The organism is Streptomyces sp. NPDC050263, assembly GCF_040655955.1.
Classification (GTDB): Bacteria; Actinomycetota; Actinomycetes; order Streptomycetales; family Streptomycetaceae; genus Streptomyces.
Genome location: NZ_JBFAKW010000002.1, coordinates 114826 through 171386 on the forward strand (window position 1 = coordinate 114826; position 56561 = coordinate 171386).

The window sequence follows — 56561 nt, forward strand, 5'->3', positions numbered from 1 at the left end:
CACGATAGAGCCCCCGCCGGTTTCCCGACGGGGGCTCTATGCTGCGTGGACCTGTGGGGATTTGAACCCCAGACCCCCTCGATGCGAACGAGGTGCGCTACCGGACTGCGCCACAGGCCCTTGCAACGAGTGAAACTCTAGCACCCCCATCGGGGTGCTTGGAAATCCGTTCCCGGAGGCCGATCGGAGCGGAGATTTCGCGCTGCGACGCAGGTCACTCGTTGGCCGCCCGGGGGCGGCCGCCTTCCTCGTACTGGTCGAAGAGGGGCGTGCGGCCCCGTTCGCGGGAGCGTCGGGCGGAGGCTGCGCGGCGGGCGTCGCTGCGCTCGTCGCCGCCCTCCGTCCTGCCGTCCGCCGGGTCCGCCTCGTCGGACTCGCCGTCGTCGGGCACGGCCCCGGCGTCGTGGTGCTCGGCCGCGTCCTGGTCCGGCACGACGGAGCTCGACCGGGCCGAGCTCCAGGCGTCCGGGGCGCCGAGGTCCACGTCGGAGGTGGCCCGCGGTGCGACCGGCGCGGTCACGTACGTCGGCAGGGGCACCGGTACCGGGTCCCAACTGTCGCCGTGCCCGGGCCGGCGCTGCCGCTCGCGCTGCTGGTCGACCCACTCGGCGTGGTCGGTCTGCTCGACGAGCGCCCTGCGGTCCGCGGCGAGTGCCAGCAGGCCCGGGTCGGTCTCCGGTTCGGGGCCCTCGTGCGGCTCCTCTGCGCCGGCGTCGGGACCGGGGTCGACGCTGGAGGCGCTCGCCGAAGCGGGCGCACGCCGGTGCGGCTGACGTTCCCGCAGCCGCTGCGCGGCGACCTCGGCGCGTCTGCGGTCCATCTGGAAGGCGAAGCGGCGCCGCTCCTGGGCGCGCAGGTAGCCGATGTACGCGCTGAGCAGGACGGCGGGCACGCCGGGCGCCCAGAGGAACGCGAGCCCGCCGACCGCCGCGACGATCGCGCCGAGCGTGAAAGCGAGGAAGAGCATCACAGTGGTGCGCCGTCGGCGTGCGAGCGCCTTCGAGCGCTGGGCGCGCGCGGCGGACGCCTGAGCGGCTGCCTGCGCAGCGGCGGATGCCTGAACGGAGGGCGCGCGGCGCGCGACCGGCGCACGCCGGCCGGCGGCAGGGGCGCTTCCGTCACGGTCACGCTGTTCCCGCGCGGGCTTGGCCACCGACTCCCGAACCGGCTCCCGTACTGGCTCGCGCCCCGGTTCGCGCGCCGGATTGTGCTCCGGTTCGCGCGCCGTCTCCGGACGCTCCCGACCTCGCTCGTGGCCCCGCTCCGGACCATGCTCCTGGCCCCGCTCCTGCACCGGCGCCTTCACCTGCCGGCGGACCGGGGGCATGGCGAAGGCCCGGACGTCCACCGATGCGGTGACGACGTCCGGAACGTCGGCGTCGGGCTCCCCCTCCTCGGTGGAGCGCGCCCGCAGGTCCTTGGCGTACCGGCGCTCCATGCCCGCCCGTCCGGAAAGCAGCCGGATGGCGGTGCTGAAGCGTTCCGTCGGACGGGCTTCGTTCAGCTCGTCCTGCCTACGGAGCCACATGGGCACCAAGTAGGCGGCCCAGGCCCCGACAATGACTGCGTAGATGAGGCCGCTGCTGCTCACGCCTCACACGGTAGAGGGGTTTACGTGAGGCCATCCGCCAATTGAGCCGGTGTGTCGCACGATCTGGCTGATATTTCGAACTTTTTTTGTGACCGATGCGATCAGTAGGCCGCCCGGGGCGCGAATTCCGCGCCCCAGACGGTCACCACTCGATCATTATCGAACACTTATTCAATTTCCGGAGCCGCCGAGATTCCCCCCGAGATTCCCCCCGGCATTCCGCGCGCCCCGGGAGCGGGTGCGCCGCCACCGGCTCAGCAGGCCCTCCGGGACCTCCTCCGCCGTCAGCGCGAACACGAGGTGGTCCCGCCAGGCGCCGTCGATGTGGAGATAGCGCGGCCGCAGCCCTTCCTCACGGAATCCGAGTTTCTCCACGACCCGGCGGCTGGGGCCGTTCTCGGGCCGAATGCAGACCTCGATGCGATGCAGTCCGACGCTCCGGAAACAGTGGTCCACGACGAGCGCCACGGCCGTCGGCATCACTCCCCGACCGGCCACCGATTCGTCCACCCAGTAGCCGACGTGCCCGGAGCACATCGACCCCCAGGTGATCCCGGCGACCGTCAACTGCCCGACGAGCCGCCCCTGGTACTCGATGACGAACGGCAGCATCCGCCCCGCGTTCGCCTCGGCCCGCAGATGCCGGACCATCTGGCGGTAGGTCGGCCGGTGCGCGATCGGCCCGCTGGGCGCGGGCGGCGGAATCGTGGCCTCCCAGGGGCGCAGCCAGTCCCGGTTGCGCCGGTTGACCTCGCGCCAGGCCCGCTGGTCGCGCAGCTTTATGGGCCGTAGGACGATGTCGCCCTCCGTCAGCTCGACGGGCCAGGATGCGCTGTTCAGCTCGCACCCCCGTGGCCGGGTCTGGGGTGGTCGCCGCCGCGGAGCTGGTCCACGGCGTGCTTCAGCAGGGGCTCCAGGACGGCCAGGCCGTCCTTCACGCCGCCGGTGGAACCCGGCAGGTTGATGATCAGAGTGCGCCCCGCCACGCCCGCCAGGCCCCGGGAGAGCGCCGCGGTGGGCACCTTCTCCCGGCCGTACGCCCTGATGGCCTCGGCGATGCCCGGCACCTCGTGGTCGAGCACCGCACGGGTGGCCTCGGGGGTGCGGTCGGTGGGCGAGATCCCGGTGCCGCCGGTGGTGACGACGACGTCGTACCCGGCCTCGACGGCGGCTCGCAGCGCCGCCTCGACCGGATCGCCGTCCGGCACGACCTGCGGCCCGTCGACCGCGAAGCCGAGGCCGAAGCCTCGCAGGCCCTCGGCGATCAGGGGGCCGCCCTTGTCCTCGTAGACGCCGGCGGCGGCCCGGTTGGAGGCGGTCACGACGAGTGCCCGGTACGGCACCGCGCTCATGTCCGGCTCCAGTCGCCCGACTTGCCGCCTGTCTTCTCCTCCACGCGCACGTCCGTGATCACCGCTCCCTTGTCGACCGCCTTGACCATGTCGATCACGGTGAGCGCGGCGACGGAGACCGCGGTGAGGGCCTCCATCTCGACGCCTGTGCGGTCCGTCGTCTTCACCGTGGCGGTGATCTCCACGGCGTCGTCCGCGACCGACAGATCCAGTTTCACACCGGAGACGGCCAACGGGTGGCACAGCGGGATCAGGTCCGGGGTGCGTTTGGCGCCCATGATGCCCGCGATCCGCGCGGTGGCCAGCGCATCGCCCTTGGGGACGCCCTCGCCGCGCAGCAGCTCGATCACGCGGGGCGAGACGAGGACGCGCCCGCTGGCACGCGCGGTGCGGGCGGTGACGTCCTTGCCGGAGACGTCGACCATGCGGGCCGCGCCCGCGTCGTCGATGTGCGTCAGTCGGTCCTGCGTAGTCATGCTCGTGGCGCTCCCGGTCCGGGCCCGGCGCGGTGCGGCGCACGGGCCTGCTGTGCGCGACACGGTACCCCCAACCAGGAGCACTCAGCCGAGCAGGACGACCTCGACCTCGGCGCCGGGCTCGACGGACTCCACGTCCTCGGGGACGACGACCAGCGCGTCGGCGTGCGCGAGGGCCGCGACCAGGTGGGAGCCGGCGCCGCCGACCGGGCGGACGGCGCCGTCGGCATAGGTGGCGCGCAGGAACTGTCTGCGGCCCTTCGGCGAGGTCAGCGCCTTGTCGGCGATGAGTTTCGCGCGCGTGGTGGGCCGGTGGACGTCGGCGAGCCCCATGAGGGTGCGGATGGCGGGGCGGACGAACAGTTCGAAGGAGACGTAGGACGACACCGGGTTGCCGGGCAGGGCCAGCAGGGGGATGTGGTCGGGGCCGATGGAGCCGAAGCCCTGAGGCTTGCCGGGCTGCATGGCGAGGCTGCGGAACTCGATGCCGCTGCCTTCCTCGTCCTCGTCGCCGACGTGCTCCAGCGCCTCCTTGACGACGTCGTACGCGCCGACGCTCACCCCGCCGGTGGTGACGACGAGGTCGGCGCGGACGAGCTGGTCCTCGATGGTGGAGCGCAGGGTCTCGGCGTCGTCGGCTACCGCGCCGACCCGGTAGGCGATGGCGCCTGCGTCACGGGCGGCGGCGGTGAGGGCGAAGCTGTTGGAGTCGTAGATCTGGCCGCTGCCCAGTTCCTCGCCGGGCTGGACGAGTTCGCTGCCGGTGGACATCACGACCACGCGCGGGCGCGGGTGCACGCGTACGGCGGCGCGGCCGATCGCGGCGAGCAGGGCGATCTGGGGCGGGCCGAGGACGGTTCCGGCGTCGAGGGCGCGGTCCCCCGCCTTCACGTCGCTGCCCTTCGCGCGTACGTGCGCGCGTGCCTCGGCGGGCCGGTACACGCGTACGTGCCCGGAGGCCTGCTCGGGGGCGAGGCTGCGGGCGCGCATCCCGCTGACCGGGCCCTCGCCCAGCCCGCCGTCGGTCCACTCCACGGGGACGACGGCCTCGGCGCCGGGCGGCAGCGGGGCGCCGGTCATGATCCGGGCGGCCTGGCCCGGCCCGACGTGCAGCAGGTCGGCCGCCTGTCCCGCCGCGACGTCCCCGACGACGTCCAGAGCCGCCGGGAACTCCTCGCTCGCGCCCGCGACATCCGCGACCCGCACCGCGTACCCGTCCATGGAGCTGTTGTCGAAGGGCGGCAGCGAGACCGGCACCGTGACGTCGTCGACCAGGACGCAGCCCTGGGCGTCGGGCAGTTGCAGCTCGATGGGTTCCAGGGGGCGGACGGTGGCGAGGATGTCCTCCAGGTGTTCGTCCACCGACCAGAGGTGGTCCTGGGCGGTGGGGCGGGGCGCGGCGGTGCTCAAAGTGGCTACATCTCCTCGGTGACGTAACTGCGAAGCCAGGTCCGGAAGTCCGGACCCAGATCTTCACGTTCGCACGCGAGTCTGACAATGGCACGCAGATAGTCGCCGCGATCGCCGGTGTCATAGCGGCGGCCCTTGAAGACGACGCCGTGGACGGGGCCGCCGGCCTTCTCGTCCTGCGCGAGCTGCTGGAGGGCGTCGGTCAGCTGGATCTCGCCGCCGCGGCCGGGCTCGGTCTCGCGCAGCACGCCGAACACGCTCGGGTCGAGGACGTAGCGTCCGATGATCGCGTAGTTCGACGGGGCGTCCGCAGGGTCCGGCTTCTCCACGAGGCCGGTCACCTTGACCACGTCGCCGTCCTCGGTGGCCTCGACTGCCGCGCAGCCGTAGAGGTGGATCTGCTCGGGGGCGACCTCCATGAGGGCGACGACGCTGCCGCCGTGCCGCTCCTGCACCTCGATCATCCGCTGGAGCAGCGGGTCGCGGGGGTCGATCAGGTCGTCGCCCAGCAGGACGGCGAACGGCTCCTGCCCGACGTGCGGCGCCGCGCACAGGACGGCGTGTCCGAGGCCCCTGGGGTCGCCCTGTCGCACGTAGTGCATGGTCGCGAGGTCGCTGGACTGCTGAACCTTGGCGAGCCGGGCGGCGTCGCCCTTCTTCTGCAGGGCCGACTCCAGTTCGTAGTTGCGGTCGAAGTGGTCCTCCAGGGGGCGCTTGTTGCGGCCCGTGATCATGAGGACGTCGTCGAGACCGGCGGAGACGGCCTCCTCGACCACGTACTGGATGGCCGGCTTGTCCACGACCGGCAGCATCTCCTTGGGAGTGGCCTTGGTGGCCGGCAGGAACCGGGTGCCGAGGCCGGCTGCGGGGATGACAGCCTTGCTGATCCTGGGGTGGGGCTGAGTCATGTCCGCAACCTTATCCGGTGACTTTGAGAGGAATCTGCGACTTGGGTTAATTCATGATCATATGAGCTTGGTAAAGCTGTGTGCGAGCAATGTGAGACCAGCGCGGGAGCGACATATGAGCCACTTCGAAGGCGGAGCAGAGCCTGACAAAGCAATGTTGCGTCGAGGGTTCCTCGCCGTGAGAAACACGTTGACGACGGATGACGTGCGGACGGCGGCCTCGGCACTGGCCGAGCATGCGCTGGAGCTGCCCGAGTTGGCGCACGCGCGCACGGTCGCCGCATATGTCTCCGTGGGCTCCGAACCCGGCACCCTGGCGCTGCTGGACACGCTACGCGCGCGGGGCGTGCGCGTTCTGCTGCCCGCGCTGCTGCCCGACAACGACCTGGACTGGGGCGCCTACGCAGGCGAGGGCTCGCTCGCGCGGATCCAACACGGCGGGAAGATGGCCCTCTTGGAGCCGGCCGGGGAGCGCCTCGGCCCGGACACAGTGACCTCGGCGGACGTGGTGCTGCTGCCGGGGCTCGCGGTCGACGCGCGCGGGATGCGGCTGGGCCGCGGCGGCGGATCCTACGACCGGGTGCTGGCCCGGTTGGCGGAGTCCGCGGCCAGTGCCTCCCTGGTGGTGCTGCTGTACGACACAGAGGTCGTCGAGCGCGTCCCCACGGAGGCGCACGACCGGCCGGTGCACGCCGTGGTGACGCCGACAGGAGCGCGCCGCTTCAACTGACGCACACGCGTGTACGTGAAAGAGGGCCCTCCACGCGCGCGTGGAGGGCCCTCTTTCACGCTTTCTCGCTGCCAGGTCGCTCAGGGCTTGAGGACCAGGGTGTCGCTGGTGCTGTCGTCGACCGCCTTCTTGGAGAAGGACCAGTCGAGGAGCTCACCGTTGGCCCACTTGCCCGTCTGGTCGGTGTAATGGGCGCTGAAGGCGTGTCCGGAGGCGCCGGTGAGGTTGATCCACTTCGACTTGTCGAGGTCTTCGAGGTTGACGACCATCCGCATCGACGGCACCCAGACGACGCCGTAGCCGCCGGCCGCGTTCCAGCCGGTCGCGTTGACCGTCCCCTCGCCGCCGCCGAGCTTCCACGGGCCGCGGTTCAGGATGTACTGGAGGAAGCCGGGACCGCTGGTGCCCAGGGTCTGGTTCTTCAGGAACAGGCGGTGCAGCCGGCCCCAGCTCCAGGTGTCGATGTCCTTGCCGAGCTTGGCGGTCAGCTCCCAGCGGGCGTCGATCATGGCGCGCTCGAACAGCTTGTCGCGGTTCTTCTCCGCGCCGGGGCGGGTGCCCGACTCCGGAGTCGTCCACCACTCACTGTCCGTCTTGTCCAGGAGGTTCTCCACGACCTGGAACCAGCGGTCGCCGCCGTCCGGCTGCGCCTGGTCGGCCTCGCGCTCGCCACACTCGATGACCTTGTCGGTGTCGTCGACCGGGCCGGTCGTGTTGACCGGGTCGACCCACAGGCACTGGTCCTCGACGCGCAGCTCCTTGGGCAGCTTGTTGCCGAAGGCCAGCTTGAGGATGTTGCGCCAGACCGCGTTGAAGTAGGCGGCGGCCGCCGAGTCTGCGTCCTGGGTGTAGTCCCAGCCCTGAAGCAGCTTCTGCGCCTCGCGGACATCCGGGTCGTCCAGGTTGATCTTCAGCAGGATGGGCACGAGCACCCGGGCGATCTGGCTGTCGTTGTCCAGCTGCATCTGCCGCATGTCATCGGTGGAGATCTTGCCGCCACCCTTGATCTTGCTCTTGATCAGGTCGATGATCCGCTGGCTGCGCGCGCCGTAGCCCCAGTCCGTGGTGAGCGTGTAGGGGTACTTGTCCTTGTCGATCACGGCCTGGTTGGCGGTGACGATGTACCCGCGCGCGGGGTCGAACTCGTAGGGCAGCTCGTCGAAGTCTATGTAGCCGGTCCAGCTGTACTTGGAGTTCCAGCCGGGCGCCGGGATGGAGCCGTCGCCCTTCCCACGCGTGGGGATCTTCCCGGGCAGCTGGTAGCCGATGTGGTTCGAGGTGTCGGCGTAGACGAGGTTCTGCGAGGGCACGTCGAAGAGCTTGGCCGCGGCGCGGAAGGCGTCCCAGTCGGCCGCCTTGTTGATGGCGAAGACGGCGTCCATGGAGGTGCCCGGCTCGAGCGCGGTCCACTTCAGGGCGATGGCGTAACCGTCGCCGCGGTCGGGCGCGGCCGAGTCGACGGTGGCCTTCTTGCCGACGTCGACGAGTTCGTCGTCGCGGTCGGACAACAGGGGCATGCCGTCCTCGGTCTGCCGGACGACGATCTTCTTGGAGGCTCCGCCGGCGACCTTGATGGTCTCCTCGCGCGTGTCGAACGGCTTGACCTTGTTGTCGTACTGGTAGCCGTCGTCGCCGGAGAGCTTCTCCAGATAGAGGTCGGTCACGTCGACGCCGGAGTTGGTCATGCCCCAGGAGATCGTCGCGTTGTGGCCGATTATGACGCCGGGCATGCCTGCGAAGGTGTAGCCCGAGACGTCGTACTGGCACTTGGCGGAGACCGTGCGGCAGTGCAGGCCCATCTGGTACCAGACCGACGGCAGCGAGGCCGACAGGTGCGGGTCGTTGGCCAGCAGCGGCTTGCCTGTGATCGTGTGTTTCCCGGCGACGACCCAGGAGTTGGAGCCGATGCCGTTGCCGTTCACGCCGACGGCCGTGGGCAGGTCGTCCAGGACGTCGTAGAGGCCCGTGAGCTGGCTCGTGAGGGCCGATCCCGTGCCGTCCGAGGTGCTGGTGCCGTCGCCCGTCCCGCCGTTCGTGGACGCGTCGCCGGAGCCGCTGTCGCTGTCGCCGTCGCTCTGTTCGAACGTCTTGGTCAGCTCGTCGTACTGACCCTCCTGGACGATCGCCTGGTTGCTGCTGTACGGGTACTCCGGGTACAGGTCGGCGATCTGCTGCGGGCCGAGGCGGCTGGTCATCAGGGCGCGGTCGATCTCGTCCTGCATGTTGCCGCGCAGGTCCCAGGCCATCGCCTTCAGCCAGGAGACCGAGTCGATCGGGGTCCACTCGGCCGGCTTGTAGTCGTTGGTGAACCCGAGGGCCGCGTACTCCAGGGAGATGTCCGCGCCGTCCTTGCCCTTGAGGTAGGCGTTGACTCCCTTGGCGTACGCCTGGAGGTACTTCTTGGTGGTGGCCGACAGCGTGCTGTCGTACTCCTTCTTGGCGACGCGGTCCCAGCCCAGGGTGCGCAGGAACTCGTCGTTGTCGACCTGGCTCTTGCCGAACATCTCCGACAGGCGCCCGGACGTCATGTGCCGGCGTACGTCCATCTCGTAGAACCGGTCCTGCGCCTGGACGTAGCCCTGCGCCATGAAAAGATCTTCGTCGGAATCCGCGTAGATCTGCGGGATGCCGTAGCCGTCCCGCTTCACGTCGACGGGCCCGGACAGGCCCTCGAGTGTGATCGATCCCTTGGTCTGCGGGAAGGATGCGCGGACCGTGCTGATGGACCAGTAGGCGCCGTAGGCGATGCCTCCGATGATGGCCAGCACCAGCACAAGCACGATCAAACGGGCTTTGCGCCCCTTCTTCCTGCCGGACTTGCCGGGCTTGTCACCCGATGTGGCGGTGGTGTTGGGGGGCATCGCTGTCCTTGCTGTCCTAACGCGAGCGGCAGGCGGTCCTGGAGTGCTGGAGCAACCATAGGCGCAGGGCCTCGCGCCACTTGACGCGGAGTCGGGTACCAGCACGGAAGGATGTTCGATCTTGCCTCGTCCAACGTCAAGAAATCGTCAAGAGTTAGGTAAGGTAACGAAGTAGTTGGACACGGGGCGCACACCTTCGTGTCCGATGTATCCAATGCACATGTGCGTCCGCGCGCCAGGCGCGCGCGCCGGTGAAGGGAACCGCCGCTGACTGTCCACCACCTCAACCAGCTCCTGCTCATCTGCTCGCTCGTCCTGCTCGTCGCCGTCGCAGCGGTCCGGATCTCCTCGCGCAGCGGGCTCCCCAGCCTGCTCGTGTACCTGGGCATCGGCGTCCTCATGGGCCAGGACGGCATCGGCAACATCCACTTCGACAATGCCGAGATGACGCAGGTCATCGGATACGCCGCCCTGGTCGTGATTCTCGCCGAGGGCGGTCTCGGCACGAAGTGGAAGGAGATCGAACCGGCCCTGCCCTCCGCCTCCGCGCTGGCACTGGTCGGAGTCGCGGTGAGCGTGGGCGTCACGGCCACGGCCGCGCACTTCGTGACGGGGCTGGAGTGGCGGCAGGCGCTGATCATCGGTGCGGTGGTGTCCTCGACGGACGCGGCGGCGGTCTTCTCCGTCCTGCGCAAGATCCCGCTGCCCGCGCGCGTGACGGGCACGCTGGAGGCCGAGTCCGGCTTCAACGACGCCCCGGTGGTCATCCTGGTGGTCGCCTTCTCCACGGCGGGCCCCGTGGAGCACTGGTACGTGCTGGTGGGCGAGATAGCGCTGGAGCTGGCCATCGGCGCCGCCATCGGCCTCGCGGTCGGCTGGCTGGGCTCCTGGGGCCTCAGGCACGTCGCCCTGCCCGCCTCCGGCCTCTACCCGATCGCCGTCATGGCGATCGCGGTCACCGCGTACGCGGCGGGCTCGCTGGCGCACGGCAGCGGCTTCCTGGGCGTCTACCTCGCCTCGATGGTCATGGGCAACGCGAAGCTGCCGCACTGGCCCGCCACGCGCGGATTCGCCGACGGCCTCGGCTGGATCGCCCAGATCGGCATGTTCGTGCTGCTCGGCCTGCTGGTCACCCCGCACGAGCTGGGCGACGACGTACTGCCCGCGCTCGTCATCGGCCTGGTGCTGACCATGGTGGCCCGCCCGCTGAGCGTCGTCGTCTGCCTGACGCCGTTCCGGGTGCCCTGGCAGGAGCAGACGTTGATGTCCTGGGCCGGGCTGCGCGGCGCGGTGCCCATCATCCTGGCGACCATCCCGATGGTGGAGGGCGTCGAGTCCAGCCGCCGCATCTTCAACATCGTCTTCGTCCTGGTCGTCGTCTACACCCTGGTCCAGGGGCCGACGCTGCCTTGGCTGGCCCGCAAGCTGCGCCTGGGCAAGGACTCCGAGGCCGCCGACCTCGGCGTGGAATCGGCGCCCCTGGAGCGGCTGCGCGGCCATCTGCTGTCCGTCGCGATCCCGACGGGCTCGAAGATGCACGGCGTCGAGGTCAACGAACTGCGGCTGCCGGCCGGGGCCGCCGTCACTCTCGTCGTGCGCGACGGGACGTCGTTCGTGCCGCTGCCGACGACCGTCCTGCGCCAGGGCGACGAGCTCCTCGTCGTCGCCACCGACCCGGTCCGCGACGCGGCAGAGCAGCGCCTGCACGCGGTGGGACGCGGCGGCAAGCTCGCGGGATGGCTGGGCACGGGCGGGCAGACCCGTTAAGGGCAAGTTTCGCACCGTTCACACCCCATGGTTTCAGGGGTCGCCCGGCCCTGAGGTGCTCATTTTCACAGGCGCCACAGGTCTTGACCCCTGTACGATGAAGGCAGACCTTGATCGAACCAACTCTGCCTGATGCAGAGCTGGCGCGACCGTATGGCGGCCGGGACACCTCCTGCAGCGGACTCCGGCATCTACCGCAGCACGCGCAAGAGGACAGCTCTCGGCGCCCCCCGCACGGGCGCGCCACCAGGCGGCAGAAAGGCACGGGCCGTGGCATCCACGGTCACCACCGAGCCGTCGAAGGACTCGTCGGCCTCCGCCCGCCCGGGATACGGGCCATTGCTGCGCACCCGCGGCGCCTGGACGTTCCTGCTGCCCGGCTTCGCGGCCCGCCAGCCGTTCGCGATGCTCACCATCTCCATCGTGCTGCTGGTGCAGCACACCACCGGCTCGTACGGCGCGGCCGGCGCCGCGGCGGCCGTCACCGGCGTCTCCATGGCTCTGTGCGCGCCCTACAGCGGCCGCCTCGCCGACCGCTACGGGCAGCGCGCGGTGCTGGTCCCCGGCGTTCTCGTGCACACGCTGTCGGGCCTCACCTTCACCGCGCTCGCCCTCTCCCACGCACCGCTGTGGGCGCTGTTCGCGGCCGCGGTGCCCACGGGCGCCTCGGTGCCGCAGATCGGGCCCATGGTGCGGGCCCGCTGGGGCGTCACGCTGAAGGGCTCGCCCCTCATGACGACCGCGGCGGCCTTCGAGTCCGTGACCGACGAGCTGACCTTCGTCTTCGGCCCGCTCCTGGCGACCGCCCTGTGCACCGCCGTGAACCCGGCCGCCGGTCTGATCACCGAGGCCTCGCTGACCCTGCTCGGCGGCCTGCTGTTCGCCGCGCAGAAGAGCACCCAGCCCCAGGTCGCCGTGCCTGGGCATGCGCGCGTGGAGCACGCCTCGGCGCTGCGCGTCCCCGGTGTGCGCGTGCTGATCGTGGCCTTCCTGGGCATCGGCGCCGTCTTCGGCGGCATGCAGGTCTCGCTGGCCGCGTTCACCGAGTCCATCGGCGAGCCCGGCCTGAACGGCGTCCTGTACGGGACCTTCGCCGCGGGCAACATGCTCTCCGGCCTGGTCTGCGGCGCGATCGCCTGGAAGACGGCCCCGCAGCGGCGTCTGGTCGTTGCCTACGGCGCGCTGGCGCTCGTCGCCTCCGGGCTGTGGGCCGCGCACTCGGTGCTCGTCCTCGCGGGCCTGGGCCTTCTGGTCGGCATGTGCATCGCGCCCGCGCTGATCACCGGCTACACACTGGTCGAGGGCCTGGTCCCGGCCGGGGCACGCACCGAGGCGTTCACCTGGCTGACCGGCGCTGTCGCGCTCGGGCAGGCGACCGCCGTCACGGTCGCCGGACAGCTGGAGGACCGCTTCTGGGGCGGCGCCGGTTTCCTGGTGCCGATGGGCGGCACCGTTCTGGCCCTGGCGGTCCTGCTGGCGCTGCGTTCGCGGCTCGCCGCACGCCCGCGTGGCCGTACCGTCGCACGTGGCGTCGGTCACCGCGCGCCGGTGACAGTGGACTGATCCCCGGGAATGCGTCAAGATAGACCGTCGTTAGCACTCACTGAGTGAGAGTGCCAGGAGGAAGACAGTGCCGACCTACCAGTACCAGTGCACCGAGTGCGGCGAGGGCCTCGAGGCGGTGCAGAAGTTCACCGACGACGCTCTGACCGAGTGCCCCAACTGCGGTGGCCGCCTCAAGAAGGTGTTCTCCGCGGTCGGCATCGTCTTCAAGGGCTCCGGCTTCTACCGCAACGACAGCCGCGGCTCGTCCTCGAGCAGCTCGCCGGCGTCCGCGTCCGCGAAGTCGTCGACATCCGGCTCGGAGACGAAGTCGTCGAGTTCGACCTCGTCGTCCTCGGACTCGAAGTCGTCGAGCACCGGCACCTCGGCGGGCAACAGCTCCGCCGCGTAGGCCCCCTGCTGAAGGGGCCCTCTCTTTACGGCCTCACACGGGACCCTGTCGTCATCCGGCGACGGGGTCCTTCGGCGTTCCTCGAGAGCGTCTGGCGTACGGCTCAGGCAGGACGAGCGTGCGACTAGGGTGCGACGCATGGCGAACATGGCGAACGCAGAGATCGGTGTGATCGGCGGCTCCGGTTTCTACTCGTTCCTCGACAACGTGACCGAGCTCCAGGTCGACACCCCCTACGGGCCGCCCAGTGACTCCCTCTTCCTCGGCGAGATCGCCGGCCGGCGGGTCGCCTTCCTGCCCCGGCACGGACGCGGCCACCATCTGCCGCCCCACCGGATCAACTACCGGGCCAACCTGTGGGCACTGCGCTCGCTGGGGGTGCGCCAGGTTCTCGGCCCGTGCGCAGTGGGCGGTCTGCGCCCCGAGTACGGGCCCGGCACGCTGCTCGTGCCCGATCAGCTGGTCGACCGTACGAAGTCGCGGACCGGGACGTACTTCGACGGACTGCCCCTGCCCGACGGCACGGTGCCCAACGTGGTGCACGTGTCCCTGGCCGACCCCTACTGCCCCACCGGACGCTCGGCGGCCCTGAAGGCGGCGCGCGGCCGGGAGTGGGAGCCGGTGGACGGCGGGACGCTGGTCGTGATCGAGGGGCCGAGGTTCTCCACCCGGGCAGAATCGTTGTGGCACCAGGCGCAGGGCTGGTCGGTGGTCGGCATGACGGGCCATCCGGAGGCCGCGCTCGCCCGTGAACTCGAGCTCTGCTACACGTCGTTGACCCTGGTCACCGATCTGGACGCGGGCGCCGAGAGCGGTGAGGGCGTGTCGCACGAGGAGGTCCTGCAGGTGTTCGCGGCCAACGTGGACCGGCTGCGGGGCGTGCTGTTCGACGCGGTGGCCGCGCTGCCTGCGAACGGGGCACGGGACTGCCTGTGCACGAACGCGCTGGGCGGGATGGACCCGGGGTTCGAGCTGCTGTAACGGGAGTCGGCGTAGCGGTAGTTAGCGCTTTCCGCGGGAGGGCGGGGGCGGAACTCATCGTTCGGGTGAGGGAGTTGTCCACAACCCGTGGGTAGTCCACCGGCTCCGGCGAGCGGCGGCGCGAGGCCTCATCGTGGCTCCGCAAGCCCGTCCCTCGTCGCAGGTGGTGATCCCGTGTCCCTTCCTCCCCCTCCTCTTTCTTCCTCTGCTCCCCCTCCGTTCGCCTTCCCACCGGTGTCGGAGCCGCGTCCGCCGGGGGCGGAGGCCCCTGCCACGCGCGAGGTGCCTCCTTTCGACCCTGTGCGGGTCCGCCACGGGTGGTACCGACTGGGGTCGTCGGGCCGGCTGGGCCGGCTCGTGCGGAGTCGACGGCGGGCCCTCGCGCTCGGCCTCGCCGTCACCGCCGCGGGGCTCGTCGCGGCCGGCCCGCAGAACAGCGATCCGGCGCGCGGACATCCCGGCGAAGGCTCGCAAGCCCGCGCGCACGGGCCGGTTCGCGCCCCTGCGCCGGGTCCTGCCGTTGTACAGAAGGTGACAGCGCCGGTGCGGATCGCCGACGCGGCCACCGTCCGGCTGCTGCGCCCCGGTGACCGGGTCGACGTCATCGCCGTCGAGGAGAGCCTGCCGGGCAGCGTGGGCGGTGACGCCCGGGTGGTCGCACGTGGGGCGCTCGTGACCGAGGTGCCGGAGCCGCTGGACGCCTCGGGCGCCTCGCTCGACACCGCGGACGGTGGCGCGCTGGTCGTCCTGTCCGTGCCCCGCTCCACCGCGGCACGGCTGGCGGGAGCGAGCGCGACGGCTCGGTTGGCGGTGACCCTGTGGTGAAGTCAAGTCCCTCGTTCAAGCTACCGAATTGGACACGCCCGCCTCGGGGTGACGTAGGTTGCGGAACTGTTTGTTCCACAACCTGTACATGCGAGGAGTGTCCCCCAGGTGAGCGAAAAGAAGGTGAGCGTCTGGCAGGGCTTCAAGGCCTTCCTGATGCGCGGGAACGTCGTCGATCTGGCAGTCGCGGTCGTGATCGGCGCGGCCTTCACGAACATCGTCAACGCGGTGGTGAAGGGGATCATCAACCCGCTCATCGGAGCGGTCGGCACGAAGAACCTGGACAGCTACAGCTCCTGCCTCAAGGGGCCCTGCACGGGGACGGGCGACAGCGCGACGGGCGTTCGGATCCTGTGGGGCTCGGTCCTCGGCGCGACCCTCACCTTCGTGATCACCGCGGCGGTCGTCTACTTCCTGATGGTGCTGCCCATGTCGAAGTACCTGGCGAAGGTGGAGGCCCGCAGGAAGGCCAAGGAGGGCACCCAGGAGGTCTTGGAGGTGACCGAGCTGGAGGTGCTCAAGGAGATCCGCGACGCGCTGGTCGCCCAGCGGGGCTCGGGCCACAGCGAGCGGTAACGAGCCTGCTCGGGGCCTTGCGGACGGTGTTCCGCGGGGCCCGCGAGGCCGTCCGGACCTGCCGGAGGGCCGCCGCCCGGGTTCAGATGTGGTGGGGCGGCTTCTCGTCGAGGAAGCGCTTGAGGTCGGCGGCACCGTCACCGGCGGCGGCCGGTCGCTCGCCCCACCCGCGGTCGGTGTCGTCCGAGGACTGCCGGTCCAGCGGGTCGTCGAAGATCAGCGCGGCCTTCGGGTCGCGCGGCTCGGGGGTGGAGGGGGTGCTCATGCCTCCAGGGTACGGTCCCGGCAGCCGCCCGGATCAGGGCCGCAGGCCCCGCCGCCCGGCCGTCGGGCCGCCCGGGCACCCCGCGCAAGCCATTCCGACGGATATCTGCTGTGCTGGGACTCATGACGTCCCGCACACCTCCGCCGACACCTCCGCCCGGCACCCCCGCGCCCGGCACCGCCCCTGCCCCCGATCTCTCGCACAGACGACCGCTGCGCAGTCTCACCGCGCGCGGGCGGGACGAGGTGCACCGGGTCGCGACGCCGCTGGAGCTCTTCTTCGACCTGTGCTTCGTCGTGGCCATCGCCCAGGCGGGCATCCAACTGGTGCACGCGGTGGCGGAGTCCCACGCGGGCGAGGGAATCCTCAACTACGCGATGGTCTTCTTCGCCATCTGGTGGGCCTGGATGAACTTCACCTGGTTCGCCTCGGCGTACGACAACGACGACAGCCTCTACCGGGTCGTCACGCTGATACAGATCGGCGGGGTCCTGGTGCTCGCGGCCGGGGTCTCCCGGGCGTTCGAGGAACAGCAGTACGTCGCCGTCGTACTGGGCTACGTCATCATGCGAGTGGCGCTGTCCTCACAATGGCTACGCGTCGCCCTGTCGACCGAAGGCGCGGAGCGGACGATGGCGCTGCGGTACGCCGGCGGCGTGCTGCTCTGCCAGCTCGGCTGGCTGGGACTGCTGATCGCGCCCGAGGGCGCCAAGGCCTGGCTGTTCCTGATGATGGCGGTGCTGGAGATGTGCGTGCCGCCCTACGCGGAGCGGGACCACCCGACGTCCTGGCATCCGCATCACATCGCGGAGCGCTACGGGCTGTTCACGATCATCGTGCTGGGCGAGACGATCGCGGCGGCCACGATCGCCGTGAAGTCCGCCCTCGACGAGAGCGACGCGCTGGGCGATCTGCTGCCGATCGCGGTGGGCGGACTGCTGATCGTCTTCGCCGCTTGGTGGATCTACTTCGTGGTGCCCATCCATGGGCATCTGCGCTCCAACAAGCAGGCGTTCCTCTGGGGCTACGGGCACTACATCGCCTTCGCCTCGGCTGCCGCGATCGGTGCGGGACTGGAGGTGGCGGTCGAGCAGGCGATCGGCAAGGCCCACCTCTCCGTACTCGCCGCGTCGGCGGCCGTCACCCTGCCCGCGGCGCTGTTCCTGCTGACGGTCTGGTTGCTGCACGCCCGCCACTTCAAGGTCGGCCTGGCCCAGCAGCTGGTGCTGCCCGTCACCGCGCTGCTGGTGATCTGCTGCACCTTCCTGGGCGAGTGGGCGGTCCTCGCGGCCGGCCTGGTGTCGGCGCTGGCGGTGGCGACCGGCACGACCCTGACGGCGCGCATGGTCGCGCGCGAGTCGCGGGAGCTGCGCGCGTCGCAGGAGTCGCCGAAGTCACCCGAGCCGCCGGAGTCCCCGGAGTCCCCGGAGTCGCCAGAATCCCTGGAGTCCCCGGAGTCCCCGGACAACGAGGCGGGGGCTTCGAGCACGGCCGTGTGACACGGGGTGAGAGCACCGCGCGCGGAGCCAGTCGGGCGAGACTGGTTCCCATGACAGTTGACGCTCTGACGGACGTCGCCGGCGTGCGGGTCGGCCACGCCACCCGCACCGGCGACGGTTGGCTCACCGGCACCACGGTCGTCCTCGCGCCCGAGGGCGGCGCGGTGGCCGCCGTGGACGTACGTGGCGGCGGTCCCGGCACCAAGGAGACCGACGCGCTGGATCCGCGCAACCTGGTGCAGCGGGTCGAGGCGATCGTGCTGACGGGCGGCAGCGCCTATGGGCTCGACGCGGCGTCCGGTGTGATGGCCTGGCTGGAGGAGCAGGGGCGGGGCGTCCCCGTCGGCCCGGACCCGACGCACGTCGTGCCGGTGGTGCCCGCCGCCTGCGTCTTCGATCTGGGGCGCGGTGGCGACTTCCGGGCCCGCCCGGACGCCGCCACCGGCCGGGCGGCCGTGGAGGCGGCCGCGGCGAGCGAGCCCGGCGCGCGGGTGCGGGAGGGATGCGTCGGCGCCGGGACGGGCGCGGCGGTCGGGCTGATGAAGGGCGGGGTGGGCACCGCCAGTGTCGTTCTCGACTCGGGGATCACGGTGGCCGCGCTGGTGGTGGCCAACGCCGTGGGGTCGGTGCTGGAGCCGGAGACGGGGGTGCTGTACGGGGAGCTGTTCCAGGGGCGCGTGACGTATCCGGAGGCGCAGGTGCACGAGGCCGCGCGCCGGCGGCTCGTCGAGAGCGCGGCGAACAGCGCGCCCGCCCCGCTGAACACGACGCTCGCCGTGGTCGCCACCGACGCGGACCTGTCGAAGGCGCAGGCGCAGAAGCTGGCGGGCACGGCGCACGACGGGATCGCGCGCGCCGTGCGGCCGGTGCACCTGCTCCACGACGGCGACACGGTCTTCGCCCTGGCGACGGGCGCGCGCCCGCTCGACCCCGGCCACCCGCTCGCCCTGAACGACATCCTCGCCGCGGGCGCGGACATGGTGACCCGCGCGATCGTACGGGCCGTACGCGCCGCCGAGTCGGTGGAGGGGCCGGGCGGGAAGTGGCCGTCGTACGAGGAGTTGTACGGGACTTCGTGACGCGGGAGCCCCCGACCGGGGAGGGGGTTTGTCGCGGTTCTGTCACGTGATGGTGTGAAGGGCGCCCGGAGGGAACCCGACCGGCCGTCCGATCCCTCTTTCTCCACGTACTGGAGCGGATCACTCACATCACACGAAGCTGGAGCAGCCCGTGACAACGGCGGACAAAGCAGCGCGACGAGCAGTGGGAGCCTGTGCCGTCCTGGTGGTCGGCGCCCTGACCCTGACCGCCTGCGGAGGCAGTGCCAACGCCAAGGACGACGACGCCAAGGGCGGTAAGGCCACGGCCAAGACGTCCACCGCGAAGATCGTCATCTCGGCGAAGGACGGTTCGACGGGCGCGTCGATCAACACGACCGGCGTGAAGGTGAGCGACGGCCGGCTCACCGACGTGAAGATGACGGTGGCCGGGTCGGGGGAGGCCGTCGAGGGCTCCCTGTCGGCCGACGGCAGCACCTGGAAGCCGAAGGAACAGCTCGAGCGCGGGACGAAATACCAGATATCGGCGACCGCGAAGGACTCGAGCGGTAAGACCGCGGCGGCCAACTCGATCTTCACGACGGTCACTTCGGCCAACAGCTTCATCGGCACGTACACGCCGGACAACGGCACGACGGTCGGCGTCGGGATGCCGGTGTCGTTCACCTTCGACAAGGCCATCGGCGACAAGAAGGCCGTGCAGTCGCACATCACGGTCACCTCCAGCAGCGGCCAGCAGGTGGTGGGGCACTGGTTCGGGGAGCAGCGGCTCGACTTCCGCCCCCAGGAGTACTGGAAGGCCGGCTCCAAGGTCACGATGAAGATCGACCTGGACGGCGTCGAGGGCGCGAACGGCGTCTTCGGGGTGCAGAAGAAGACGGTCAGCTTCACCATCGGGCGCTCCCAGGTGTCCACGGTGGACGTGAACACGCAGACCATGACGGTGGTCCGGGACGGGCAGACGCTGAAGACGGAGCCGATCTCGTCGGGCAGCGCGGAGCACACGACGTACAACGGGCAGATGGTGATCTCCGAGAAGTTCACGCAGACGCGGATGAACAGCCGGACGGTCAATCTGGGCGGGGAGTACGACATCCCGGACGTGCCGCACGCGATGCGTCTGACGACGTCCGGGACGTTCATCCACGGCAACTACTGGTACAACAAGAGCAATCCGCCGTTCGGCCGGGAGGGCACCAGCCACGGCTGCGTCGGACTCGCGGACGTCCAGGGCGCGCAGGGCGACACGCCCGCCAAGTGGTTCTACGACAACTCGCTGATCGGCGACGTGGTGATCGTCAAGAACTCCCCGGACAAGACAGTGGCCCCTGACAACGGGCTGAACGGCTGGAACATGACGTGGGCGGAGTGGACCGCCGGGAGCGCGGTCTGATCGCCCGGGCCGGCGGACATCGCCTTCGACCGGCCCTGACCGGCGATTTCTGACCGGACGTCGGACCGCGCGGGAACTTTTCGCGCGGCTCCCGCGTTTTCCCCGACGTACGTTTTCTCGGTTCCCGGACATGATGTCCGACCGAGGGGCTACGGTATGCACCCACAAGGTGACATGCAGCAACGCCGGGAGAAACCTTGAGCGTTCCGTACGAGACAACAGCGTACGAACCAGCCGAGTCGCCCGAGTCTCCGGAGGAGCACCTCGCGCGGCTGCTCGGTCGCGCCCTGAACTCGTTCGAGCTGCCCGACGAAGCACTGCGGCGGCTGGACTGCGCACTGGCCCACGACAGCTCCCTGCACTCCGCGCACCACAGCGCGGGCCTGCACCGGGAGACCTACCGGCACACCTGGCTGCTCGCCGACGGCTGCGCGCTCACGCTGTGGGAGCTCGTGCACAACACCGCGCCGGGCAGCGAGCCGCAGCACGAGGTGTACGTCGACGAGGAGGAGCTGCGCGCCGCCACGGCCCGGCTGCCGCTGCCGTCGGACACTCCGGACTTCGAACTGCCGGTACTGGTGCAGCTGTCGCCGGTCCCCGCGCCCCGCCATGTGTACGTGCCGGACGACTCGGCGGATCACGCGCGCCGGCTGCTGCGCCGCGCGGAGAACCCCGACCCGCCCGACGCGGACACGGCGACGCTGCTGAAGTCGGCGTTCGCGCACCAGATCACCCAGGCCTTCGGCCGCCCCTGCCGGGCGGGCCGTATCGGCCTCGGTTACTCGCTCTACGAGCACGCGTTCCTGCTGCGCGACGGCCGGGAGATCTCCCTCTGGGAGGTTGAGCACACGGCGACGCCGGACGGGCGGCACATGTGCGAGGTGTACGTCTCCGAGGCCGCGGCCCGGGGCGCGATGGAGCGCCGGGCGGCCCAGGTCTCCTGAGGCCTTCCAGGACGCCTGGGGCACCTCTGAGGGGCTCCGCACGCGCCACGGTCCGGGACTTCCGTCCCGGACCGTGGTGCGTGTCAGCAGCGCCTCAGACCGACGCCGGCGCAGAGTTCACGCGCGTCACGCGGCCACCGGCTGCTTCGTCTCCGGCGCCGTGGCGGTCTCGGCCGCTTCCGCGGCGCCTGGTTCCGTGGCGCCGGGGACCGGCTTGCGCATGCCCTTGAGGACGATGACCACGGCCGTCGTCACGCACACGCCCGCCGCGATGGCGACCAGGTACAGGAACGGGTTGCCGATCAGCGGGACCACGAAGATGCCGCCGTGCGGAGCGCGCAGCGTCGCGCCGAAGGCCATCGACAGGGCCCCGGTGACCGCGCCGCCCGCCATCGAGGCCGGGATGACGCGCAGCGGGTCGGCCGCGGCGAACGGGATCGCGCCCTCCGAGATGAAGGAGGCGCCCAGTACCCAGGCGGCCTTGCCGTTCTCGCGCTCGGCGGAGGTGAAGAGCTTCTTGCGGACGACGGTCGCCAGCGCCATGCCCAGTGGCGGGACCATGCCCGCGGCCATCACCGCGGCCATGACCTTCATCGCGGAGTCGCTGGGGTCCGTGACGGCGATGCCGGCCGTGGCGAAGGCGTACGCGACCTTGTTGACCGGGCCGCCGAGGTCGAAGCACATCATCAGGCCGAGCAGCACGCCGAGCAGGATGGCGTTGGTGCCGGAGAGGCCGGCCAGCCAGTCCGTCATGCCCTTCTGGGCCTCGGCGATGGGCTTGCCGATCACCACGAACATCAGGAAGCCGACGATCAGCGAGGAGATCAGCGGGATCACCACGACCGGCATGATGCCGCGCAGCACCGGCGGGATCTTGATCCGCTGGATCGCCAGGACGACACCACCGGCGAGCAGACCGGCGGCCAGACCGCCGAGGAAGCCCGCGGCGATGTTGGAGGCGATCATGCCGCCGACGAAGCCGGGCACGAGACCGGGCCGGTCCGCCATGCCGTACGCGATGTAGCCGGCGAGGACCGGGATGAGGAAGCCGAAGGCGACCCCGCCGATCTGGAATAGCAGCGCTCCCCAGCTGTCGACCTGGGTCCAGGAGAAGTGCTCCATGACCGAGGGCGCCTTGTTGATCTCCCAGCCGCCGATCGCGAACCCGAGGGCGATCAGCAGACCGCCCGCGGCGACGAACGGGACCATGTAACTGACGCCGGTCATCAGCCACTTGCGCAGCTTGGTGCCGTAGCTGTCGCCGGACTCGCCGGCCCGCTCGACCGGCGTGCCGCCGTCCTTGGCCGCCGCGCTCACCTCACCGCGCGCCGCCTTCGCGCGCACGTCGGTGATCAACTCGGCGGGCCGGTTGATGCCCGCCTTCACGCCGACGTCCACGGTGGGCTTGCCGGCGAAGCGGTCCTTGTCGCGCACGGGGACGTCGTGGGCGAAGATCACGCCGTCCGCCGCGGCGATGACGGCCGGGTCGAGCCGGGTGAAGCCGGCCGAGCCCTGCGTCTCGACGACCAGTTCGACGCCCGCGTCACGGCCCGCGTTCTCCAGGGACTCGGCCGCCATGTAGGTGTGGGCGATGCCGGTCGGGCAGGAGGTGACGGCGACGATCCGGAAGGGGCGGTCGCCGCCGTCGGGGGCGTCCGGGGTCGTGGTGGCCGTGTCGGCGTCGGCGGAGGCCGCCGCCGACGCCGACACGGAGTCCTGGGAGACCGACTTGGCGGCCGCAGCCGCAGCGGCCGGCTCCTCGTCGCCGCGGATCAGGGCCGCAGCGGCCGCCGCGTCGCCGACCGAGCGCAGCGCTTCGGTGAACTCGGCGTTCATGAGCTGCCGGGCCAGGGACGACAGGATCGTCAGGTGGGCGTCGTCCGCGCCGGCCGGGGCGGCGATCAGGAAGACCAGGTCGGCGGGGCCGTCCGCGGCGCCGAAGTCGATGCCGGCGGCGCTGCGCCCGAAGGCGAGCGTCGGCTCGGTGACGTGCTCGCTGCGGCAGTGCGGGATGCCGATGCCGCCGTCGAGGCCGGTGGGCATCTGGGCCTCACGGGCGGCCACGTCGGCGAGGAAGCCGTCCAGGTCGGTCACCCGGCCCAGGGCCACCATGCGCTCGGCGAGGGATCGCGCCGCCGCTTCCTTCGTTTCGGCGGACAGGTCGAGATCGACCAGGTCCGCGGTGATCATGTCGCTCATCGCGGGCTCCTTCGCACGCGTATCGCCCGGGGCGTGGGGTGGTGGGCGAGGGTGGTGACGGGGACGGGGGTGGAGATGGAGGTGGGGACAGGGAGGGGGGTGGGGACGGAGGCGCAGTGGGGGGTCGCGGGGGCGCCGAGTAACGAGAGGGACGTCATGACACCGGCTCCTTCAGTTCGCGGTCCACCGGCACCTCCGCCGTGACCGTCACCGCCGCCGGCTCCAGGTCGTCCGGGGTCGGCATCACGCTGCCGGGCAGTTGGACGGCGGCCGCGCCATGGGCGACCGCCGAGGCGAGCGCCTGCGGGCCGCTGCCGCCGGCGATGAGGAAGCCGGCGAGCGAGGAGTCGCCCGCTCCCACATTGCTGCGGACGGCGTCGACGCGCGCGCTCGCGAACCAGGTGCCCGTGTCCGAGACGAGCAGCTGCCCGTCGGCGCCCAGGCTGGCGAGGACGGCGCGGGCGCCCATCCCCCGCAGTTCCTCGGCCGCCTTCATCGCGTCGCCCACGGTCGCCAGGGGGCGCCCGACGGCCTCCGCGAGCTCCTCGGCGTTCGGCTTCACCACGTCGGGCCGCTCGCGCAGCGCTTCGAGCAGCGCGGGCCCCGAGGTGTCCAGCGCGATGCGCGCACCCCCGGCGTGCGCCCGCGCGACGACCTCTGCGTACCAGGAGGGCGCGAGCCCCCGGGGCAGGCTTCCGCAGCAGGCGATCCAGTCGGCGTCGCGCGAGTGCTCGCGCACCGTCTCCAGGAGCAGTTCCTGCTCCTCCGGGGAGAGTTCGGGCCCGGGCGCGTTGATCTTCGTCAGGACGCCGTCCGATTCGGCGAGCGCGATGTTCGAGCGGGTGGCTCCGGCGACCGGGACCGGCGCGACCTCGATGCCCTGGGCGTCGAGCAGATCGGCGACGAGCGCGCCCGGCGCACCGCCCAGGGGCAGGACGGCGACCGTGCGCCGTCCGGCGGCCGCGACGGCGCGCGAGACGTTGACGCCCTTGCCGCCCGGGTCCATCCGCTCGCCGGTGGCGCGGATGACCTCGCCGCGGTCGAGGGACGGAACCTCGTAGGTGCGGTCGAGAGACGGGTTGGGGGTGACGGTGAGAATCACGCCGCCCGCGCCGTTCCTGCTCGTGTCCGCACTGTTCACGCTCGCATCGGCGCTGTTCCTGCTCGTGTCCGCGCTGTTCATGCTCGTGCCGCTCATGTCGATGCCGCTCATGCTCGTCCCGCTCATGTCCGTGCCGCTCATGCTCGTACTACTTCCGTGCCGCCGCGCTCGATGGCGGCCGCGTCGTCGGGGCTCAGTCCGCTGTCGGTGATCAGCAGGTCCACGTCGCTCAGGTCGCCGAAGCGGGCGAAGTGCTCCTGCCCGTGCTTGGCGGAGTCGGCGAGCAGCACCACGCGGCGCGCTGCCGCGATGGCCGCCCGCTTCACCGCGGCCTCGGCGAGGTCGGGGGTGGTCAGCCCGTACTCGGCGGAGAAGCCGTTGGCCGCGAGGAACAGGACGTCGGCGCGGATCTCGCCGTAGGCGCGCAGCGCCCAGGCGTCCACGGCGGCGCGCGTACGGTGCCGCACGCGCCCCCCGACGAGGTGGAGCTGCATACCGGGGTGGTCCGCGAGGCGGGCCGCGATGGGCAGGCTGTGGGTGACGACGACGAGCTCGGCCTCCAACGGGAGAGCCGCCGCCAGCCGGGCGACCGTCGTGCCGGCGTCGAGGATCATCGTGCCCTCGGACGGCAGTTCCGTGAGGGCCGCCTTGGCGATGCGGTCCTTCTCGTCGGTGGAGGTGCCCTCACGTTCGGCGAGGTCCGGTTCGAAGTCGAGGCGTCCGGCCGGTATGGCACCGCCGTGGACGCGGCGCACCAGGCCGGCGCGGTCGAGGGCCTTCAGGTCGCGGCGGATGGTCTCCGCGGTGACCTGGAACTCCTCGGCCAGCGACAGGACGTCCACCCGGCCGCCCTCACGGGCGAGCCGCAGGATCTCCTGCTGCCGCTCCGGTGCGTACATGTCCGTTCTCCTCCGGCCTGTCCGAGCTTCATGCCCGAAATTGTGGTTTCGACAGGGAGGCTACGCCTGCATTTCCGGAAAGTAAACAGGTTCGGACGCGATTCGGGCACGAACGGACTTCATCACGGACGCCGGGAGCTCAGCCGAAGATCGCCGGACCTGCCGAAGGGCCCGTCACCGGTGCGATGACGGGCCCTTCGGCGGGAGCGACGAGCTGCGGCTCAGCCGACGAGCTCGCGCTCCCGCCCCGCGGAGGAGTCCTCCGAAGGGTCCTCGGAGGGGGCCGCCTCCGAGGAGTCCATGGCGCCCTCCACATGCTGGGCCGGCCGCTTCGGCAGCGCGAACATCAGCAGGAAGATGGCGAACATCACCAGGGCCACCCAGCCCAAGGCGTGCTGGAAGGCGTCCACGAAGGACGGGCCCACCTCGGCCGGGGTCAACTGGTCGTCGATCTGCCCGAAGAAGACGACCGCGACCAGGCCGAGGCCGAGCGCGTTGCCCATCTGCTGGACGGTGTTGATGAGACCGGACGCAGAGCCGGCGTGCTCCCGCGGCACCTCCGACAGCACCGCGTCCGTCAGCGGAGCGAAGATCAGACCCATGCCGAGGCCCATCACGACCAGCGGAAGCGCCATCTGCCAGGGCGCGATGCCGAGGCCGTAACGCTCTGACTCCCAGATGTAGAGCAGCACGCCGACGGTCATGGTCAGGGCGCCCGCCTGGAGCACCTTGCGGCCGAAGCGCGGAACCAGCTGCTGCACGGACATCCCGGCGGCCACCGAGACCGCGATCGAGAACGGGACCCCGGTCAGACCGGCCTTCAGCGGACTCCAGCCCAGACCGGTCTGCATGTACAGCGTCCAGACCAGGAAGAACACCCCGAGACCGACCCCGAAGACGGTCTGCACGGCGACGCCCGCCGCGAAGCTCCGCACCCGGAAGAGGGAGAGCTCGATCAGCGGCGAGCCGTCCCGCGCGCCCTTGCGCCGCTCGTACGCGACCAGCGCCCCGAACACGCCGAGCGCGCCCGCCATCGACACGTACCCCCACACCGGCCAGCCCAGCTCGCGGCCGCGGGTGAGCGGGTAGAGCAGCATGAGCAGTCCGAGCGTGACCAGGACGACGCCGACGAGGTCCAGCTTCAGGGCCTTCGGCGCCTTGGACTCGGTGATGAAGCGGCTGCCGAGGATCAGGCCCGCGATGCCGACCGGCAGGTTGATGAGGAAGATCGGCCGCCACTCCAGCCCGAACAGGTTCCACTCCGTCAGCAGCGCGCCGAGGAGCGGACCGGAGACGGCGCCCAGCCCGACGATCGCGCCGAAGAGCCCGAACACCTTGCCCCGCTCGTGCGCCGGGAAGGTGGCGTGCACGATCGACAGCACCTGGGGGACCATCAGCGCCGCCATACCGCCCTGGAGGATCCGCGAGGCGACCAGCATCTCCGGGTTCGCGGCGAAGCCGCACAGCGCGGAGGCGACGGTGAAGCCGCCGATGCCGACGAGGAACAGCCGCTTACGGCCGTGGATGTCGCCGAGCCGCCCGCCGGTGATGAGCCCGGCGGCGAAGGCGAGCGCGTAACCGGCGGTGATCCACTGGATCTGGCTCCAGGAGGCGCCCGCGTCCTTCTGGATGGAAGGGATGGCGATGTTGACGATCGTGACGTCGACGAGGTCCATGAAGGCCGCGGTCATCACGATGGCGAGCGCGAACCAGCGGCGACGGTCGCCTGGTGCCACCTGCGTCGTCTGAGTCGCCTGTGTGGTGAGAGGGATGGACGGGGTCTCGTTGGAGGTCTCCGTGGAGGTCATGGTGTGACAGTAGGATCGCAGTAGGTCAGTTCATGTCCTAGTGGTGCGGCATTCTCGGATGCATGACGACGGACACTCCGGCTCGGCTGCTGCAACTCCTCTCCCTCCTCCAGACGCCCCGCGAATGGCCCGGCGGCGAGCTCGCCGACCGCCTCGGGGTGTCCCGCCGCACGGTCCGGCGGGACATCGACCGGCTGCGCGAACTCGGGTATCCCGTGCAGGCGACCATGGGCTCGGACGGCGGCTACCGGCTGGTCGCCGGCAAGGCGATGCCGCCGCTCGTGCTCGACGACGAGGAGGCGGTGGCGATCGCCGTCGGTCTGCGGGCGGGCGCGGGGCACGCGCTGGAGGGCGTCGACGAGGCGTCCGTACGGGCCCTCGCCAAACTGGAGCAGGTGCTGCCGGCCCGGCTGCGCCACCGCGTCTCCACCCTCCAGGCCGCGACCACACCGCTGACCAGCGGGGACGGCGCGAGCATCGCCCCCGAGACGCTGACCGTCATGGCGTCGACGGTGGCCGGGCGGGAGCGGTTGCGCTTCGCCTATCGCGCCAAGGACGGCACGGAGTCGCGACGCGTGACCGAGCCGTACCGACTCGTGTCGACGGGCCGACGGTGGTACCTCGTGGCGTACGACCTCGACCGCGAGGACTGGCGGACCTTCCGCGTCGACCGGGTCCGCGACCCCTTCGCCACCGGGGCCCGCTTCACTCCGCGCGAGCTGCCGACGGGGAGCGCGGCGGAATACCTCCGGCGGTCCATCCAACGGCGCCCGGACGCACGCGAGTACGCATACGACGTCACGTTCGAGGCGCCGGCGGAGTTCGTGGCGGCGCGGCTGCCGGCGTGGCTGGGAACGCCGGTTGCGGATCCTGAGATCCCGGGGACCCCTGGCGAGAACGGCGGCAGCGGGTGCCGGCTGCGAGGGTCGACCAGCGATCCGGTCGAGTGGGTGGCGATGCGGTTCGCAATGCTCGGGTGCGAGTTCTCGATCCGGGGGCCGGCGGAACTGGCGGAGTACGCACGGGAATTGGGCGGGCGGTTGCAGCGGGCGGGAACGGCTCTTGAAGGTCCGTCATGACCCCGGAATTTCGCACAACGCACGTCGCAGACTCCTGCTCCTGCCACTTTTGGGCGAGAGCGGCTGCTGCGACCCGATCGGCTTCTCAGGGCCTCCGTCCGGCCCTGTTCGGCTTGGAACTGCTCTGAGTGTTCGGTCCTGCCCGGTCGGGCTGGTCGGGAGGTCACTGCGTCTGCTTGCGGGTCTGCTTCACCTCCTGATCAACGGCCCAGGCGTCGGCGACCGGGCCGAGGTGGCCGAGCTTGTCGGGGTTGATGACCGAGCGGATGGTCTGGATCTGCCCGTCGAGCACGTCGAGGGCGAGGATGTGGAGGACCTTGCCGTCGCGGTCGCGGAAGAGCGCGCCCGGCTGGCCGTTGACCTCGTGCGGTTCGAACGTGATGTCAACCCGCGCCATCAGCGGGTAGACAGTGGCGAGGAGCCTGGCCACGTTCTCGGCGCCGGCGACGGCCCTGGCCAGCTGCGGGGCCTTGCCGCCGCCGTCCCCGACGAGCTGGACATCGGCCGACAGCAGACTCCGCAGTCCGTCCACGTCTCCCTGCGCCAGAGCCTCGAAGAACCGCCTCGCCAGCTCCTGCCGCTCCTGGCGGTCCGCTTCGAAGCGGGGCCGTCCCTCGTTCATGTGGCGGCGTGCCCGTACGAGCAACTGCCGGCACGCCGCCTCCGAGCGTCCCACCGCCGCGGCGATGTCGTCGAAGCCGAAGGCGAAGACCTCCCGCAGCACGAACACCGACCGCTCCAGCGGGCTGAGCCGCTCCAGGAGGAGCAGCGCCGCCATCGACACCGAGTCGGCCAGCTCCGCCGCGCGGGCCGGGTCCTGGTAGGGATCGTCCAGCAACGGCTCGGGCAGCCACGGTCCGACGTACTCCTCCCGCCGCACCCGGGCGGAGCGCAGTACGTCGATGGCGATCCGGGTCACCGTGGCCGACAGGAACGCCTTGACCGACACCGGCCGGGTGGTCGAGGCGTCGTTGCGGAGCCAGGTCTCCTGCACCGCGTCCTCCGCCTCGCCCACACTGCCCAGGATCCGGTACGCGATCGAGAACAGCAGCGGCCGCAGCTCCTCGAACTCCTCGACCTTGCCCATGCCGACTCCCCCTTGCGGTCCGAGTGCCCGGCCGGACCCGCGCCGACGAGGCATCTTTCGAAGATCATCCGATGTGTGAGCGGAGCGGCCGAAGCTCGCACCGCGACCGACCTGATGGCAACCTTGATCATGGCGTCCCGGCCCCGGCAGGCCTGACCCGGGCCAGGGCGCGGTGGCGGTTCAGTGGAACTGGCCGACCCGGTAATCGCCGGCCGGCTGCTGGGTGATGATGTTCAGCCGGTTCACCGTGTTCATGAACGAGACCAGCAGCACGAGGGCCGTGAGCTGATCCACGTCATAGTGCTGGGCGGCGCGCTCCCACACCTCGTCGCTGACCCCGGTGGCCGCGTCCGCGACCCGGGTCCCCTGCTCCGCCAACGCGAGCGCGGCGCGTTCGGCCTCGGTGAAGACCGTCGCCTCCCGCCAGGCCGCGATCAGGTTCAGCCGCACCGGGCTCTCGCCGGCCGCGGCGGCTTCCTTGGTGTGCATGTCGATGCAGACCGCGCAGCCGTTGATCTGGCTCACACGCAGCGCCACCAACTCCTGCGTCGTGGCTGACAGCGGCAATTCCTTCAGCTCCCGGCCGGCCGACATGAAGTACTTGAGTGCCTTGCCGGTGGTCGGGTTGGCGAAGTAGTTCAATCGCGCGTCCATCGTGTGCTCCTCCACGTTCGTCGATGCCTTCACCCCCGAGACGAGACGGCCCTGACTCCTGTGACATGGCGCGGCATGACCCATGTCTCTCCGCTGTCCGGGTTCGGGCATGTCACAGGCCGAGTCGCCGCCTCGTCCCGGGTGCGGAAGTCCTCGATCAGGGAGTTTGACGATGAACGTCGCGCTGTGGATCATCGCCGGAGCGCTCGCCGCTGTCTGCCTGGTGGGCAGCTCAAAGATGTTCGTGCCGCAGGAGAAGCTGGCCGCGATGGGCTCCTCTGCGCAGTGGGTCCTGGAGTTCAGCCCCGGCACTCTCAAGGCCATCGGCGCCGTCGGCGCCGTCGAGCTGCTGGCTGCGGTCGGCCTGATTCTGCCCGCGGTGCTCGACATCACGCCGGTGCTGGTGCCGCTGGCCGCGACCGGACTTGTCCTTCTGTTCGCCCGCGCGGTCACCATGCGTCTGCGCCGTGGCGAGAAGGCCACGATCGTCGGCGACCTGGTCTACGTCGCCCTGGCCGCCTTCGTCGCATGGGGCCGTTTCGGTCCCATGCCCTTCACCGGCTGACCACCCCGCCGGCACTCGGCTCAGTCCTCCTGGCCATCGTCGCAATCGTCGAGCTCGGGGCCGTCCGGGTCGCGCAGCGGACGCAGCGGACGCAGCGGGCGCAGCGGGCGCAGACCCTGGCGCAGGGCGGAAGGGGTGAAGCTGTAGCGGCCCAGGGCGTTGAGGTTCTTGACCTTCAGCGGGGAGAGGCGGGCGACATCCGCATCGCTGATCTCCTGGCCCTCGGCACGCAGCTGGGCGACCTGGGCAACCGCGGCCTCGATGCACCGCCCTCGCGGCCGAACATCCGCAGCAGGTCATAGGCCCGCACCTGGTTGGCGACCAGGGACCGGCGAGGCGCAGCATGTCCTCCCCGTGTGTGGTCACCTTCTTCAGGTTCACCTTGTTGTCGCGGGCGAGGGCGTCCAGCGGCCCGTGGCCGCCGGTCTCGGTCCCGTCCGTCTCCGCTGTCGTCGATCTCCCGCTTCAGCAGCGGCTTCCTGGACACCTGGCGCCGGCTGAGAGCGGGCAGGCCTTTGACCTCGGCCAGGGTCCGCTCCCCGGCCGGAGCCGCGCCGAGCATCTTGGTGTCGCCGAGCAGCGACAGGAACGGGCGCACCGTGTTGTAGCGGTCGGCCGGCGCCTCGCGTACCGCGATGTCCGTCGAGTCGTCGTCCTCCGGCACCAGGCTTGCCACCGTGATCGCGGCGCTCAGAAATTCCACCGGCACGCGGCGGAGCCAACCAGCCACCACGACAGAGCGTAGATCTTTGGCCGAAGCTCCCCGCGAAACAGATCACCCGTGCCAATGGACCACCGCACGCCGACCAAGATCGTTCTCGGCGCCAACCGCCGTACCAATGTTCCAAGACCCCAGATAGTGTGGCGCCGGGCCGTGCGGCACACAGGATTCGGGGTGGACGGTGATCGACGAGGCGGCTGCGACCGCGTGGTGGGAGGGCCTGCCGGCCGGACTCCGTGACGAGGTCGACGGGTACGTCCTCCAGGACTCCCTCCTCCAGGCGATACGGACCCTTTGGGAGATCGGCCGCAACGATGGGATCGGGCTGAACGACGCCCAAGACATCGTCTCCGACCGCTGTCGCCACTACCGGGATCGGATCGCCCGCACCCCGGACAGTCCTCTCGATCTGGAGTCCTTGGCCCGCCGGGCTGCCGGTTGCCCGGGGCGCGTCGTGGCGATCGAGGCAATCTGGGACGGCGATACCGTCCACGACTGGTTCGTGCGCCTGCTGGCGCTCACCGTGGACCCCGAGGGCGAACGCGCGCTGGCCACCGTCTACTGGTCCGGGGCCAAGCGGTACCTGGGCGAGGACGAGGCGGCCAGCCGGTGGCACCCGTCGGCCGCGGCCGCCGAGCGGGCGGGGAGGGCCCTGGCCGACCACCTGTCGGTCCCCTTCCACTTCGCCAGCCCCGACACCCCGGACGACGAGGCTCCCCGCTGGCGGCCGTGACCGGCGAGGCGTCCGCTCAGCAGGAGATCGTCGTCATCGACCCCAGGGCCGATCAGACACAGATCCAGCAGTACAGCCGTTACCCGCGCCGCTGTGCGCCGCGGGCGAGTCGGGGTGCCGTTGACGAACTTGTTGAATAGGAGAGCCCACCAGTACCCCAGCCCGTTCTCCGTGTCCCCCGCGCCTTCTCCGCCTCCCCCCGCCCCCCCGCCTACTCCGTGGGCCTTGCTTCCCACGCGAACCCCCGCAGGGTCCGCAGGTTCTGCATCGCCAGTTCTGCCGGGCCCTGCGGACCGGTGGGAGCGGTGTCGGTCGCCGCCCAGCTCTCGACCGCGACCCGAACCGCGGCACTGGCCACGGCTGCGGTGAAGCGCTGATGCGGGGAGGCGACGTCGTCGGACGCGGGGGCTTCGGAAGCGGGAGCACCGGACGCGAGGGCTTCGGAAGCGGGAGCGCCAGGCGCGAGGGCGTCAGGAGAGATGGCGTCGGGCGCGAGGTTGCTCGGTGCCGCGTCCGTCCCGGTGGCGCGGGCCCGTTGCGTCAGGATCTCCGCGAGGGTGGTTTCCGAGGTGTGGCAGACCTCCGCCCAGACCTTGCCGAGGGCCGGGCTGGTTCCGGCCAGTCGGATCAGGGTGCGGACCCATTCCCAGGACGCCGCCGACACCCCGCCGCCGGGGACGAGCGTGTGCCGCACTGCGTGTTCCAGGGCCTGCGGAACGGGCAGTTCGGCCGGCGCCTCGCGTACCGCTTCCGCCCAGCGCTCGGCGCCCGCCGCGTAAAGAGGCGCGACGGCCTCCTCCTTGGTCGCGAAGTACCGGTAGAACGTGCGCGGGGCGATGCCCGCCGCTTGGGCGATGTCCTCGGCGCGGGTGGCCCTCAGGCCACGGCTGACGAAGAGGCCGGCCGCCGCCCGGGCGATCTCCATACGGGTCGCCGCTTTGCGCCGCTCGGTCAGCGAAGCCGAGGCGGGCGTGGAGGTGGAGCTGATCACGTCGGCAGGCTATGCCCATGTGGCACAATCTGCCATTCGGGCGGGCCACCCCGTGGTTCAGGTACGGGGTGGCCCGCCCACCGAGCGTGCCCGCACGCCCTGCCCTGCGCCGGACGGGCCGTGTGCGCCCGCAACCCCTCACCGGGGGACGGTCAGGGGCCGTCCAGGGGCAACCGGGGGACGACCGGAGGAGAAGAGAGCCGAGCCCCGGCGCCTGGGGGGAGAGGCACCGAAGCCCGGCTCGGGAGAGTCCCGGCGCCGGGGGGATGTGCGTCGGGACTTGGCTCATGTTGTGTCGGGAGGAACCTGGCTCCTGTGGGGCAGGGATCTCGGGGAGGACTACCGGGTCCGATCGCCCCCGAACTCCCGCGCCGACCCGAACTCCCGTGCCCAGAAGTCTTGTTCCCGCGCTCCTGCTGATTGAAGCGGCGTTCCCACGCCATGTTTGCGCGGCCCACCGCCACCCGGCGCACGCGGGCGGAAACCGCGCCGCGAGCCACCGGAAGCCCACCGGGGAAGCGCACCCGCTCCCCCGCGCGAAGCCCACCTCTCTCCGCGGCCCGGGCAACCAGCGCACGCCGCTCCCGCCCCGGGCCCAGCCGACCGGACCGCCCGGGCCGACCGGACCGCCGGGCCGACCACCTCGCCCTGCCCGCCCTGCCCGCCCGGTCCACCTGGCTCGCCCGGCCCCGGTAACCGCTACGCCGCCGCCTCGAAGCCCGTGTCGCGGGCCAGCTTCTTCAGTTCCAGCAGGGCGTGCTTCTCGATCTGGCGGATGCGCTCCCGCGTCAGACCGTGCTCCTTGCCGACCTCGGTCAGGGTGCGCTCGCGCCCGTCGTCGATGCCGTACCGCATCTTGATGATGGAGGCCGTGCGCGGGTCGAGGCGGTCGATCAGGCCGTCCAGCTCCTCGCTGCGCAGCAGGGTCATGACGGACTGTTCCGGCGAGACCGCGGAGGTGTCCTCCAGCAGGTCGCCGAACTGGGTCTCACCCTGGTCGTCCACCGCCATGTTGAGCGAAACCGGGTCGCGGGCCCAGTCCAGGACGTCAGTGACCCGCTCCGGGGTGGAGCCGAGCTCGGTCGCGATCTCGACGGGCTCCGGGTCGCGGCCGTTCTCCCGGTTGAACTCGCGCTGCACGCGCCGGATCCGGCCGAGCTCCTCCACGAGGTGGACGGGCAGGCGGATCGTGCGCGACTGGTCCGCTATCGAGCGGGTGATGGCCTGACGGATCCACCAGGTCGCGTACGTGGAGAACTTGAAGCCCTTGCGGTAGTCGAACTTCTCGACGGCGCGCACCAGGCCGGCGTTGCCCTCCTGGATCAGGTCGAGGAGGGGAAGCCCGCTGCGGGGGTAGCGGCGGGCGACCGCGACGACCAGACGGAGGTTGGACCGGATGAAGACGTCCTTGGCCCGCTCGCTGTCGGCGACCAGGGCCTCGAGCTCCGCACGGGAGGCGTCCGCCCTGGACTCCTCGTCGCCGTCGAGGACCTGCTGTGCGAACACACCCGCCTCGATGATCTGGGACAACTCGACTTCCTTGGCGGCGTCGAGCAGCGGTGTACGCGCGATCTCGTCGAGGTACATGCCGACCAGGTCGCGGTCGGCGATCTCGCCGCCATGGGCGCGAACACTGCGGGCCGCGACGCTCGTCTCGCCGGTGGCGGACTTGCGACGGGCGACGGCACGGGTTGCCATGCGTGCTCCCTTGCGATGGAGGTTCAGCGGGTGGCCCTTCGGACGCCCGGCACTCTCGGAGTTCTCAGGAGTTCCCAGGAGTTCTCGAACCTCTCGGAACTTCTGAACTCTTCTCGTGTGCCCTGCATCCGATGGAAACAACGACTGGAATCAGGACAGAATTCCCAACCCGCACCCCGATTTTTGTGATCATGCAGTACCCTGTCCGACCACGCGAGGAGACGTGATGTCGTCGGAACGTACAGAAGTGCAGGTCAGGCCGGGAATCGAGGGTGACCTCGAAGCCCTTACGAACCTCTACAACCACTATGTACGTGAGACGCCCATCACATTCGACACCGTGACGTTCAATCCGGAAGAGCGACGTCCTTGGCTGCTCTCCCACCCTGAAGACGGCCCGTACCGCCTGATGGTTGCCACAGAAACGGACTCACAGGACATCCTGGGGACCTCACAGGAAATCCTGGGTTACGCCACATCCAGCCCGTTCCGGCCCAAGGCGGCCTACTCCACCTCGGTGGAGGTGACGGTCTACGTCGCCCCGGACGCCGGCCGGCGCGGCATCGGCACGCTCCTCTACGAGGCGCTCTTCGCGGCACTGGCGGACGAGGACGTGCACCGCGCGTACGCGGGCATCGCGCAACCGAACGAAGCGTCCGCGCGGCTGCACGAACGCTTCGGTTTCCGGCACGTCGGCACGTACCGCGAGGTGGGCCGCAAGTTCGGCCGCTACTGGGACGTGGCCTGGTACGAAAGGGAGCTGTAGCAGGCCGCCGCCGGTCGGGCCCGGCCCGTCAGCCGAACTGCACCGACCGCTTCGCCATCCCCATCCAGAACCCGTCGATCACCGACTTCTGCGCGTCCAGCTCGCCGGACATCTCCGCCGCGCCCATGGTCACGAAGAGCGGGGCGAAGTGCTCGGTGCGCGGGTGGGCGTACCGGCCGGCCGGGGCCTTGTGGAGGAAGTCCAGCAGGCCGTCCCAGTCGCGGGCCTCGAGCGCGCGCCGGCCCCAGTCGTCGAACTCCGAGGACCAGGTCGGCACGCCCGGGCCGGTGTGCCGCAGTGCGGCCAGGTTGTGGGTGAAGAAGCCGGAGCCGACGATCAGGACGCCCTCGTCGCGCAGCGGCGCGAGCTTGCGGCCGATCTCCATCAGCTTCACGGGGTCGAGGGTCGGCATGGAGATCTGGAGCACCGGGATGTCGGCGGCCGGGAACATCTCGACGAGCGGGACGTAGGCGCCGTGGTCGAGTCCGCGGTCGGGGATGTCCTGGACGGGGATGCCCGGGGCGCGCAGCAGCTTGCGCACGCTGTCGGCGAGCTCCGGTGCGCCGGGAGCGTCGTACTTCACCTGGTAGTAGTGCTCGGGAAAGCCCCAGAAGTCGTAGACCAGGGGGACCGGGTCGACGGCGCCGAGGGCGAGGGGGGCCTCCTCCCAGTGGGCGGAGACCATGAGGACGGCCTTGGGGCGGGGCAGGTCCGCGGACCAGGCGGCGAGTTCACCCGGCCAGACGGGGTCGTCCGCGAGCGGCGGGGCGCCATGACTGAGATAGAGCGCGGGCATGCGTTCCTGAGGGAGGGCGCGCTCCTGAGCTACGGCGGACATGGCGACGACTCCTTCCGGGACCTCGGCCCCTCACTCCGATCACACCAGGCACTTCAAGCACTTCAAGCACTTCAAGCACTTCAGACCACTCCGGGCACTTCAAGTACTCCAGGCGCTCCAGGCACTCCAGGCACTCCAGGCACTTCTGTGCACTCCTGGATATTCCCTTGCAGTTGCTTGAAATATAAAACGTCAACGTCACCAAGCATATTCCCAATTGGTTTAAAATTCAAGGAGCAGGCGTTTACAGTGGAGTACATGACGACGGCATCCACATCCGCATCCGCTGAAGAGCCCCGCTGGCTCACCGCCGAGGAGCAGCTCATCTGGCGCTCCTACGTGCACGCGACCACCCTGCTGGAGGACCATATGGACCGCCAGCTCCAGCGCGATGCGGGCATGCCGCACATCTACTACGGCCTTCTGGTCAAGCTCGCGGAGTCCCCCCAGCGGAGGCTGCGGATGACCGAGCTGGCCATGCAAGCGAAGATCACCCGCTCCCGGCTCTCCCACGCCGTCGCCCGGCTGGAGAAGAACGGGTGGGTGCGCCGCGAGGACTGCGCCTCCGACAAGCGCGGCCAGTTCGCCGTACTGACCGACGAGGGCCTGGACGTGCTCAGGCGGGCCGCGCCGGGCCATGTCGCCGTCGTACGCAACGCGGTGTTCGACCGGCTCAGCGCGGAACAGCAGAAGTCCCTCGGCGAGATCATGCAGATCATCGCCGAGGGACTTCAGCCGAACGAAGCGGGTGCGGACCTGCCCTGGCTCCGCTAGGCCCCTGGGGGAGCCAGGGCCACCGTCCTCAGTGGGCCATCACCGGCACCACGTCCTCGGCGTCCGTCGCCCCCGAGCCCGCGACCGCGCCCATGTCCGGCTTGCCGGCGTTGATGAAGGTCAGGGCGATCACGGCGGCGGCGACCAGGATGCCGACGGCGAACCAGATGGCGCTGGTGTAACCGTTCACCATGCCCTCCAGCTGCACCAGCTGCTGCTGGGGCTTCGAGGCGGCGCCGGCCAGGTGGTCCTTGATGTACGACGTCGTCGCGGACGCGGCGATCGTGTTCAGCAGGGCGGTGCCGATGGCGCCGCCCACCTGCTGCGAGGTGTTGACCATCGCGGAGGCGACACCGGAGTCACGCGGCTCGACGCCCAGCGTGGCCAGGGACATGGCCGGCATGAACGCCGTGCCCATGCCGAGGCCGAGCAGGACCATCGCCGGCAGCAGCAGCGTCGCGTACGAGGAGCCGATCTCCATCTGGGTCAGCAGCAGCATGCCCACCGCGGCGACCAGGAAGCCCGGGCCCATCAGCAGCCGCGCCGGGACGCGGGTCATCAGACGGGCGCCGATCTGCGTCGAGCCCGTGATCATGCCCACGATCATCGGCAGGAAGGCGAAGCCGGTCTTGACCGGCGTGTAGCCCTTCACGATCTGCAGGTAGTAGGTGAGGAAGAGGAACAGGCCGAACATCGCGATGATCGCGAGGCCGAGCGAGAGGTACACGCCGCCGCGGTTGCGGTCGGTGATCACGCGCAGCGGCAGCAGCGGGGCCTTGACCTTCGACTCGACGAACACGAAGGTCGCGAGCAGCACCGCCGACACGACGAACAGGCCGATCGTCATGGAGTCGCCCCAGCCCTCGGACTCGGCGCGGGTGAAGCCGTAGACCAGGGAGACCAGGCCCAGGGTGGACAGGATGACGCCCGGGATGTCGAGCGGCGAGCGGTTGCGGCTGCCGACCGGCTCACGGATGACGAAGTACGCACCGGCGGCGGCGACGATCGCGAACGGGATGTTCACGAAGAACGTCCAGCGCCAGTCCAGGTACTCGGTGAGGAAACCGCCGAGGATCAGGCCGACGGCGCCACCGCCACCGGCGATCGCACCGTAGATGCCGAACGCCTTGGCGCGTTCCTTCGCGTCGGTGAACATCACCGCGAGCAGGGAGAGCGCGGCGGGCGCGAGCAGCGCGCCGAAGGCGCCCTGGAGTGCGCGGGAGCCGAGGAGCATCGCCTCGTTCGTCGCGGCCCCGCCCAGGGCGGACGCCCCGGCGAAGCCGATCAGGCCGGTGACGAAGGTGCGCTTACGGCCCCACAGGTCGGCGATCCGGCCGCCGAAGAGCAGCAGTCCGCCGAAGGCCAGGGCGTAGGCCGTGATGACCCACTGCCGGTTGCCGTCCGAGATCCCCAGGTCCTGCTGGGCGGAGGGCAGTGCGATGTTCACGATGGTCGCGTCGAGCACGACCATCAGCTGGGCGAGCGCTATGAACGTGAGCGCCTTCCAGCGGTTGGAGTCCGGGACGCCCGGCGTACCGGGGGCCTTCTGGGCTGTTTCAGACATGGGAATACCCGCTTCGGGACTTCGTGACGGAAAAAGGGTGACGTGAAGCGTAAGTGTGAGGTGTGAGGTGTGAGGTGTGAGGTGTGAGGTGTGAGGTGTGAGGTGTGAGGTGTGAGGTGTGAGAAGGATGAAGTGAGAAGGGTGAAGTGGACTGTGCGGACTGGTGACCGCTGCGGCGCAGCCGACTCATCGATCGCTCAGAGGTCGGTCCCTCAGGACCGGCGCAGGTCCTCCATGGTCACGGCCGTGCCCGGCAGTACGGAGGGGGCCGGGGCCCGCAGTCCGTCCAGGAACAGCTGTAGGTGGCGATGGACGAAGCGGTCGGCACTCAGGCAGTCGGTGCCGGCGGGGGGCCGGCTGATCTGGGACACCACGATCATCACGTCTCCGACGCCTACGTCGGACCGGAGCTGTCCGGCCGCCTTGGCGCGGTCCATGACCTCCTCGATGATCCGCTCGACGCGTTCGCGGGCGGCCTCGAGGTCGGGGTGGTGCTTGTCGAACGTGCTGGAGATCATCGGGCAGAGCGCGCTGATCCGCTCGTCGGCGGAGGCGTGCACGAAGCGCTCCAGCGCCCCGAACGCGTCACCGGTCTCGGCGAGGGCGACCTGCCCGGCCCGGACCGTGCGGTCCAGCACCGAGCAGACGACCTCGCGGACCAGCGCGTCCCGGTCGGGGAAGTTGCGGTAGACCGTGGCATTGCCGACGCCGGCCCGGCGGGCGATCTCATCGAGCGGCACACCGGGGCCGAACTCGGTGAACATCTCGCGGGCGGCGGCGACGATCCGCTCCCGGTTACGCAGTGCGTCGGCGCGGGGCCGGGTCACCTTGCGCTCGGTGGGGACAGCGGTCTGCACGGTTACTCCTGCCTGAGTGGCTGTGTCGCCCACGGCCGCGTGGGCTGTGCGGCGTGTGTGGGCTTTGCGGTCTGTGCGGTGTGTGTAGCCGGCGTGCGGTCTGGGTGTAGCCGGCATGCGATCCGGGGATCGTCTCCCCGTTTCGCTCGGACACATGGCTAAACGGGGAGAGCGTCCCCGGTTATTTCCCGATCCCGGAAGTTTCTCGATGTGACCTGGCTCACGCCCGCGACGGGGCCGTAACGCGGCCGCGATCTCCATGCCGTCGGGCCGGTACCGGCCGACGCAAGTCGCCCCCGGCCGATACAGGTCGACCCCGGCCGGTACAGGTCGCCCCCGGCCGGTACAGGTCGGTACATATAGACACAGGTCGTTACAGACCACCACAGGTCGGTACCGTCCGGTACCGGCCGGTAATCCACGATCGGTCCGCTCCAACGCGCGCCCGCGCGCACCCCGGCAGAGGGTGATCGAAAGGGTGCAGCCGGTGACCGGTGGCTGCCTGGAGCGAAAGGCATCGCATGCAGCCGCCGCAGCCCGTGCGCACCGCCCCGGCCCGCGCAGGCGAGCCGCTCCGCCGTCGCATACGCCCGCGCCGCGTCGCCGCCCTCGCCTCCGTCACCGTGCTGACCCTCGCTGTCAGCACCTCGGCCGGTACGGCCCGGCTGACACCGGCCCCCGGCGCGACGACGGCCGGCGCCGGCCCGCTCACCCTGGCCCGTGCCTCCGCCCTCGCGCCCTGCATGATCAACGGAGGCACGTCCGTCCAGATGTCCGAGGGCCTGCCCACGGCCGGCGGCTACTCCCGCTCCACCGGCACCGTCCACGCCCTGACCCTGATGATCGACTTCTCGGACGCGCCCGGCCGGGGCAGCCCGCTGAGCCGCTACCGCGAGTTCTTCCCGCAGACCGAGGAATGGTTCCGCACCGCGTCCTACGGCCGCCTCGAGTATCGCGGCGAGACCCCGATCCGGCGCTGGCTGCGCATGCCCAAGCCGTTCCGCGAGTACGGCATAGAGCGCGGCGCGCCCTTCGACCCCGGCTACCGGGAACTCGTCCAGGACATCGTGGCCGCCGCCGACCCGACGGTGGACTTTCGCGCGTACGACCTCCTCAACGTGCTGGTCACCCCGAACGCGGGCCCCTCCGCCCTGGACACGGTCCTGTCCGTGACGTTCGCCGGCAACACGGAGGCGCCGGTCGCCGACGGCGTGACGGTGTCGAACGCGTCCTTCGTCTACTCCCGCCAGGACGACGGCTCCGGCACCTACGACCGCACCGGCTACCGGGTCCTCCCGCACGAGAACGGCCATGTCTTCGGCCTGCCCGACCTCTACACCCAGGAGGGCGGGGGCGCCGTCGGCCACTGGGACATCATGAGCGAGGACTGGGGCACCAACAACGACCTGCTCGGCTGGCACAAATGGAAACTGGGCTGGCTGGACGCCTCCCAGATCGCCTGCGCCGCCACGCCGGGCTCCACGGAGCACACCCTGACGCCCCTCTCCCGCACGGGCGGCCCGAAACTCGTCTTCGTCCCGGTCAGCAACCGCACGGGATACGCCGTCGAACTGCGCGCCCGCGGCGGCAACGACGAGACGGTGTGCCGCCCGGGCGTCCTCATCTACAAGGTGGACGCCGACGTCGACACCGGCATGGGCCCGGTGACCGTCTACGACTCCCACTCCGACAGCGGCGGCTGCACCCGCAGCCCCAACGTCCACGCGGAACTCTCCGACGCCCCCTTCGCCCTCGGCGAGACCTTCAAGGACCCGAAGCGGGGCATCCAGATCGCGGTGACGGGCGCGGACCTGAAGGGCGACTACCGGGTACGGGTGACGCGTAAGTAGGTGGGGGGCGCCGTCCGCCCATTACGGTGTCCCGAAGATCCTCCACGGGGAGCACACACCACCCATGCCACAACCCGAGCCGAACGACGCAACGGCTGCACCCGACACAGCCCTGCCCCCGCCCCCGCCCCCGCCCCCGGCCGAGGCGGTGGCGCCGCTGATGCGCGGCATCACGGTGCTGCACCGGCTCACCGAGGCGAACGGCGTGCTGAGCCTCAGCGGACTCGAACGCGCCACCGGCCTGGCCCGCTCGACCGTGGACCGGATCGTCGCCACCCTCGCCCGCATGGGATACGTCCGTCTCGACGGCCGGGACGCGACCCTGACCCCCCGCGTCATGGAGCTCGGCAACGCCTACCTCGCCGCCCTGCGCCTGCCCGAACTGCTCTCCGCGCACGCGGACCGCCTGGCCGACGAACTCGACGAGTCCGTCTCCCTGGCGGTGGCCGACCGCGACGGCATCCGCTTCATCCACCAGGCGACCCGCCGCCGGGCGATGTCCCTGAGCTTCCGCATCGGCGACCTGCTCCCGGCCGAACGCACCGCGCCGGGCCCGCTGTTCGCGACGGAGTGGACGGAGGAGGACTGGCGGACCTGGCGCGAGCGCAGGGCAGGGGACCCCCGAAACAGCTCCTACCGGACGATCCCCCCGCTCCCGAACACCGCACACGCGACGGACGACAACTTCATACGAAGCACCGAGCGAGCGGCGAACGACAACTGCGCCCTGGACGACCAGCTGATCGAACCGGGCCTGGTGGCGGTCTCCGTCCCCGTACGGGATCCGCGAACCGCCCGGATCGCGTGCGTGGCGAACGTCGTCAGCCACACGAGCCGGCACACGGCGGCCGACCTGCGCGACACGCTGCTCCCCCGCCTGCGGACGACGGTGGCGGCGATGGAGGAGACCCTGCGCCAGGCGCCGCCCCCACACCCCGCCCCGCCCCCCGCGGGCCTGGCGACCTGGACGGGCGCGTCGAAGCAGGAACTGGGCCGGGAGTTCATCGAGTCGCTGGCCCGAGGCCTGACCGTCCTGACGGCCTTCGGCGAAGGCAGGGCGGAACTGACCCTGACGGACGCGGCGAACGCCACAGGCCTGTCGCGGGCCACCACCCGCCGAGCGCTGATCACCTACGAACACCTGGGCCTGGTGACCCCCGCCCCCCACCGCACCTTCACCCTCACCCCCCAGGTCCTCTCCCTCGGCTTCCCACCCCTCTCCCGCACGACCCTCCCCCGCATCGCGACCCCGCACATGACCACGCTGACGGCCGAAATCCAGGAGACGACGTCCTTGGCGTCCCTGACCGACGCGGGCGACGAGATCCAGTACACGGCCCAGGCCACCGCAGGCCACGTCATGAGCGTCAACATCACACTGGGCACACGCCACCCGGCCGCCTCGACATCGCTGGGCAGAGCCCTCCTCACACCGTCCCCCCACACGGTGCTGGACGAGGAACTGGAACAGGGAGTGCGCACGATCGCGGTCCCGATCCACGACCGCGCGGGCCGGGTGATCGCCGCCCTGAACGCGGCCGCCCACGTGGCCCGCCGCACGCCCGAACAGTGCGTCGACGAAATCCTCCCCGCCCTGAGAGCAACGGCCTCGCACATCGAGACAGACCTCCACACAGCGGCCCGCTTCACCCACGTCCCCCTGACCTGACCCCCGCACCCCCACACCCCAGATCCGGTACGCTGACGCCTGTGACCCACAAGGCCACAAGCCCCGCCTTCACGCCTTCGTAGCTCAGGGGATAGAGCACCGCTCTCCTAAAGCGGGTGTCGCAGGTTCGAATCCTGCCGGGGGCACCAGCCAAAAGGCCCCGGACCGATCATGGTCCGGGGCCTTTGACATCCACTTTTGACATCAACGCGGGCGATCACCCACGGCTGAGCCGCCTTTTCCTGAGCAGTCGGTCCATGTGGCTCATGGCCTCACGCTGCGTGTCCTGCACGACGTGGGTGTAGACGTCCATGGTGATGCTGATCTGGGAGTGGCCCAGGATCTCCATCACCACGCGGGGCGCGACACCGGCCGCCGTGAGAAGGGTGGCGGTGCCATGACGGGCGTCGTGCAGCCGGATGACGCGGAGGCCGGCGGACTGGGCGACGCGGGTGAATGAGCGGTAGAGGTTGCGCGGCTCGATGGGACGGCCGGTACGGGTCGCGAAGACGTAGTCGGAGTCCTGCCACTTCTCCCCCGCCTTGACGCGAGCCGCGCTCTGACGCATGCGGTGCCAGCGCAAGGGAGCGATGCAGAGAGCAGGCAGCGGGACGGCTCGGCGACGGCGGCTCTTGGGGTCGTCGTCGTACAGGACGCCACGGCGACGCTGCACCTGATGGCGGACGTAGAGCACTCGGTTGTCAAGGTCGAGGGCCGACCAGCGAAGGCCGACGATCTCTCCCCGGCGGAGGCCCATGGCTATGGCGAGGACGAAGGCCGCGTAGAGCGGATCTTTGCGGGAGGCTGCGAGGAAGTCGAGCGTCTCGTCGAGGGTCCAGGGGTGTAGCTCGGGCGTGTCCGTACGGGGCGGCTCGACGAGCTTGGCGACGTTGCGCGTGATGAGTTCCTCGCGGCAGGCCGAGGTCAGCGCCGAGCGCAGAACTCGGTGTGATTCCTTGGCGGTTGCGGCGGTGGTCTCCTTCTCCAGGCGGACGAGGAAGCGGCGGACGTCGGCGACGCCGAGGGATTCGAGCCGCTTGGCACCGAGGAGGGGCACCAGGTAGAGCCGGACGTGCGACTCGTACTTGTCGAAGGTGCTGAGCTTCCGCCGGGGCTTGATGACGTTGTCCAGCCAGTACGGGAGCCACTCCGAGAGCTTGGCGGACTTGGTGGGCACGGGCACGCCCTGGTCCACCTTGTCGAGCAGCTCGCGGCGCTTGGCGTCGCACTCCGCCCACGTCTTGCCATAGGCGAACTTGCGGGCCCGGGTGCCGTCCGGCTGGAGCACGTAGACCGCGCACTGAAAGCGGCCGTCCTTGCGCTTGGTGATGGTGCCCGCGCCGTTCGGGTTGCGCTTGCGTTGCTGAGCCATCAGGCCGCCGCCTCCAGTTCGTTGGTGATGTAGTCGCGGACAGCGCGCGCCGGGATACGGCGGCACCGGCCGATCGTGAGCGAGGGCAGACGCCGGGAACGGATCAGGTCATAGACCGTGGAGCGGCCGAGCTTGAGCCGGGCCATGACGTCCGGGACCGTCAGCAGCTCTTCGTCAGGCATGGGTGGGCGCTCCTTCCGTCCGGTTGACGGTGAGTACGGCGGTCGTCATGCAGGCAGCAGCCCTTCTTGTTTGGCGCGTTGGGTGTGGGCGATGTCGTGGCGGACCTGGGCGGCGAGGAGTTCTTCACCGGGGCGGTAGCCGCTGCTGAGGTAGGTCCAGGAGGCAGCGGTGACGAGGGTGGTGTTCTCGTCGTCGACCGGGAGGCCGGCCCGGATGCGGGCGGCTTCGGCTTGGGCGGTGCGCCAGGCACGGCGTACGTCGCGGAGTGCGCCGAGGGTGGTCGAGTAGGCGCGCGATTTGCTGGAGAAGTGGCCGCGGAAGCCGAGCATGTGGGCCCACTTCCAGAGCTTGAGGTGGGCGAACTCGGGGAGGTGGCCGAGCGCCCAGGCGGTGCGGATCATCTGCCGGGCGTGCTGCTGGACGGGGAGGCTGGTGAGGGATTCGGCCTGGCCGGTGCCGTCGCAGTCGTCGCACAGGTCGCGGAAGCCGTCCGGGCCGCGTACATAGCCGCGTCCGGAGCAGGGGCGGCATACGAGGGTGCGGTCCACTGTGCCCGCGCCCTCGGCGTTCTTGGTGGCGTACTTGGCGACGTATCCGGCGACCTTGGCGTCAGTGAGTTCGCCGTCCCCCAGGGCGGAGATCTGATCCACCTTGAACCGGTCGCCCCACTTGATGACGCGTTCGCCGACGGCGTCCGACTCGACGAGGAGCCGGGCGCGCTCGACCGCCAGGCCGACGGCAACATGCAGGGCGTCGAAGGTGGCCCAGGCCGGGGGCGAGGTGGTGTGGCCGTCGGGCCCGTCGAAGCGGACGACCGCGTGGAAGTGGACCAGGCCGCGTTGCTGGTATTCGGCGACCTTGGCGAAGGAGACGCGGAGGGCTGCGTTGAGGGCCTTCTGCGTCATGCCGAGGTGCTCGGCGAGGGCGCGGCGCAGGTAGGTGGTGAAGCGTGCCCACAGGGCCCCGGCGTGGGCGTTCCACAAAACGGCGCCGGTGTAGTCGTAGCTTGCCGGGTGGAGTGGGGTGCCGAGTTCGGGAGCGTCCTGAGGGTGGCTTTCGCCGCATGCGCAGGGGCGGGGCTTGCCTGCGTCGGTGGTGGGGCGGTTGTGGACGGGGCCGAAGGACGGCGCGGTGAGCGTGACGAAGGCGCGCGGGTGGTCGCGGACGGATTCGGCGACGTTCTTGCCGCCGGACAGTCCGGCCTTGATCAGGTGGTAGGTGTCGGCGGCGTAGAGGCGGGAGCAGGCCGGGCAGCGGGAGGCGCGGCGGTTGCCGCAGGTGGTGAGGAGGCGGCCGGAGGGTTCGTCCTCGGAGCGGTAGGAGCGGACCACTTGCTTGGTGGTCTGGTCGGTGGTGACGGTCCAGCCGTGCAGGTTGACGGGGCTGGTGCAGCCGCGAAGGTTGCGGACCTGTTCCGTCACGCGGTCGAAGTCGTCGGTGTTGGCCAGTTCGACCAGGTCCCGCAGGCCGGGGCTGATGATGTGGCGCAGGTCGAGGTGGCGGCGCATGGGTGGCGAGGTGTCCTTTCTGGCGCGAGGGTGAGGGGGCCTGCGGGCAGCAGCGAATCAGTGCGCTTGGGCTGCTGCCCGCAGGCATGGCGAGGCGGGCCCAGGGGTGGGCAGCGGTGGGAAGTGCCGGGGAGGCCGGCGGAAGGTGTGGCCCTACAGAGCGGCGTGAAGCGCGGTGGCCATGGGCAGGCCGATCGCCAGTCGCGTCTTGAGCTGGGCCGCCGTGATTGGTTCGCCGTGCTCGGCGTGGTGGGACGTCGCGATGGAGCGTGCTTCGGTCAGCAGCGGCTCAGGCACCTTGACGGCAGGCGAAGCGGGAGCCGGGGCGATGTGAGGAGCGACGGGAGCCGGGGCCGGGGCCGGAATGGCGAGCGGCACCGCAGGGCGGGATGCGTCAGAAGCCGTCTCAGGCACCGACTCGATCTCGTCCGGCAGGGAAGCCGGTACGGCGGGAGGACGAGCGACGGTGTGGAAGGCGCGCAGGAGCTGGGGGCCGACGGAGCCCCAGCCGAGGAGGAGCAACGGGGCCACCGCGTCGACGGCGGCACGGCCGTAGTGTCCGGCGACGATCGGTTCCGCGACGTTGAGGGCGAGAGTCAGCAGTCCGGAGAAGTGCATGAGGCGGGTGGCAGCCGTCATCTGATCTGCGGGCAGGCCGCGCAGGGAGAGGTAGCGGAGCGCGACCAGGAGGCCGACCACGGAGAGGTCCACCATCGGGGCGATGAGCGGTGCGATCGGGCCGGGGACGCCGAGGCGCAGGGCGAGGGACCAGACGTTGCCGAAGGAGAAGACGAACGCCAGCGCGGCAATGACGATCATGACGGCCGTGATGGTGCGCTGAGTGATCCGGTCTTCTGTCATGAGTGTTCACCTCCTCTCCGGGGTGACGGGAGCGTGCGAGGGCGGTCGGGCGATCTGCTCAGACGTCGAGCTTGGTGAGGTCCACGTCCGCCAGATGAAGGCCGAGGAAGGCTTCCAGGAGGACGGAGGGGTCGGCAATGAGGTGCGCCGTCTGTTCGGCGACGTGAGCGGCTTCCGCGTCGGGCACGTAGGGCGTGCGGATGCGGGTGAAGCCGGGTTGCGACTGGTGGTTCATCGAGGCGACGCCGACATAGGTGGGGTCCTGAAGGTTGATCGGGTTGGCGTCCGGCCATTCCCGGATCTCCTCACCGAGTGCGGCCACGGCGGCTTCGGCGGTCTTCTGCGCGAAGCTCAGGCCCACGGGGCACACGTCGCGGATGAAGGTGGGGATCGCGTCGCCTGTGGACTTCTGAGTGGTGAGGATGACGAGCAGCCCCACGGACCGGCCCTTCTCCACCAGGTCTTCCACGAGCCGGGCGTTCTCGGCGGCGAGCGCGGCCAGCTTCTTCGTCTGCTGGTCGCTGCCCTTGTGGTCGCGGAAGTAGGTGTGGGCTTCGTCGACGATCAGCACGACCAGGGGCCAGTTCTCGGACGGGCCGACGTCCCACATGGACTTCACCCCGAGCACTTGGCGCACCGATGCCGACCGGGCGCGGCGGAGCTCGACCAGGTGCCGGAACAGCTTGTTGGCCTCTTCCAGGTCATCGCCCACGAAGGCGAACATGCGCTGCGCCCAGTCGGCGTAGTCGCCCTCGTACGCAGCCGACACCTTGCCGTCCGCGCAGGCGAACTGGACTGCGGGCGAGGGTGCCCAGTCGGAGAGGAGCCGGTTGATCAGGCTGGTCTTGCCGAAGCCGGGTAGGCCGGCCACGGTCACGCCGGGCACCTGCGTGAGGTTCACGGACACGGGCTGCGCGTACTCGTCCAGGCCCAGATCCCACTGAGCTGTCTCCTCCGGTGGCTCACCCGTGGGGTGGTGCTCAGTGGGGAACTTCAGCGGATCCAGTCGCACACCCCGGATGAGGACCTGCCCAGGCTTGTCCTGAGTAACCGCCACTCGTGTGCACCGCCAGGCGTCCGCCAGGTGCGGGCCCGCCTTCTGGAATTGCTGGAGCCCAACGCCGGGCAGGCATTTTGCCCGCGCGATCACTCCGTACGCGTCGTGCTTCACCTTCAGGGAGGGGATGAGGACGCGCGGCTTGACGGGCTTGCCGTTCGTGTTCGCCATTGACGCCAGCGCGGTCGGGGTCTTGTCCGTGGCCGACAGCTTGAGCATCGGGGCGAGCCGCTTCCAGCCCCACCGCACGCGTATGGCCTGCCGAATGGACTGCCGGGTCATGGCATCAGCGCGAACTTAGCGGACGATCCACCAGACCGCCCATCCGACGAGCAGGGCGAGCGGCAGGGCGACGACGAGCGGGACGTGACCGAGGGTGCCTTCCGTGGGGGCGTTCGGATCCTTCATCTGTGGCTCTCCATCGGGTTGTAGAGGAAGGCCGCGAGGGCCGATTCGAGGGCCGCCCGATCCGCTGACGCGTCGAGGCGGGGATAGCCGTAGGCGACGAGCACGGCCGCCACCGAGGTCACGAGTGATTCGGTGAACCGGGCATCCGGCCGGGCGTGAGGCAGCGGGTAGCTGCGCTCAGCGCCGGACCGGGAGGTGGTGACGCTCACGCCGCCTCAGCGGCCGGGGCCACCAGGTCCAGCCGACCCGCGCGGTAGGCGATGCCGTCCGAGAGCGAGCCGTTGAAGATCCGCGCCCAGGGGGTGGCGAACAGTTCCACCGGCATGACCGGGACACCCGGTCGGAGTCCGTTGGGCAGTCCGGTCTCCGGAACGGTGATCTTCAGAGCTTCGGCACGGTCCTCCTCCATGAAGAAGAGGGTGATCGTGTAGAGCTTCGCTCCGGTCTCACGGTCGGTGGCGAACTGCGTCTTCTCCTGGTCCGCGTACTTCGGCACCGGCAGGGTGCCGACCATGAACGACGAAGTGGGGAGCAGGCCAACACGGATGCGTGCCATGGGAGTTGGTTCCTTTCGATGGCGCTCCACCAGGGCGGTGGGGCGTGATCACCATTGAACATAGCTGACCTAGCAGAGTCAAGTGAATCGAGTGAGCTAGATATCAGCTGACATAGGCCACCTATGTCAGTGGGGTGTGCTAGGGGTGCTAGGAATCGCTACTCTTGGGCCATGAGCCCCGCGCCAGAGAGCAAGCAGGATCGTCGGCCGCCGTATCAGCACGCTGCCGACGAGCTTCGGCGCGACATCTTGCAGGGGCGGATCAAGCCGGGCGAGCAGATGCCGGCCATTCGCGAGCTACAGGAACGCTTCGGCGTGGCCAACATGACCGCGAGATCCGCACTCAACGTGCTGCGCGATGAGGGCTTGATCTACACGATCCATGGTCGGGGCAGCTTCGTCGCAGACCACAATGCCAGCGGGGAGCTCTCGGCGAACTACACCGCTCCAGTTTGGTACTTGGCGAACAAGGGCGAGAAGGCCGGCCAGGCAGGGCAGGAGGCGGGCGGGCCCGACGACACCGAAACGGCCGAAGCCGCCGGGACCACCCTCGCTGAAGTACTCACCGCACTACGTGACGAGATCCGTGCCCTCAGCGCTGATCATCAGGAACTGCGCCGTGAGGTCGAGGAGTTGAAGGCAGCTCAGCAGCCGAAGCCGTAGTCCTGAGCTGGGCCACTTCCTCTCGCAACTCCCTGGTCTCCCTGCTGAGGCGGCCGACCATGGCCCGCATCTCCTCGATCAGCGCGACTACCTGATCCGTGTCCCCGACGTGAATGCTGGTCGACCCCATTTCGTTGTCCGGTATGTGCTCGGTCATCGCTCCCCGCTTGCCGCCGTGCCGTCGTTCCGTGCCGCACTCGCTCGAACCGCCGGGACATGCCCACGGCATCCGCGCCTCTCCCAAGTCGATCAGCTACTGCGCTGCTGTGCTGTTCAGAGTTTCTTTACTGGATCAAGGCGGCCCGCCTACGGCGGTCCGCGCGCGCTGGCGGCCGGGGGCCGCCGCCGCTCCCTGTCTCCGCCACCGCTGCGCCGGCCCTCGACCACTCAGCGCGCAGCACCGCCAAGACAGACAGCCAGGCCAGGAAGCAACTCGACCAGCCCGAGCACCAGGACCACGACCAGTTCCGGGCCGAGCCTGAGCAAGCACGACCCCGCCGTCCGGATGACCGCCGTTTCGAAACCGGGAAACGTGGCTGATGCCGGGACGGGGTTGCTGGAGACACACGTGACGGGTGCTCGTTCGGCGCACTCGCCGTCGTGGCTGACTTTCGGTGGCGCAGGTCAGAACTGCGCTTCCAATGCCTGGACTTCAACCGCTCTCCTCTCCAACTCGATGACAGCCGATAGGGGTTGTAGCCGCACCCGAATCCGAGCACGACGACCGCCCCGGTACCATCGGCACCGGGGTCCTGATCAGGGCTTCCGCGACCGGACCACCCGGAATGCTGTCGAGGCTGAGGGGTGGTCCGGTCTTTTGTTGTTGGGGTTCGGGGTCAGATCAGCGCTTTGCCCACCTCGTAGATGGTGGGCCGGTCCCCCGGCGCATGGTTGAGCATCGCGTCGACCAGTTCGCCCAGCTCACCGGACACCTTCACGGGCCGACGTCGACCGTTGGCCACTTCCTCTCGCTGCACGGGGCGCGGAGCGTCGTCCGGGTACTCGACCGCCCGCCAGCCCGTGGCGGAGATGAGCAGCGAGGCCCCGAGCGCGTAGATGTCGGCTTCCTGTGTCGGCTCCGCTTGTCCGGTGTCGAGCACGCTGCGGGCGATCTCCGGTGCCTCGTAGTGGACGAGGCAGCCGCGGAACGGGAAGTCGTACCCCGGAGGCACCTGCCCGCCCCGGGCCAGGGCGAGGTCGATGAGGTGCGTTCGTTCCGGCCCGATGATGAAGTGGGCAGGTTGCACGTCGCCGTGTGCCCAGCCTCTTACGTGGAGGTCAGCCAGTGCTTCGACACATCCCAGCGCCACGCTGATGTGGGGCTTGCTGGACGAGCCCGCCTTCCGGCATGGCTCCCACAGCCTGTAGAGGTCAGGCCCCTCGTGCCACGGCTGGAAGTTCCACGTGCCGCGCTCCCATTCGCCGTACGCAACGGCGTCGAGCCCGAGGCGGTGCAGGACGGCGCCCTCGCGTGCGGGTGCGAGCGCGGTCCAGGGCTGGGCCGGCCACTCGGCCGTGGCCTCGATCGGATAGCCGAGCTTCACGGCGAAGTGGCCCCGGTGGCTCTCCACCTCCCAGACCGTGGAGCCTCGACGATTGATGACCATGCGCTGCGTCGTGGGCATGAGCGCGTCGAGCACCACGATCGGCAGTTCAGGGGTTGGGCCGGACAAGGTCTCTTCTCCCTCCAGGCGAGCGCGGCCGACCCAGAGTCGAGGCCGACCGCGTCGCTGTTGTCGTGAGTTACGCCTGACCGTACGGTCGGCCGCAGTCCGAGTCGCACTGCGCGAGGTTCGTGCCGTCCACGGTCCACAGGTCATCGAAGACGACGAATCCGGCCGCCTTCATGGCGCGCGCCGAGGAAGCGACCTTCTCCGGGTCGCGGCCCCCTCCACCGGGCATCGGGTTGTGGTGCAGGAAGCGGCCCGCGTACTGCTCGCAGAGCCCGGCGTATTCCTTCGTGTGCAGGATGAGCGCGTGCAGGCCCAGATCCACGTCGTCCGAGGGAATCATGGGGGCCGTGGCCGTGGCCGCCGCGACGAGGAACGCGACCGCCTGATCCGCGATCCGCTCAGCGCGCTCGGGAGACTGCCCGCTGTGGACGACCACGAAGCGGGCCAGGCTCTCGAACAGTTCTTCGCCAGCCACCGCGCGACCAGTCTTCTGATCGTTGGCTGTTGCTGTCATGTGCGATCTCCTCAGGTGAGGTCGTGCAGGACACGTACGACCCGTCCTGATCGCCGAGCTCGGCTCAGAGACGATCGGGAAGCGGGCTTGGTGGCCGGCCCCGGACGGGGACGGGAAGTCGGGCGGATCGGCACCCGTCCGGGGCGGCCGGTCTACTGGCCGGCCCCGAGGGCCATGCCGATCACCAGACCGCACGAACCGCTGATGCAGACGATGAACAGGACCCCGGCATACCGGCCGACGGCGCGCATCACAGCGGGACCTGACTGTTGCCGTTCCGCACGGCCAGGCGTGCGCTCAGTTCCTCCCGAGCACTGGGTGCCACCACGTTGCCCGGCAGAGCATCCCACTCCCTGCCGCCACGGACCGGCCGCATCTGCACGCGGCCACCGACCTCGCCCATGACGACGCCGACACGTCCGGTGGCACTGTCTTTCGCCAGTTCGCCGACGGCTGGTCTGGTCTGCTGATTGCTCGCCATGCACACGAGCATCGCGATCCGAGTACCCCCGCCAAAAGGTCAGGCTGATTACCCAACTTGGGTAACATCGCGGCAAGTAGAGAATCCGCGACGTTGCGTAGCCCTCGCAGTGTGGGAGCTTGCCCAGTGCCCGACGCCGACCGGCCGCAGGAGCTTCCTGCCCGGCTGCTCACCGATCCCGAGATGATCAATGCGTGCCGGGTACGGGACTTCGCCAGAGTCTTCCGGCTCGTGAAGACCAGAGCGGGCATCTACCCGTCGATGATTGCCAGGCGATGTGAGCTGACTCCGAGCCGGGTCGGCGAAGTCATCGCCGGGCGACGCCAGTTGCTCCACATGGACGTGATCGAGCGCATTTCAGACGGCTTGCGTATCCCAGGAGGCATGCTCGGTCTTGCCCGCCGCCCCTGGGAGACGCCCCAGGCTCTCGCAGTCACCGAGCGCGAGGCATCTCAAGTGCCAGAGCCTCAGGAGCAGTCACCCGCGTCCCTACCGGGCCCGGACGTGGACAGCATCTTGGCGTTGGCCACACGGACCAACCTCAGCGCAGCCACGCTTGAAGCGTTCCGGTCCTCCATCGAGGACTACTGGCGACGGGACGACCAGCACGGCGGCGAGGCACTACGGCCGGCCGTCGTCGGCCAGCTCCGCTATGTGGTGGGACTGCTCAAGGAGAGCCGCCCGCCGTCCATCCAGAACGGCCTGTACGGAATCGCGGCCGAACTGGCACGCCTCACCGGTTGGACCTACTTCGACGCCCGCCAGTACAACCAAGCCCGCGCCTACTTCACCGAGGCCCTGCAACTCGCCAAGGAGATCGACGACCGCCAGTTCATGGCCAACGTCCTGGCGTGTATGAGCTTGCAGGCGACCTACCAGGACAAGCCCGCGGATTCCCTGGCACTGGTGACCGCTGCCCAGGACCAAGCCCGCTCGGCCCTCGGCACCACTCCACGTGTCCTGTCGATGCTGTCCATGCGCGAGGCATTCGCCCATGCCACGCTCGGCAGCCACACGTCGACTCACCGAGCGATCGGGGAAGCACACCGCCAGTTCGAGCAGATCCAGGCGAGCGACCCGGACCCCTCATGGGTGACCTACTTCGACGAACTGAAACTCATAGTGGACACGGGCATTGCCCACGGTCGACTCGGCGAGGCAACGACGGCTGAACCATTGATCGCGGACGCGTTGCGCCGGGAAGCCCGCACCAATCAGCGCGGCCGGGCGTTCCACGCGTTCTGGCTGGCTCGCACGCAGTTGGACCAAGGCAAGCTTGATCAGGCGTGCAGCACCGCGACGCAAGCGCTGGAGTCGGCGTCGGCAGTGGCGTCCGAGCGGGTCTCGGGCCATCTCAGAGAGTTCTACGACCAGTTGGCCCCGCACAGGCAGGAGCCCGTAGCCCTGGCCTTCGAGGCACGGCTACGGGCACTCCTCCCGCCGGTCAGCGGATCGCTTCATCCATGAGCAGGTAGAGAAGCCCGACGAGAGACCCGCTGCTGACGATCTCGCGGCGGTCGATCATCCCGCGCACCTCACTGAGAGGAATCCACTCGATCCGGTCCGACTCGTTCTTCTCCGTGGGCGGACCGTCGTAAGTCGCGCCGTCCGCACGGAAGACGTGGTGCTGCGAATCGGTGATCCCGTTGGCCGGCTCGGCGTAGATCAGCGGCTTGATGGGACCGGGACGCCAGCCCGTCTCCTCCAGGACTTCACGGGCCGCCGCCTCCTCAGGAGACTCGCCCTCCTCGACCAGGCCCATGGGCAACTCCCAAGCCCACGAGTCCGTGATGAAGCGGTGCCGCCACATCATCAGCACCTCCTGGCGGTCGTTGACCACGGCAGCCACGGCCAGGTGCCGCAGGCGCACAACGTGGTACTCCCACCTGCGCCCATCAGGCTGCTGAACGTCCACCAAGCACAGGTTCACCCACTTGTTGGTGTAGATCTGTCGCTCACCGTGGGTCTTCCACTCCATACCTGCGGCCCCTCTCGATCGGACTCCAGGATCTCAGACCGATCCGAAGGCGGACGCGAGTTCGCCTCCTTCACGTCATCCTGACGAGATGCCTCTTTGCACACGGCTCGGAAAGTCGCTTGGGTCTCAGATAACGCGGCAGGTGACAGCCCTGCACGTGGTGGACCAGACCGGACGAGTCCACGGATGGGCCACGGATGGCTGAGCACCGCTTCAGCTACCGGGCTATCCACCAGGTTGGTGGAGGACGCCTTAGGACACTGTTGCCCTTCGCCATGGCCGGAGACCGTATCGGAGTGCATCGCCTCCGTCAGCACCGTCCGCGCTGAGCTGGGACTGACCGCTCGCAGTCGAGTGTTCGTTCTGCTCGTGGTGCCCACATGGCTGCACCAGGTCGGTGTGAGTGGGGCGTAGGGTCAACTCATCGCCTGTGCGACGGACTTGCTTCGGGATAGCCTTGTCTACGAGTGAGCCGGCGGTGCAAGCGTGAGGATCAGCAGTGGCGGAGACATACCCTTATGAGCAGCTTGACGGGCGTCGTTTTCAACGGCTTGCTCAATGTTTGATCGTCGCAGAAAATCCACGTACTCAATGCTTTCCGCTGTCTGGCCCTGACGGTGGCCGGGACGCTGTCGGTCTTTCGTTCGACGAGGACACCACCGTAACCGACGCCCTCATCTATCAAGTGAAATTTCGTGAACCCACCCCCACGGGAACCCCCACATCTGACGAGTTGCATCAATGGGTAACGAAAAACATTGCGCGCGAACTACCAAAAATTTTGACCCTCAAGGCGAATGGTGCCAGAGAGTACATTTTTATCACGAATGTAGCGGCATCAGGACACCCGGGAGGAGGTCTACGTGATCGAATGCAACAATGGGCCGCCGATAACCTGCCGCTGCCAACGAGGTTTTGGTGGCGCGATGATCTCGACGTGCGCCTAACGAACAACCCTCACATTGCATTCAGGTTCATGCTATTCGACGGCCCTTCTTCTGTTGCCGCCTACTTCGAAGGGACATTGCCCGGGGCGCCTTCACCTCAGTTCACTGGCCCCATCACCGTCTCAAGGAAAAGTCCGGCAGTCACAGCCCTGTTGATTTACTTGGGCGAGCAGTACGAAGCTGAATCCGTCCTGCGGTTCAAACAAGCGGACCTCGCTTCTACACCGCTATTGGACTTCTTCGTGGATGTGCCCGCAGCCGCACGCTCCGTCAGGCGTTCCAGCGAGCAGCATTCCATGAGGGATGTGATCTTTAAGATTGCAGAGCGGGCACATCAAGCGAGAGGAGACGGTGCAGATAAGCGTCGACGCGCCCACTACTGGAACCATGAAGTGGAAGGACTGGGGGCTGCTGAGCTCTTCCTGCATGGTGGTGCTTTCCAAGAAATGAAAACGGTCGTCCTGGAAGGAGCGCCTGGGCAGGGAAAGTCTACCCTTACTCAGTTCGTGGGCCAAGTACACAGAGCCTTCATCCTGAACAAGGCAGAGGAAATTGAGAAGCTGCCTGCCTGGTGTAGCAGCGTTGACGTTAAATTGCCCATTAGAATTGAATTGCGCCGCTTGGCCACTTGGCTGCAGGGAAGATCTCCCTGGACAAATAAGCCAAGGACGGCTGAGAGTCGAAATATGCAAAGCCTAGAGGCTTTTATTGTCGACCATGTCCAACACGTTACGGAGGGCTTGTCCTTCACGGCGGAGGACCTCATCTCCATCGTGACCGAGACTCCGACGATCCTCCTGCTCGATGGACTGGATGAAGTTGCAGATACAAGCTTGCGCGAGCGAGTTGTCAAGTGTTGTGAGAGATTCATTAAACGCCTAAAGACAGTGGAAGCCGATATTCAGGCGATTGTAACCAGTCGACCTATTGCCTTCGCTAAATCACCAGCGTTCACCCCGGAGGAATATTCCTATTTCGGGCTTGGCGACCTATCTCTCGACCTAATTCAACAGTATACGTCATCCTGGATTAATATCCGCGCCGTGCCGGATGACCAGGCTCAAGAGCTTCGAGCAATTCTTGAAGAAAGTCTGGCACAGAGTCATGTCGCCGACTTGGCACGCAACCCGATGCAATTGGCGATTCTTATTTGGCTAGTGTACGTTAAAGGATGGTCACTCCCAGATAAGCGCACAGCCCTATACGAAGCCTACATGTCAACCTTCCTAGACAGGGAGGCGGATAAAAGTACAGTCGTGCGTCAATATCGAGATGTTCTTCTCCAACTTCATGGGTACCTTGGCTGGGTATTGCATGCCCGTAGCGAGGTCGGAAGGTCTCAGGATGCTGCGGGTGACGTGGCAGAGGAAGAGCTCAAAGATCTACTTAAGAGCTATCTTCAAGCTCAGGATCGGCCCACGGATCTCGTTGATAAGCTATTCCACGGGGTGGAACGTGTATTCGTGCTTGTGTCGCGAGTTCAGGGAAGATTCGAGTTCGAAGTACAGCCTCTTCGTGAGTTCTTTGCGGCTCGGTATTTGTATAAAACATCACCGCATTCGACAAGCGCCTTCCCTGTTAAGGGAACTCGACCTGAGCGCCTAGAGGCTCTAATTCGGAATCCTTACTGGCTCAACGTCGCTAGGTTTTTCTGCGGATGGTATGACGAAGGAGAGCTCGCCGATCTCTCTCGTCGCATTGAAGACCTCTGCGCCGATCCGGAATATCGTCACACAAGCCATCCCAGTCGACTGCTGTGGCGGTTGCTCGGTGACTACGTGACCACTGCATCACCTAGAGATACCAAACAACTGGCCACACTCCTGACGAGTTCCTTGAACTACCGGCTGTTGCTCAACGAATCAGAAGTCGCGCAGTCAATTCGTTCCCGAGGGATAAAAATTCTACCCGCAGAT

Annotated in this window: 51 protein-coding genes, 2 tRNA genes and 1 pseudogene (1 of these 54 running past the window's edge); 22 read left to right on the plus strand and 32 right to left on the minus strand. The window is 69.3% G+C overall.

What is annotated here, in order from left to right; translation table 11 throughout:
* Positions 1-46: 46 nt before the first annotated feature.
* The 7 genes from AB0J04_RS01405 to galU all read right to left on the minus strand — a co-directional run bounded on the left by AB0J04_RS01405 (position 47) and on the right by galU (position 5737).
* Positions 47-120 (minus strand) — tRNA-Ala (locus tag AB0J04_RS01405).
* Positions 121-214: 94 nt separating this feature from the next.
* Positions 215-1591, minus strand: a complete 1377-nt coding sequence (gene glpR / locus AB0J04_RS01410; RefSeq protein ID WP_363166310.1) for a gephyrin-like molybdotransferase receptor GlpR — start codon at positions 1589-1591, stop codon at positions 215-217.
* Between the two features lie 171 nt (positions 1592-1762).
* Positions 1763-2431 (minus strand): GNAT family protein, encoded by a 669-nt coding sequence (locus AB0J04_RS01415; protein WP_351914441.1) that lies wholly within the window; start codon positions 2429-2431, stop codon positions 1763-1765.
* Positions 2428-2943, minus strand: a complete 516-nt coding sequence (locus AB0J04_RS01420; protein WP_363166311.1) for a MogA/MoaB family molybdenum cofactor biosynthesis protein — start codon at positions 2941-2943, stop codon at positions 2428-2430. The genes AB0J04_RS01415 and AB0J04_RS01420 overlap by 4 nt, the downstream gene beginning before the upstream one ends.
* On the minus strand, positions 2940-3419 hold the full coding sequence (gene moaC, locus AB0J04_RS01425) for a cyclic pyranopterin monophosphate synthase MoaC (protein ID WP_351914347.1): 480 nt from the start codon (positions 3417-3419) through the stop codon (positions 2940-2942). Before moaC ends, AB0J04_RS01420 begins: the two co-directional genes overlap by 4 nt.
* Positions 3420-3503: 84 nt before the next feature.
* Positions 3504-4829: a gephyrin-like molybdotransferase Glp gene (gene glp, locus AB0J04_RS01430; protein WP_363166312.1), complete on the minus strand. Its 1326-nt coding sequence runs from the start codon at positions 4827-4829 to the stop codon at positions 3504-3506.
* A gap of 5 nt (positions 4830-4834) precedes the next feature.
* Positions 4835-5737: a UTP--glucose-1-phosphate uridylyltransferase GalU gene (gene galU, locus AB0J04_RS01435; RefSeq protein ID WP_363166313.1), complete on the minus strand. Its 903-nt coding sequence runs from the start codon at positions 5735-5737 to the stop codon at positions 4835-4837.
* A 115-nt stretch (positions 5738-5852) separates the two neighbouring features.
* Here galU and AB0J04_RS01440 point away from each other — a divergent pair, with 115 nt between their 5' ends.
* The gene (locus AB0J04_RS01440) at positions 5853-6467 is read left to right on the plus strand and encodes a 5-formyltetrahydrofolate cyclo-ligase (RefSeq protein ID WP_363166314.1); all 615 of its coding nucleotides are present in this window, start codon (positions 5853-5855) and stop codon (positions 6465-6467) included.
* A gap of 80 nt (positions 6468-6547) precedes the next feature.
* Here the strand turns inward: AB0J04_RS01440 and AB0J04_RS01445 are convergent, their stop codons facing one another.
* A complete protein-coding gene (locus tag AB0J04_RS01445; protein ID WP_363166315.1) occupies positions 6548-9328 on the minus strand; it encodes a penicillin acylase family protein in 2781 nt (926 codons plus the stop codon).
* A gap of 267 nt (positions 9329-9595) precedes the next feature.
* On the opposite strand from AB0J04_RS01445, the gene AB0J04_RS01450 reads away from it, so the two are divergent.
* The 6 genes from AB0J04_RS01450 to mscL all read left to right on the plus strand — a co-directional run bounded on the left by AB0J04_RS01450 (position 9596) and on the right by mscL (position 15431).
* Complete coding sequence (locus AB0J04_RS01450; protein WP_363166359.1) at positions 9596-11095, plus strand: potassium/proton antiporter; 1500 nt, start codon at positions 9596-9598, stop codon at positions 11093-11095.
* A 270-nt stretch (positions 11096-11365) separates the two neighbouring features.
* Positions 11366-12658, plus strand: coding sequence for an MFS transporter (locus AB0J04_RS01455; protein ID WP_363166316.1), 1293 nt, complete (start codon positions 11366-11368; stop codon positions 12656-12658).
* A gap of 67 nt (positions 12659-12725) precedes the next feature.
* Positions 12726-13049, plus strand: a complete 324-nt coding sequence (locus AB0J04_RS01460; RefSeq protein ID WP_363166317.1) for an FmdB family zinc ribbon protein — start codon at positions 12726-12728, stop codon at positions 13047-13049.
* Between the two features lie 138 nt (positions 13050-13187).
* Positions 13188-14030 (plus strand): S-methyl-5'-thioadenosine phosphorylase, encoded by an 843-nt coding sequence (locus AB0J04_RS01465; RefSeq protein ID WP_363166318.1) that lies wholly within the window; start codon positions 13188-13190, stop codon positions 14028-14030.
* 234 nt (positions 14031-14264) lie between these two features.
* A complete protein-coding gene (locus AB0J04_RS01470) occupies positions 14265-14855 on the plus strand; it encodes an RcpC/CpaB family pilus assembly protein (RefSeq protein ID WP_363166319.1) in 591 nt (196 codons plus the stop codon).
* Between the two features lie 108 nt (positions 14856-14963).
* Positions 14964-15431 carry a large conductance mechanosensitive channel protein MscL gene (gene mscL, locus AB0J04_RS01475; RefSeq protein WP_363166320.1) on the plus strand — a complete coding sequence of 156 codons (468 nt, stop codon included), beginning with the start codon at positions 14964-14966 and terminating at the stop codon, positions 15429-15431.
* 82 nt (positions 15432-15513) lie between these two features.
* On the opposite strand, the gene AB0J04_RS01480 is transcribed toward mscL, so the two are convergent.
* The gene (locus AB0J04_RS01480; protein ID WP_363166321.1) at positions 15514-15696 is read right to left on the minus strand and encodes a hypothetical protein; all 183 of its coding nucleotides are present in this window, start codon (positions 15694-15696) and stop codon (positions 15514-15516) included.
* Positions 15697-15818: 122 nt separating this feature from the next.
* Here AB0J04_RS01480 and AB0J04_RS01485 point away from each other — a divergent pair, with 122 nt between their 5' ends.
* The 4 genes from AB0J04_RS01485 to AB0J04_RS01500 all read left to right on the plus strand — a co-directional run bounded on the left by AB0J04_RS01485 (position 15819) and on the right by AB0J04_RS01500 (position 20590).
* Positions 15819-17195 (plus strand): low temperature requirement protein A, encoded by a 1377-nt coding sequence (locus AB0J04_RS01485; RefSeq protein WP_363166322.1) that lies wholly within the window; start codon positions 15819-15821, stop codon positions 17193-17195.
* A gap of 50 nt (positions 17196-17245) precedes the next feature.
* Positions 17246-18274 carry a P1 family peptidase gene (locus AB0J04_RS01490; protein WP_363166323.1) on the plus strand — a complete coding sequence of 343 codons (1029 nt, stop codon included), beginning with the start codon at positions 17246-17248 and terminating at the stop codon, positions 18272-18274.
* Between the two features lie 151 nt (positions 18275-18425).
* Positions 18426-19646 (plus strand): Ig-like domain-containing protein, encoded by a 1221-nt coding sequence (locus tag AB0J04_RS01495; protein WP_363166324.1) that lies wholly within the window; start codon positions 18426-18428, stop codon positions 19644-19646.
* Between the two features lie 197 nt (positions 19647-19843).
* Complete coding sequence (locus AB0J04_RS01500) at positions 19844-20590, plus strand: DUF6227 family protein (protein ID WP_363166325.1); 747 nt, start codon at positions 19844-19846, stop codon at positions 20588-20590.
* Between the two features lie 126 nt (positions 20591-20716).
* Here the strand turns inward: AB0J04_RS01500 and AB0J04_RS01505 are convergent, their stop codons facing one another.
* The 4 genes from AB0J04_RS01505 to AB0J04_RS01520 all read right to left on the minus strand — a co-directional run bounded on the left by AB0J04_RS01505 (position 20717) and on the right by AB0J04_RS01520 (position 26481).
* A complete protein-coding gene (locus tag AB0J04_RS01505; RefSeq protein ID WP_363166326.1) occupies positions 20717-22789 on the minus strand; it encodes a fructose-specific PTS transporter subunit EIIC in 2073 nt (690 codons plus the stop codon).
* A 154-nt stretch (positions 22790-22943) separates the two neighbouring features.
* The gene (pfkB, locus tag AB0J04_RS01510; RefSeq protein ID WP_363166360.1) at positions 22944-23891 is read right to left on the minus strand and encodes a 1-phosphofructokinase; all 948 of its coding nucleotides are present in this window, start codon (positions 23889-23891) and stop codon (positions 22944-22946) included.
* A 137-nt stretch (positions 23892-24028) separates the two neighbouring features.
* Positions 24029-24790 carry a DeoR/GlpR family DNA-binding transcription regulator gene (locus AB0J04_RS01515; protein WP_363166327.1) on the minus strand — a complete coding sequence of 254 codons (762 nt, stop codon included), beginning with the start codon at positions 24788-24790 and terminating at the stop codon, positions 24029-24031.
* 221 nt (positions 24791-25011) lie between these two features.
* Complete coding sequence (locus AB0J04_RS01520; protein WP_363166361.1) at positions 25012-26481, minus strand: MFS transporter; 1470 nt, start codon at positions 26479-26481, stop codon at positions 25012-25014.
* 179 nt (positions 26482-26660) lie between these two features.
* On the opposite strand from AB0J04_RS01520, the gene AB0J04_RS01525 reads away from it, so the two are divergent.
* A complete protein-coding gene (locus tag AB0J04_RS01525) occupies positions 26661-27677 on the plus strand; it encodes a YafY family protein (protein WP_363166328.1) in 1017 nt (338 codons plus the stop codon).
* A gap of 163 nt (positions 27678-27840) precedes the next feature.
* Here the strand turns inward: AB0J04_RS01525 and AB0J04_RS01530 are convergent, their stop codons facing one another.
* Positions 27841-28764 carry an RNA polymerase sigma-70 factor gene (locus tag AB0J04_RS01530; RefSeq protein ID WP_363166329.1) on the minus strand — a complete coding sequence of 308 codons (924 nt, stop codon included), beginning with the start codon at positions 28762-28764 and terminating at the stop codon, positions 27841-27843.
* Positions 28765-28944: 180 nt separating this feature from the next.
* Positions 28945-29418 carry a carboxymuconolactone decarboxylase family protein gene (locus AB0J04_RS01535; protein WP_363166330.1) on the minus strand — a complete coding sequence of 158 codons (474 nt, stop codon included), beginning with the start codon at positions 29416-29418 and terminating at the stop codon, positions 28945-28947.
* A gap of 172 nt (positions 29419-29590) precedes the next feature.
* Here AB0J04_RS01535 and AB0J04_RS01540 point away from each other — a divergent pair, with 172 nt between their 5' ends.
* On the plus strand, positions 29591-29983 hold the full coding sequence (locus AB0J04_RS01540) for a DoxX family protein (protein ID WP_363166331.1): 393 nt from the start codon (positions 29591-29593) through the stop codon (positions 29981-29983).
* A gap of 20 nt (positions 29984-30003) precedes the next feature.
* Here the strand turns inward: AB0J04_RS01540 and AB0J04_RS01545 are convergent.
* Positions 30004-30418 (minus strand): annotated as a pseudogene (locus AB0J04_RS01545) (hypothetical protein); the annotation flags it as partial.
* A 467-nt stretch (positions 30419-30885) separates the two neighbouring features.
* Between AB0J04_RS01545 and AB0J04_RS01550 the strand changes: the two are divergent.
* Complete coding sequence (locus AB0J04_RS01550; RefSeq protein WP_363166332.1) at positions 30886-31437, plus strand: hypothetical protein; 552 nt, start codon at positions 30886-30888, stop codon at positions 31435-31437.
* 211 nt (positions 31438-31648) lie between these two features.
* Here the strand turns inward: AB0J04_RS01550 and AB0J04_RS01555 are convergent, their stop codons facing one another.
* On the minus strand, positions 31649-32362 hold the full coding sequence (locus AB0J04_RS01555; protein ID WP_363166362.1) for a TetR family transcriptional regulator: 714 nt from the start codon (positions 32360-32362) through the stop codon (positions 31649-31651).
* A gap of 765 nt (positions 32363-33127) precedes the next feature.
* Positions 33128-34126, minus strand: coding sequence for a sigma-70 family RNA polymerase sigma factor (locus tag AB0J04_RS01560; RefSeq protein ID WP_363166333.1), 999 nt, complete (start codon positions 34124-34126; stop codon positions 33128-33130).
* Positions 34127-34352: 226 nt separating this feature from the next.
* On the opposite strand from AB0J04_RS01560, the gene AB0J04_RS01565 reads away from it, so the two are divergent.
* Positions 34353-34892 (plus strand): N-acetyltransferase family protein, encoded by a 540-nt coding sequence (locus AB0J04_RS01565; RefSeq protein WP_363166334.1) that lies wholly within the window; start codon positions 34353-34355, stop codon positions 34890-34892.
* Between the two features lie 28 nt (positions 34893-34920).
* Here AB0J04_RS01565 and AB0J04_RS01570 read toward each other — a convergent pair whose 3' ends face one another.
* Positions 34921-35730, minus strand: a complete 810-nt coding sequence (locus AB0J04_RS01570) for a class III extradiol ring-cleavage dioxygenase (RefSeq protein WP_363166335.1) — start codon at positions 35728-35730, stop codon at positions 34921-34923.
* A 258-nt stretch (positions 35731-35988) separates the two neighbouring features.
* Between AB0J04_RS01570 and AB0J04_RS01575 the strand changes: the two genes are divergently transcribed.
* Positions 35989-36504 (plus strand): MarR family transcriptional regulator, encoded by a 516-nt coding sequence (locus tag AB0J04_RS01575; protein ID WP_363166336.1) that lies wholly within the window; start codon positions 35989-35991, stop codon positions 36502-36504.
* Positions 36505-36532: 28 nt separating this feature from the next.
* On the opposite strand, the gene AB0J04_RS01580 is transcribed toward AB0J04_RS01575, so the two are convergent.
* Together AB0J04_RS01580 and AB0J04_RS01585 are read right to left on the minus strand one after the other, a co-directional pair.
* Positions 36533-38068 (minus strand): MFS transporter, encoded by a 1536-nt coding sequence (locus AB0J04_RS01580; protein WP_363166337.1) that lies wholly within the window; start codon positions 38066-38068, stop codon positions 36533-36535.
* Between the two features lie 212 nt (positions 38069-38280).
* Positions 38281-38925, minus strand: coding sequence for a TetR/AcrR family transcriptional regulator (locus tag AB0J04_RS01585; RefSeq protein WP_363166338.1), 645 nt, complete (start codon positions 38923-38925; stop codon positions 38281-38283).
* Positions 38926-39446: 521 nt separating this feature from the next.
* Here AB0J04_RS01585 and AB0J04_RS01590 point away from each other — a divergent pair.
* The 3 genes from AB0J04_RS01590 to AB0J04_RS01600 all read left to right on the plus strand — a co-directional run bounded on the left by AB0J04_RS01590 (position 39447) and on the right by AB0J04_RS01600 (position 42593).
* Positions 39447-40775, plus strand: a complete 1329-nt coding sequence (locus tag AB0J04_RS01590) for a M6 family metalloprotease domain-containing protein (protein ID WP_363166339.1) — start codon at positions 39447-39449, stop codon at positions 40773-40775.
* A 64-nt stretch (positions 40776-40839) separates the two neighbouring features.
* Positions 40840-42444 (plus strand): helix-turn-helix domain-containing protein, encoded by a 1605-nt coding sequence (locus AB0J04_RS01595; protein ID WP_363166340.1) that lies wholly within the window; start codon positions 40840-40842, stop codon positions 42442-42444.
* A gap of 73 nt (positions 42445-42517) precedes the next feature.
* Positions 42518-42593 (plus strand) — tRNA-Arg (locus AB0J04_RS01600).
* A gap of 68 nt (positions 42594-42661) precedes the next feature.
* Here AB0J04_RS01600 and AB0J04_RS01605 read toward each other — a convergent pair.
* From AB0J04_RS01605 to AB0J04_RS01635, 7 genes are all read right to left on the minus strand, one after another.
* A complete protein-coding gene (locus AB0J04_RS01605) occupies positions 42662-43816 on the minus strand; it encodes a tyrosine-type recombinase/integrase (RefSeq protein WP_363166341.1) in 1155 nt (384 codons plus the stop codon).
* A complete protein-coding gene (locus AB0J04_RS01610; protein ID WP_319670859.1) occupies positions 43816-43998 on the minus strand; it encodes a helix-turn-helix domain-containing protein in 183 nt (60 codons plus the stop codon). The genes AB0J04_RS01605 and AB0J04_RS01610 overlap by 1 nt, the downstream gene beginning before the upstream one ends.
* A gap of 45 nt (positions 43999-44043) precedes the next feature.
* Entirely contained in the window at positions 44044-45507 is a 1464-nt protein-coding gene (locus AB0J04_RS01615) for a replication initiator (RefSeq protein ID WP_363166342.1), read from the minus strand.
* A gap of 153 nt (positions 45508-45660) precedes the next feature.
* Complete coding sequence (locus AB0J04_RS01620; RefSeq protein ID WP_363166343.1) at positions 45661-46368, minus strand: DUF2637 domain-containing protein; 708 nt, start codon at positions 46366-46368, stop codon at positions 45661-45663.
* A 58-nt stretch (positions 46369-46426) separates the two neighbouring features.
* Complete coding sequence (locus AB0J04_RS01625; protein ID WP_363166344.1) at positions 46427-47707, minus strand: cell division protein FtsK; 1281 nt, start codon at positions 47705-47707, stop codon at positions 46427-46429.
* Between the two features lie 122 nt (positions 47708-47829).
* Positions 47830-48042, minus strand: a complete 213-nt coding sequence (locus AB0J04_RS01630) for a hypothetical protein (RefSeq protein ID WP_363166345.1) — start codon at positions 48040-48042, stop codon at positions 47830-47832.
* Positions 48039-48389 (minus strand): hypothetical protein, encoded by a 351-nt coding sequence (locus AB0J04_RS01635; RefSeq protein ID WP_006381100.1) that lies wholly within the window; start codon positions 48387-48389, stop codon positions 48039-48041. Before AB0J04_RS01635 ends, AB0J04_RS01630 begins: the two co-directional genes overlap by 4 nt.
* 171 nt (positions 48390-48560) lie before the next feature.
* Between AB0J04_RS01635 and AB0J04_RS01640 the strand changes: the two genes are divergently transcribed.
* Complete coding sequence (locus AB0J04_RS01640; protein ID WP_363166346.1) at positions 48561-49052, plus strand: GntR family transcriptional regulator; 492 nt, start codon at positions 48561-48563, stop codon at positions 49050-49052.
* An 836-nt stretch (positions 49053-49888) separates the two neighbouring features.
* On the opposite strand, the gene AB0J04_RS01645 is transcribed toward AB0J04_RS01640, so the two are convergent.
* The 3 genes from AB0J04_RS01645 to AB0J04_RS01655 all read right to left on the minus strand — a co-directional run bounded on the left by AB0J04_RS01645 (position 49889) and on the right by AB0J04_RS01655 (position 51732).
* The gene (locus AB0J04_RS01645) at positions 49889-50725 is read right to left on the minus strand and encodes a protein kinase (protein WP_363166347.1); all 837 of its coding nucleotides are present in this window, start codon (positions 50723-50725) and stop codon (positions 49889-49891) included.
* Between the two features lie 70 nt (positions 50726-50795).
* Positions 50796-51239, minus strand: a complete 444-nt coding sequence (locus AB0J04_RS01650; protein WP_363166348.1) for a hypothetical protein — start codon at positions 51237-51239, stop codon at positions 50796-50798.
* 250 nt (positions 51240-51489) lie between these two features.
* Positions 51490-51732, minus strand: a complete 243-nt coding sequence (locus tag AB0J04_RS01655; RefSeq protein ID WP_363166349.1) for a hypothetical protein — start codon at positions 51730-51732, stop codon at positions 51490-51492.
* A gap of 114 nt (positions 51733-51846) precedes the next feature.
* On the opposite strand from AB0J04_RS01655, the gene AB0J04_RS01660 reads away from it, so the two are divergent.
* The gene (locus tag AB0J04_RS01660; RefSeq protein ID WP_363166350.1) at positions 51847-53187 is read left to right on the plus strand and encodes a hypothetical protein; all 1341 of its coding nucleotides are present in this window, start codon (positions 51847-51849) and stop codon (positions 53185-53187) included.
* Here the strand turns inward: AB0J04_RS01660 and AB0J04_RS01665 are convergent.
* Positions 53165-53698: an NUDIX hydrolase gene (locus AB0J04_RS01665; RefSeq protein ID WP_093781077.1), complete on the minus strand. Its 534-nt coding sequence runs from the start codon at positions 53696-53698 to the stop codon at positions 53165-53167. The genes AB0J04_RS01660 and AB0J04_RS01665 overlap by 23 nt on opposite strands.
* Before the next feature lie 499 nt (positions 53699-54197).
* On the opposite strand from AB0J04_RS01665, the gene AB0J04_RS01670 reads away from it, so the two are divergent.
* A protein-coding gene (locus AB0J04_RS01670; RefSeq protein ID WP_363166351.1) for a hypothetical protein crosses the window boundary here: on the plus strand, positions 54198-56561 show its 5' portion. Its footprint extends 1446 nt past the window's final position; 2364 of the gene's 3810 nt are visible here — the first part of the coding sequence; its start codon is at positions 54198-54200; its stop codon lies beyond the right edge, outside the window.

Excerpts from the sequence above, each read along its gene's own strand:
- AB0J04_RS01420 (WP_363166311.1), bottom strand. The coding sequence starts at position 2,943 with ATGAGCGCGGTGCCGTACCGGGCACTCGTCGTGACCGCCTCCAACCGG.
- moaC (WP_351914347.1), bottom strand. The coding sequence starts at position 3,419 with ATGACTACGCAGGACCGACTGACGCACATCGACGACGCGGGCGCGGCC.
- galU (WP_363166313.1), bottom strand. The coding sequence starts at position 5,737 with ATGACTCAGCCCCACCCCAGGATCAGCAAGGCTGTCATCCCCGCAGCC.
- AB0J04_RS01440 (WP_363166314.1), top strand. The coding sequence starts at position 5,853 with ATGAGCCACTTCGAAGGCGGAGCAGAGCCTGACAAAGCAATGTTGCGT.
- AB0J04_RS01445 (WP_363166315.1), bottom strand. The coding sequence starts at position 9,328 with ATGCCCCCCAACACCACCGCCACATCGGGTGACAAGCCCGGCAAGTCC.
- AB0J04_RS01465 (WP_363166318.1), top strand. The coding sequence starts at position 13,188 with ATGGCGAACATGGCGAACGCAGAGATCGGTGTGATCGGCGGCTCCGGT.
- AB0J04_RS01480 (WP_363166321.1), bottom strand. The coding sequence starts at position 15,696 with ATGAGCACCCCCTCCACCCCCGAGCCGCGCGACCCGAAGGCCGCGCTG.
- AB0J04_RS01485 (WP_363166322.1), top strand. The coding sequence starts at position 15,819 with ATGACGTCCCGCACACCTCCGCCGACACCTCCGCCCGGCACCCCCGCG.
- AB0J04_RS01490 (WP_363166323.1), top strand. The coding sequence starts at position 17,246 with ATGACAGTTGACGCTCTGACGGACGTCGCCGGCGTGCGGGTCGGCCAC.
- AB0J04_RS01505 (WP_363166326.1), bottom strand. The coding sequence starts at position 22,789 with ATGAGCGACATGATCACCGCGGACCTGGTCGATCTCGACCTGTCCGCC.
- AB0J04_RS01515 (WP_363166327.1), bottom strand. The coding sequence starts at position 24,790 with ATGTACGCACCGGAGCGGCAGCAGGAGATCCTGCGGCTCGCCCGTGAG.
- AB0J04_RS01520 (WP_363166361.1), bottom strand. The coding sequence starts at position 26,481 with ATGACCGCGGCCTTCATGGACCTCGTCGACGTCACGATCGTCAACATC.
- AB0J04_RS01525 (WP_363166328.1), top strand. The coding sequence starts at position 26,661 with ATGACGACGGACACTCCGGCTCGGCTGCTGCAACTCCTCTCCCTCCTC.
- AB0J04_RS01530 (WP_363166329.1), bottom strand. The coding sequence starts at position 28,764 with ATGGGCAAGGTCGAGGAGTTCGAGGAGCTGCGGCCGCTGCTGTTCTCG.
- AB0J04_RS01535 (WP_363166330.1), bottom strand. The coding sequence starts at position 29,418 with ATGGACGCGCGATTGAACTACTTCGCCAACCCGACCACCGGCAAGGCA.
- AB0J04_RS01540 (WP_363166331.1), top strand. The coding sequence starts at position 29,591 with ATGAACGTCGCGCTGTGGATCATCGCCGGAGCGCTCGCCGCTGTCTGC.
- AB0J04_RS01555 (WP_363166362.1), bottom strand. The coding sequence starts at position 32,362 with ATGGAGATCGCCCGGGCGGCGGCCGGCCTCTTCGTCAGCCGTGGCCTG.
- AB0J04_RS01560 (WP_363166333.1), bottom strand. The coding sequence starts at position 34,126 with ATGGCAACCCGTGCCGTCGCCCGTCGCAAGTCCGCCACCGGCGAGACG.
- AB0J04_RS01565 (WP_363166334.1), top strand. The coding sequence starts at position 34,353 with ATGTCGTCGGAACGTACAGAAGTGCAGGTCAGGCCGGGAATCGAGGGT.
- AB0J04_RS01570 (WP_363166335.1), bottom strand. The coding sequence starts at position 35,730 with ATGTCCGCCGTAGCTCAGGAGCGCGCCCTCCCTCAGGAACGCATGCCC.
- AB0J04_RS01575 (WP_363166336.1), top strand. The coding sequence starts at position 35,989 with ATGACGACGGCATCCACATCCGCATCCGCTGAAGAGCCCCGCTGGCTC.
- AB0J04_RS01580 (WP_363166337.1), bottom strand. The coding sequence starts at position 38,068 with ATGTCTGAAACAGCCCAGAAGGCCCCCGGTACGCCGGGCGTCCCGGAC.
- AB0J04_RS01590 (WP_363166339.1), top strand. The coding sequence starts at position 39,447 with ATGCAGCCGCCGCAGCCCGTGCGCACCGCCCCGGCCCGCGCAGGCGAG.
- AB0J04_RS01595 (WP_363166340.1), top strand. The coding sequence starts at position 40,840 with ATGCCACAACCCGAGCCGAACGACGCAACGGCTGCACCCGACACAGCC.
- AB0J04_RS01605 (WP_363166341.1), bottom strand. The coding sequence starts at position 43,816 with ATGGCTCAGCAACGCAAGCGCAACCCGAACGGCGCGGGCACCATCACC.
- AB0J04_RS01610 (WP_319670859.1), bottom strand. The coding sequence starts at position 43,998 with ATGCCTGACGAAGAGCTGCTGACGGTCCCGGACGTCATGGCCCGGCTC.
- AB0J04_RS01615 (WP_363166342.1), bottom strand. The coding sequence starts at position 45,507 with ATGCGCCGCCACCTCGACCTGCGCCACATCATCAGCCCCGGCCTGCGG.
- AB0J04_RS01620 (WP_363166343.1), bottom strand. The coding sequence starts at position 46,368 with ATGACAGAAGACCGGATCACTCAGCGCACCATCACGGCCGTCATGATC.
- AB0J04_RS01625 (WP_363166344.1), bottom strand. The coding sequence starts at position 47,707 with ATGACCCGGCAGTCCATTCGGCAGGCCATACGCGTGCGGTGGGGCTGG.
- AB0J04_RS01635 (WP_006381100.1), bottom strand. The coding sequence starts at position 48,389 with ATGGCACGCATCCGTGTTGGCCTGCTCCCCACTTCGTCGTTCATGGTC.
- AB0J04_RS01640 (WP_363166346.1), top strand. The coding sequence starts at position 48,561 with ATGAGCCCCGCGCCAGAGAGCAAGCAGGATCGTCGGCCGCCGTATCAG.
- AB0J04_RS01650 (WP_363166348.1), bottom strand. The coding sequence starts at position 51,239 with ATGACAGCAACAGCCAACGATCAGAAGACTGGTCGCGCGGTGGCTGGC.
- AB0J04_RS01655 (WP_363166349.1), bottom strand. The coding sequence starts at position 51,732 with ATGCTCGTGTGCATGGCGAGCAATCAGCAGACCAGACCAGCCGTCGGC.
- AB0J04_RS01665 (WP_093781077.1), bottom strand. The coding sequence starts at position 53,698 with ATGGAGTGGAAGACCCACGGTGAGCGACAGATCTACACCAACAAGTGG.